At 40.2% G+C, this 57,671-nt stretch carries 46 protein-coding genes (2 of these 46 only partly in view); 22 read left to right on the forward strand and 24 right to left on the reverse strand.

What is annotated here, in order from left to right; genetic code table 11:
* Positions 1 to 1,036: the 3' portion of a PA0069 family radical SAM protein gene (locus ACXACJ_RS20510; RefSeq protein WP_475136299.1), read on the forward strand. 20 nt of this gene lie to the left of the window's left edge; the window shows 1,036 of its 1,056 coding nt (coding positions 21-1,056); its start codon lies beyond the left edge, outside the window; the stop codon is at positions 1,034 to 1,036.
* 89 nt (positions 1,037 to 1,125) lie between these two features.
* Here ACXACJ_RS20510 and ACXACJ_RS20515 read toward each other — a convergent pair whose 3' ends face one another.
* Entirely contained in the window at positions 1,126 to 2,670 is a 1,545-nt protein-coding gene (locus tag ACXACJ_RS20515) for a glycine--tRNA ligase (protein ID WP_475136300.1), read from the reverse strand.
* Between the two features lie 254 nt (positions 2,671 to 2,924).
* Between ACXACJ_RS20515 and ACXACJ_RS20520 the strand changes: the two genes are divergently transcribed.
* Both ACXACJ_RS20520 and ACXACJ_RS20525 read left to right on the forward strand, forming a co-directional pair.
* Positions 2,925 to 3,464, forward strand: coding sequence for a DUF2911 domain-containing protein (locus tag ACXACJ_RS20520; RefSeq protein ID WP_475136301.1), 540 nt, complete (start codon positions 2,925 to 2,927; stop codon positions 3,462 to 3,464).
* Between the two features lie 153 nt (positions 3,465 to 3,617).
* Positions 3,618 to 4,106, forward strand: a complete 489-nt coding sequence (locus tag ACXACJ_RS20525) for a hypothetical protein (RefSeq protein ID WP_475136302.1) — start codon at positions 3,618 to 3,620, stop codon at positions 4,104 to 4,106.
* A 69-nt stretch (positions 4,107 to 4,175) separates the two neighbouring features.
* Here the strand turns inward: ACXACJ_RS20525 and ACXACJ_RS20530 are convergent, their stop codons facing one another.
* Positions 4,176 to 6,101, reverse strand: a complete 1,926-nt coding sequence (locus tag ACXACJ_RS20530; protein ID WP_475136303.1) for a monovalent cation:proton antiporter family protein — start codon at positions 6,099 to 6,101, stop codon at positions 4,176 to 4,178.
* Positions 6,102 to 6,197: 96 nt separating this feature from the next.
* On the reverse strand, positions 6,198 to 7,418 hold the full coding sequence (locus tag ACXACJ_RS20535) for a bifunctional alpha/beta hydrolase/OsmC family protein (protein ID WP_475136304.1): 1,221 nt from the start codon (positions 7,416 to 7,418) through the stop codon (positions 6,198 to 6,200).
* Positions 7,419 to 7,777: 359 nt separating this feature from the next.
* Between ACXACJ_RS20535 and hemH the strand changes: the two genes are divergently transcribed.
* Positions 7,778 to 8,797 carry a ferrochelatase gene (gene hemH, locus ACXACJ_RS20540; protein ID WP_475136305.1) on the forward strand — a complete coding sequence of 340 codons (1,020 nt, stop codon included), beginning with the start codon at positions 7,778 to 7,780 and terminating at the stop codon, positions 8,795 to 8,797.
* On the opposite strand, the gene ACXACJ_RS20545 is transcribed toward hemH, so the two are convergent.
* From ACXACJ_RS20545 to ACXACJ_RS20560, 4 genes are all read right to left on the reverse strand, one after another.
* Positions 8,794 to 9,102 (reverse strand): hypothetical protein, encoded by a 309-nt coding sequence (locus ACXACJ_RS20545; protein ID WP_475136306.1) that lies wholly within the window; start codon positions 9,100 to 9,102, stop codon positions 8,794 to 8,796. The genes hemH and ACXACJ_RS20545 overlap by 4 nt on opposite strands.
* Positions 9,103 to 9,144: 42 nt before the next feature.
* On the reverse strand, positions 9,145 to 10,287 hold the full coding sequence (locus ACXACJ_RS20550; RefSeq protein ID WP_475136307.1) for a cysteine desulfurase family protein: 1,143 nt from the start codon (positions 10,285 to 10,287) through the stop codon (positions 9,145 to 9,147).
* A gap of 7 nt (positions 10,288 to 10,294) precedes the next feature.
* Complete coding sequence (gene glmM / locus ACXACJ_RS20555) at positions 10,295 to 11,686, reverse strand: phosphoglucosamine mutase (RefSeq protein ID WP_475136308.1); 1,392 nt, start codon at positions 11,684 to 11,686, stop codon at positions 10,295 to 10,297.
* Positions 11,687 to 11,779: 93 nt separating this feature from the next.
* Positions 11,780 to 12,010, reverse strand: a complete 231-nt coding sequence (locus ACXACJ_RS20560) for a hypothetical protein (protein ID WP_475136309.1) — start codon at positions 12,008 to 12,010, stop codon at positions 11,780 to 11,782.
* An 85-nt stretch (positions 12,011 to 12,095) separates the two neighbouring features.
* Here ACXACJ_RS20560 and mazG point away from each other — a divergent pair, with 85 nt between their 5' ends.
* The 3 genes from mazG (at position 12,096) to ACXACJ_RS20575 (ending at position 16,047) form a co-directional block, all read left to right on the forward strand.
* Entirely contained in the window at positions 12,096 to 12,905 is an 810-nt protein-coding gene (gene mazG, locus ACXACJ_RS20565) for a nucleoside triphosphate pyrophosphohydrolase (RefSeq protein WP_475136310.1), read from the forward strand.
* 19 nt (positions 12,906 to 12,924) lie between these two features.
* Positions 12,925 to 14,700 (forward strand): chloride channel protein, encoded by a 1,776-nt coding sequence (locus ACXACJ_RS20570; RefSeq protein ID WP_475136311.1) that lies wholly within the window; start codon positions 12,925 to 12,927, stop codon positions 14,698 to 14,700.
* Between the two features lie 741 nt (positions 14,701 to 15,441).
* On the forward strand, positions 15,442 to 16,047 hold the full coding sequence (locus ACXACJ_RS20575; protein ID WP_475136312.1) for a thioredoxin family protein: 606 nt from the start codon (positions 15,442 to 15,444) through the stop codon (positions 16,045 to 16,047).
* 13 nt (positions 16,048 to 16,060) lie between these two features.
* Here ACXACJ_RS20575 and ACXACJ_RS20580 read toward each other — a convergent pair whose 3' ends face one another.
* The 5 genes from ACXACJ_RS20580 to fumC all read right to left on the reverse strand — a co-directional run bounded on the left by ACXACJ_RS20580 (position 16,061) and on the right by fumC (position 22,267).
* On the reverse strand, positions 16,061 to 17,590 hold the full coding sequence (locus tag ACXACJ_RS20580; protein ID WP_475136313.1) for a GH3 auxin-responsive promoter family protein: 1,530 nt from the start codon (positions 17,588 to 17,590) through the stop codon (positions 16,061 to 16,063).
* Positions 17,591 to 18,322: an LPS export ABC transporter ATP-binding protein gene (lptB, locus tag ACXACJ_RS20585; protein WP_475136314.1), complete on the reverse strand. Its 732-nt coding sequence runs from the start codon at positions 18,320 to 18,322 to the stop codon at positions 17,591 to 17,593.
* 24 nt (positions 18,323 to 18,346) lie between these two features.
* Positions 18,347 to 20,047: a single-stranded-DNA-specific exonuclease RecJ gene (gene recJ / locus ACXACJ_RS20590; RefSeq protein WP_475136315.1), complete on the reverse strand. Its 1,701-nt coding sequence runs from the start codon at positions 20,045 to 20,047 to the stop codon at positions 18,347 to 18,349.
* 99 nt (positions 20,048 to 20,146) lie between these two features.
* Entirely contained in the window at positions 20,147 to 20,809 is a 663-nt protein-coding gene (locus ACXACJ_RS20595; protein ID WP_475136316.1) for an Ezrin/radixin/moesin family protein, read from the reverse strand.
* Positions 20,810 to 20,866: 57 nt separating this feature from the next.
* On the reverse strand, positions 20,867 to 22,267 hold the full coding sequence (gene fumC, locus ACXACJ_RS20600) for a class II fumarate hydratase (protein ID WP_475136317.1): 1,401 nt from the start codon (positions 22,265 to 22,267) through the stop codon (positions 20,867 to 20,869).
* Positions 22,268 to 22,614: 347 nt separating this feature from the next.
* Between fumC and ACXACJ_RS20605 the strand changes: the two genes are divergently transcribed.
* From ACXACJ_RS20605 to ACXACJ_RS20615, 3 genes are all read left to right on the forward strand, one after another.
* Positions 22,615 to 23,313: a LiaF transmembrane domain-containing protein gene (locus ACXACJ_RS20605; RefSeq protein ID WP_475136318.1), complete on the forward strand. Its 699-nt coding sequence runs from the start codon at positions 22,615 to 22,617 to the stop codon at positions 23,311 to 23,313.
* Positions 23,314 to 23,412: 99 nt separating this feature from the next.
* Complete coding sequence (locus tag ACXACJ_RS20610) at positions 23,413 to 24,462, forward strand: sensor histidine kinase (protein WP_475136319.1); 1,050 nt, start codon at positions 23,413 to 23,415, stop codon at positions 24,460 to 24,462.
* 2 nt (positions 24,463 to 24,464) lie between these two features.
* Positions 24,465 to 25,211: a LytR/AlgR family response regulator transcription factor gene (locus tag ACXACJ_RS20615; protein WP_475136320.1), complete on the forward strand. Its 747-nt coding sequence runs from the start codon at positions 24,465 to 24,467 to the stop codon at positions 25,209 to 25,211.
* A 48-nt stretch (positions 25,212 to 25,259) separates the two neighbouring features.
* On the opposite strand, the gene ACXACJ_RS20620 is transcribed toward ACXACJ_RS20615, so the two are convergent.
* Positions 25,260 to 26,033, reverse strand: a complete 774-nt coding sequence (locus ACXACJ_RS20620; protein WP_475136321.1) for a type III pantothenate kinase — start codon at positions 26,031 to 26,033, stop codon at positions 25,260 to 25,262.
* A gap of 44 nt (positions 26,034 to 26,077) precedes the next feature.
* Positions 26,078 to 27,778 (reverse strand): amidase, encoded by a 1,701-nt coding sequence (locus ACXACJ_RS20625; protein WP_475136322.1) that lies wholly within the window; start codon positions 27,776 to 27,778, stop codon positions 26,078 to 26,080.
* 71 nt (positions 27,779 to 27,849) lie between these two features.
* On the opposite strand from ACXACJ_RS20625, the gene ACXACJ_RS20630 reads away from it, so the two are divergent.
* The 5 genes from ACXACJ_RS20630 to ACXACJ_RS20650 all read left to right on the forward strand — a co-directional run bounded on the left by ACXACJ_RS20630 (position 27,850) and on the right by ACXACJ_RS20650 (position 31,990).
* Entirely contained in the window at positions 27,850 to 28,293 is a 444-nt protein-coding gene (locus tag ACXACJ_RS20630) for a hypothetical protein (protein ID WP_475136323.1), read from the forward strand.
* Between the two features lie 20 nt (positions 28,294 to 28,313).
* Positions 28,314 to 28,781: a DinB family protein gene (locus tag ACXACJ_RS20635; protein ID WP_475136324.1), complete on the forward strand. Its 468-nt coding sequence runs from the start codon at positions 28,314 to 28,316 to the stop codon at positions 28,779 to 28,781.
* A 72-nt stretch (positions 28,782 to 28,853) separates the two neighbouring features.
* Positions 28,854 to 29,654 (forward strand): hypothetical protein, encoded by an 801-nt coding sequence (locus tag ACXACJ_RS20640; protein WP_475136325.1) that lies wholly within the window; start codon positions 28,854 to 28,856, stop codon positions 29,652 to 29,654.
* Positions 29,651 to 30,697, forward strand: coding sequence for a WD40/YVTN/BNR-like repeat-containing protein (locus ACXACJ_RS20645; RefSeq protein WP_475136326.1), 1,047 nt, complete (start codon positions 29,651 to 29,653; stop codon positions 30,695 to 30,697). The genes ACXACJ_RS20640 and ACXACJ_RS20645 overlap by 4 nt, the downstream gene beginning before the upstream one ends.
* 30 nt (positions 30,698 to 30,727) lie before the next feature.
* Positions 30,728 to 31,990, forward strand: coding sequence for a hypothetical protein (locus ACXACJ_RS20650; RefSeq protein WP_475136327.1), 1,263 nt, complete (start codon positions 30,728 to 30,730; stop codon positions 31,988 to 31,990).
* 6 nt (positions 31,991 to 31,996) lie between these two features.
* On the opposite strand, the gene ACXACJ_RS20655 is transcribed toward ACXACJ_RS20650, so the two are convergent.
* Both ACXACJ_RS20655 and polA read right to left on the reverse strand, forming a co-directional pair.
* The gene (locus tag ACXACJ_RS20655; RefSeq protein ID WP_475136328.1) at positions 31,997 to 32,953 is read right to left on the reverse strand and encodes a pyridoxal-phosphate dependent enzyme; all 957 of its coding nucleotides are present in this window, start codon (positions 32,951 to 32,953) and stop codon (positions 31,997 to 31,999) included.
* Positions 32,954 to 32,987: 34 nt separating this feature from the next.
* A complete protein-coding gene (gene polA / locus ACXACJ_RS20660; protein ID WP_475136329.1) occupies positions 32,988 to 35,804 on the reverse strand; it encodes a DNA polymerase I in 2,817 nt (938 codons plus the stop codon).
* A 720-nt stretch (positions 35,805 to 36,524) separates the two neighbouring features.
* On the opposite strand from polA, the gene ACXACJ_RS20665 reads away from it, so the two are divergent.
* Positions 36,525 to 37,994: a DUF5723 family protein gene (locus tag ACXACJ_RS20665; protein ID WP_475136330.1), complete on the forward strand. Its 1,470-nt coding sequence runs from the start codon at positions 36,525 to 36,527 to the stop codon at positions 37,992 to 37,994.
* A gap of 6 nt (positions 37,995 to 38,000) precedes the next feature.
* Here ACXACJ_RS20665 and ACXACJ_RS20670 read toward each other — a convergent pair whose 3' ends face one another.
* The 3 genes from ACXACJ_RS20670 to ACXACJ_RS20680 form a co-directional block, all read right to left on the reverse strand.
* Entirely contained in the window at positions 38,001 to 39,149 is a 1,149-nt protein-coding gene (locus tag ACXACJ_RS20670; protein ID WP_475136331.1) for a helix-turn-helix transcriptional regulator, read from the reverse strand.
* Between the two features lie 67 nt (positions 39,150 to 39,216).
* The gene (locus ACXACJ_RS20675) at positions 39,217 to 40,440 is read right to left on the reverse strand and encodes a DUF4221 family protein (protein WP_475136332.1); all 1,224 of its coding nucleotides are present in this window, start codon (positions 40,438 to 40,440) and stop codon (positions 39,217 to 39,219) included.
* A gap of 115 nt (positions 40,441 to 40,555) precedes the next feature.
* Entirely contained in the window at positions 40,556 to 41,044 is a 489-nt protein-coding gene (locus ACXACJ_RS20680; protein ID WP_475136333.1) for a DinB family protein, read from the reverse strand.
* 199 nt (positions 41,045 to 41,243) lie between these two features.
* Between ACXACJ_RS20680 and ACXACJ_RS20685 the strand changes: the two genes are divergently transcribed.
* Entirely contained in the window at positions 41,244 to 47,789 is a 6,546-nt protein-coding gene (locus ACXACJ_RS20685; RefSeq protein WP_475136334.1) for an alpha-2-macroglobulin family protein, read from the forward strand.
* Here ACXACJ_RS20685 and recF read toward each other — a convergent pair.
* Positions 47,773 to 48,876, reverse strand: coding sequence for a DNA replication/repair protein RecF (recF, locus tag ACXACJ_RS20690; RefSeq protein ID WP_475136335.1), 1,104 nt, complete (start codon positions 48,874 to 48,876; stop codon positions 47,773 to 47,775). The two genes, ACXACJ_RS20685 and recF, sit on opposite strands and share 17 nt — an antisense overlap.
* 98 nt (positions 48,877 to 48,974) lie before the next feature.
* Here recF and pdhA point away from each other — a divergent pair, with 98 nt between their 5' ends.
* From pdhA to ACXACJ_RS20710, 4 genes are all read left to right on the forward strand, one after another.
* Positions 48,975 to 50,006 (forward strand): pyruvate dehydrogenase (acetyl-transferring) E1 component subunit alpha, encoded by a 1,032-nt coding sequence (gene pdhA, locus ACXACJ_RS20695; RefSeq protein WP_475136336.1) that lies wholly within the window; start codon positions 48,975 to 48,977, stop codon positions 50,004 to 50,006.
* 57 nt (positions 50,007 to 50,063) lie between these two features.
* Positions 50,064 to 50,753, forward strand: coding sequence for a tetratricopeptide repeat protein (locus ACXACJ_RS20700; RefSeq protein WP_475136337.1), 690 nt, complete (start codon positions 50,064 to 50,066; stop codon positions 50,751 to 50,753).
* A gap of 96 nt (positions 50,754 to 50,849) precedes the next feature.
* Positions 50,850 to 51,326 carry a 6,7-dimethyl-8-ribityllumazine synthase gene (gene ribH, locus ACXACJ_RS20705; RefSeq protein ID WP_475136338.1) on the forward strand — a complete coding sequence of 159 codons (477 nt, stop codon included), beginning with the start codon at positions 50,850 to 50,852 and terminating at the stop codon, positions 51,324 to 51,326.
* Between the two features lie 59 nt (positions 51,327 to 51,385).
* Positions 51,386 to 52,705, forward strand: coding sequence for an aspartate kinase (locus tag ACXACJ_RS20710; RefSeq protein ID WP_475136339.1), 1,320 nt, complete (start codon positions 51,386 to 51,388; stop codon positions 52,703 to 52,705).
* Positions 52,706 to 52,770: 65 nt separating this feature from the next.
* Here the strand turns inward: ACXACJ_RS20710 and ACXACJ_RS20715 are convergent, their stop codons facing one another.
* Positions 52,771 to 54,555: a glycoside hydrolase family 15 protein gene (locus ACXACJ_RS20715; protein ID WP_475136340.1), complete on the reverse strand. Its 1,785-nt coding sequence runs from the start codon at positions 54,553 to 54,555 to the stop codon at positions 52,771 to 52,773.
* Positions 54,556 to 54,982: 427 nt separating this feature from the next.
* Here ACXACJ_RS20715 and ACXACJ_RS20720 point away from each other — a divergent pair, with 427 nt between their 5' ends.
* Positions 54,983 to 55,591, forward strand: a complete 609-nt coding sequence (locus ACXACJ_RS20720) for a YkgJ family cysteine cluster protein (RefSeq protein WP_475136341.1) — start codon at positions 54,983 to 54,985, stop codon at positions 55,589 to 55,591.
* 84 nt (positions 55,592 to 55,675) lie between these two features.
* Here the strand turns inward: ACXACJ_RS20720 and ACXACJ_RS20725 are convergent, their stop codons facing one another.
* The 3 genes from ACXACJ_RS20725 to ACXACJ_RS20735 form a co-directional block, all read right to left on the reverse strand.
* A complete protein-coding gene (locus tag ACXACJ_RS20725; RefSeq protein ID WP_475136342.1) occupies positions 55,676 to 56,089 on the reverse strand; it encodes an OsmC family protein in 414 nt (137 codons plus the stop codon).
* A gap of 210 nt (positions 56,090 to 56,299) precedes the next feature.
* A complete protein-coding gene (locus ACXACJ_RS20730; protein ID WP_475136343.1) occupies positions 56,300 to 56,716 on the reverse strand; it encodes a hypothetical protein in 417 nt (138 codons plus the stop codon).
* Positions 56,667 to 57,671 carry the 3' portion of a M1 family metallopeptidase gene (locus ACXACJ_RS20735; RefSeq protein ID WP_475136344.1) on the reverse strand. Its footprint extends 966 nt past the window's final position, so the window shows 1,005 of its 1,971 coding nt (coding positions 967-1,971); its start codon lies off the right edge, out of view; it ends in the stop codon at positions 56,667 to 56,669. Before ACXACJ_RS20735 ends, ACXACJ_RS20730 begins: the two co-directional genes overlap by 50 nt.

The following is a 57,671-nucleotide window of genomic DNA, read 5'->3' on the forward strand; positions in this document are numbered from 1 at the left end:
GCAAAAACAAGTGAAGAATAGGTTCTTGATGCACGAATATGTTCAAGAACATTTGGAAGGAATAGATGAGTTTGATGCCGATTCGCCTTACACAAAGTATATTCCCATTTTTCCCAAAACCATTGTAAATAAAGTGGAAAGCCCTGATGTGGGGATGGAATACTCCCTAAATCCATATCAGGGTTGCGAACATGGATGTATTTATTGCTATGCCCGAAATAGCCATGAGTATTGGGGCTATAATGCTGGGTTGGATTTTGAACGCGTGATTCTTTATAAAGAATCGGCTCCGCAGTTGTTGGAAAAGCACTTTCAGAATCCTAATTGGCAACCGCGAACCATTGTTCTTTCGGGAAATACAGACTGTTATCAACCTTTGGAACAGAAACTTCAGATTACACGAAAACTGCTGGAGGTATTTCTGAAATACAAACATCCCGTAGGCATTATTACAAAGAATGTGACCGTAACTCGTGATTTGGATATTTTGGGGCCTTTGGCCGATCAAAATTTGGCGGGCGTTTATTTTAGTTTGACAACGCTGGATGAATCCGTACGAAGAAAACTGGAACCAAGAACGGCTTCTGCTCCCCGAAAACTAAAGGCTATAGAAACTTTGAGGAAACGGGGTGTACCTGTCAGTTTAATGATTGGTCCAATTATTCCAGGTCTCAACGACCATGAAATTCCTGAAATTATGAAAGCTGCTTCCGAAGCTGGAGCGAGCAGCGCGGGCTTTACCATGGTGCGTTTAAATGGTGCTATCGGAAAAGTGTTTGAGCACTGGGTACAGCAGGCCTTTCCTGATAGAGCCGACAAAATTTTAAACCAGATTAAAGGTGCTCACGGAGGTTCATTAAACGATAGCCGATACGGAACCCGTATGCGTGGCGAAGGGCTAATGGTGCAGTCAATTCATCGTCTTTTTGAACTTTCTAAAGCAAAGTATTTTCCTGAAGCAAATACTTTTCACCGGGCTTCACTTAGAACCGACTTATTTGTAAAGACCAACAGAGGCCAGATGGGGTTGTTTTGAAAATTGTATTGAGTATTCAGTACAAAGTATTGAGACGATGAGCTAGAAATATAGAGTTTATAGCTCATCGTTCATTGTTTTGAGGGGTGTTAAACCTTTCTCAACAAATTCTCCATTGAAGTAACTTCCTTCAACTTAGCTTTTAGCTCATCGATAGAAATTCGGATTTGTGAAAGATCATCTCTGTCTCTAATGGTCACCGTATTGTCTTCCAAAGTATCGTAATCCACGGTTACGCAGAATGGCGTTCCGATCGCATCTTGTCTTCTATAGCGTTTACCGATCGCATCTTTCTCATCGTACTGGCAATTGAAATCAAACTTCAGATCAGCCAGGATTTCTCGAGCTTTATCAGGAAGTCCATCTTTCTTCACCAACGGCAACACCGCTACTTTATATGGCGCTAAAGGTGCTGGTATTTTCAATACAGTTCTTTCGCTTCCGTCTTCCAAAGTTTCCTCAGTATAAGCGGCAGACATTACGGCCAAGAACATTCTATCTAAACCAATTGAGGTTTCGATTACATATGGCACATACGACTTGTTTTCTTCTGGGTCGAAGAACTGAAGTTTTTTACCAGAATATTCTTCATGCGCTTTTAAATCGAAGTCCGTTCTTGAGTGAATTCCCTCCAATTCTTTAAAGCCCATTGGGAAATTAAACTGTACATCTGTAGCGGCATTAGCGTAATGCGCCAAGTTTATATGATCGTGGAATCTGTAATTATCTTCGCCTAAGCCAAGGGCCTTGTGCCAAGCAATTCGTTTTGCTTTCCAGTTTTCATACCAAGTCATTTCTTCTCCTGGTTTTACAAAAAACTGCATTTCCATCTGTTCAAATTCTCTCATTCTGAAAATGAACTGACGGGCTATGATCTCATTTCTGAAAGCCTTACCAATTTGAGCAATACCAAAAGGAATTTTCATTCTTCCGGTTTTTTGCACGTTTAGGTAATTCACAAAAATACCTTGAGCGGTTTCAGGTCTTAAGTAAATTTTGCTGGCACCATCGGCTACAGAACCTAATTCGGTAGAAAACATCAGGTTGAATTGCCTAACGTCTGTCCAGTTTTTAGAACCCGAAACAGGGCAAGCAATTTCCAATTCTTCAATCAGTGCTTTAATGTCAGCCAAATCGCCCTTTTCCATGCTAGTTCCCAAACGGTTTTCGATTTCATCGATTTTAGTTTGGCTTCTTAGCACGTTCGTGTTTGTGGCTAAAAATTGTTCTTTATCGAAAGCATCGCCAAATCGCTTTTCAGCTTTGGTTACCTCTTTTTCAATTTTAGCCTCATATTTTGCTACAACTTCTTCAATAAGCACATCGGCACGATAGCGCTTTTTGGAGTCTTTGTTGTCAATCAATGGGTCGTTGAAAGCATCAACGTGGCCAGACGCTTTCCAAGTAGTTGGGTGCATAAAAATTGCGGCATCGATACCCACAATGTTTTCATTCATTTGCACCATGGCTTTCCACCAGTACTGCTTAATGTTGTTTTTTAGCTCAACTCCGTTTTGGCCGTAGTCATAGGCTGCAGCCAAACCATCATAAATTTCACTTGATGGAAAAATGAAGCCATATTCCTTCGCGTGACCTGTAATTTTCTTGAGCAGATTATCGTCATTCTGTGCCATAGGGCAAAGATATGGAAAGCGAATGAACTCAAACAAGCGAACAGGCAAAAAGGAAGAACGAAAGTGACTTGTTGCTTTTTGGGCTTATTGCCACAAGATTTTGTGTTTATTCTCGATTATTGGTTTTTCAGAAATCGAAAAACTGTTAAAAAGCTAAATCCTTATCAAGGAATGGGTTAAAACTGGGTGTGCGGCATAATCCTTGAGGCCTTTTTGGCGTCTAACACGCGTCAGATTTTATATATTTGCTCAGCATGAAGAGAAAGCTATCCGTAGTAGTAATTGTGATTGCCATTATTGTGGGAGGAATTGTGTCGTATCAGCAATACGAATTATACCAAACCAAAAAATACAGCCCCTCTGATGTTGCTACTTTTTCGAATAACGAAGTCAATATTGAAATCAGGTATAGTAGGCCGTATAAAAAGAGCCGCGATATTTTTGGCGATTTAGTGCCTTACGGAGAATGGTGGAGAACTGGAGCCAATGAAGCAACCACCATTAAACTTTCTCGCGACATTCTTTTTTCAGGAGATACCCTCAAAGCTGGCACTTATTCTCTGGTGACTTTTCCAGGAAAGAACGAATGGATTATCGTTTTCAATAACAAAATTCCTGACTGGGGAACAAGCTATTTTCCAGAAGATGACGAATTGAAAGTGAAAGGAAAAGTGGAAGAATTGCCTGAGGTTTTAGAACAATTCACCATTGATTTCTCCGAAGAAAAAGGTACTCCTGTTATGATTATTGCTTGGGATAAAACCAAGGTTACAACTCCATTTACGGTTCTATAAACCCTGTTTTTCAAGGTGTTTTCACCTAGAAATGATAGTTAACTATCAGGCTACTTCAGTGAACTAGCGAAACTGCTTACTCTTATTTTTCACACATCCGATTAAACCCTGATAGACCTCTTTGCATCCAAGCAACATAAAATGTTAATAAATATGAGGTCGATATTTAAAATTACAATGGTAGTGCTAATGGTTGGTTTTGTAAGCCAAGCCTGGGCACAGGACAGCAACAAGACTTTGTTGCAAACGGAAAAGATGGCTCAAAAGCTCGGATTGGATGAACAACAAAAGGCAGCTTTGGATAAAGAGTTGAAAGCGGCCAGAGAAGAGCGAAAAGAGAGCATGGAAAGAATGAGAGCTTTGAGAGAAGAAATGAAAAGAGATGCTTTTGTTGCTAGACAAGCTCAAATGGAAAAGTTGAAAGAGATTTTAACTGATGAACAATGGGAGCAGTTGAAAGCCGAAAAACAAGAGGCTTTTAAAAATAGACGTCAGTTTAGAGGTCAAAGAGGCCCTCAGAACCGACCTGAAATTACAGACGCTCAAAGGTTGAAAGCGAAAAAATTCATGATGAAAAAGCGCATGGATCGCAGAAAGGCTTGGCAGAAAGATGCCAAAAAGAAAGAAGATGGCGGTAAGTAAAACCTAACGTCATTGGGTGGTTGTTTGATTTAGGCACTTTGGAGTTTTTCCGAAGTGCCTTTTTTGTGTCTAACGATCAAACTTAAGCGCCACTTTCTGTAGGCTTTCATAAGAGCCAACCATGGTTAATGTGTCGCCAAGCCTTAGTCGCGTATAGCCATGGGTAATGATGCTTTGGCCATTTCTGTTTACCGAAAGAATAATGATGTCGGCAGGTAGCCTCAAATCTCGAAGAGGAATACCTCGCATATTTTGGTTCAATACTTCAACATCCATTGTGTCTTGGTCGTCACGCATACCGAGCAGAAGAGTGGCCGCTTGTGGTGAACGCACCAAGTGGTCCATCAAGCTTACCATAGCGGTAGATGGATCGACAATTAAGCAATCCAGTTTATGAAACTTCTGAAAATTGTATCGCTGATTGAGCCTAACAACAATGTCTTTAGTGCCGATATGTTGATAAAGATTTTCGGCAATCATTAGGTTTTCTTCATCCGTAAGCGCCAAAACAACGGCTTCAGCCTTTTCAATGTTCAAGGCCATCAAAGTTTCTAAAGTGAAGTTTTGGGTCTGGTGAATTTTGAGATCTGGAAATTCATCGGTGTTTAAATCAACCTTTCGGGTAATGATTTCCGCTTCCCAACCATGTTGTTTCAATTGGCGGGCTAAAGCAATGGTTTGGCTTTCGAACCCAATAATCATAGCATCACGAACACCGTCAAAGTGCAAAGTGTTGGCTTTTGTTCTGGCTTCACCTACCATATTAATGGACCATTTGAATAATGGAGGCCCAACAAATTGATTCAGTACAATAACCGCCACCACAACCGTGGCAAATTCTTGTCCCCAACCGGGGAACGCATCGGCTACAATGGTAGCCAAACCCAGCCCTACTCCTGCTTGTGTTACGTATGGCATCCATCCAATTCTCCGGAAAAGACCAGAATCGCCAGCCAAGCTGCCTCCAACGAATGAACCTAATACCATGGTGATTAGCCTTAAACTGAAAAGTAAAACAGCGATACCAATCAATTCAATGAATATATCCAGGCTTACGGTAGCACCTGTTAGTGTGAAAAAGGCGATATAGATGTAGGGACCGACTTCTTCCAAAATTTTAAGAAACTCATAGCGGAACTTGCTGTAGTTGGTTACTAAAAAGCTTCCGATAATACAGATGAGAAGAGGCTCTAAGTGAAATTCTTTTCCAAATTCTTCAACAGTATAGTGCTTCACGGAATAGTAGAGCGCATAAACGCCATAACCAATCGCCAGAATTAAAACTGTTTTAGCATGCTGATGAATTCGCTGCTTTAATACCAAAACCAAAAGCTTGCTTACTACATAGCCAAGCCCAAACGAAGCAGCCAATTCGGCCAAAAGGGTAAGTAGAAATTTAAGGCTTAGGGGATCGCCATGCACAAGTGCTTGTGAAATGGAAAAGCAAATGGCGAAAAGCAGAATCACCAGAAAATCCTTTACAACAGTGACACCCATAGCAGTTTGCACAAATGGGCCTTTTGCACGCATTTCGTTGATAACGGCAATGGCCGAAGCTGGGGAACGCGCTACAAAGATGGTGGCCATAAGAATTGCAACAGCAATTTTTACAGGCGTTTCCATGCCATCCATAAAAGGAATGACATCCGCCAAAAAGAAAATGGCGATGGAGCTAAGTACAAATGTGACGACCAATTGTCCGAATGTCATCCATTTAATGCTTTTAAATTGGCTGCGTACTTCTTTTAAGTAGAGTTCGGCAGCGGCAGCAAACGCGATGAATGACAGAGAAATGTCGTTGATAAAGTGGAGGTGGCCCCCAGCATTTTTTGGTAAGAGTTTGAAAATAAAAGGTCCGGCAAAGAGGCCTATTACCAATAATCCCGTGATAAATGGGAGTTTTATTTTTTTGAAGAACCCTGCAATTTGGTTGGCCGCTACAGCCACAATTGCGAATCCTCCTAGCGTAATAAGCGTAGCCTGAATGTTTGTCATTTGTTAAAATAAAGGGAACTAACCGAAGATTCGAAAACGGTTAAGTCTACAAAATAGCCAAAAAATATTTGCGATACCTTACTGCAACGTAATGCGCTATGCCTTAAGTTCAGTATTTACCTTTAAACCCGAGCTTAAAGTTTTGTGAACGGGGCACTTATTGGCAATTTCTAAAATTCGATTTTTTTGTTCTTCACTCAGGTTGCCAATAAGCTCAACCTCTCTGTCTATCCATTCCATTTGCTTAGAATCCTCTTTTTCTCCTTGCGCATCATCTACATGCCTTTTTTCATGAGTGAGGTGAACTTTAACCTCTTCCAGCGGCCATTTTTTATGATTGGCATACAAGCGAATGGTCATGGCAGTACAGGCGCCCAAAGAAGCTACTAACAAATCGTATGGGCTTCCTCCTAAATCGGTGCCGCCAGCATCTTTGGGTTCGTCAGCTACTAAGTAGTGCTTGCTGGCCATAATTTCAGAAAACAGACCGTTTTCCTTCTCGTTTCTCACCACGGCCTGAAAAGTTGTGGTCAATTCTTCCTCTTTTTCCTTGCCCAGATTAATGTAGCGATCGGCCCAAGCACCAATGACTTTGCCTACATATGCTGAATCGGCTTTGTCAGAGAGTAAATGATCGGCTCCATCCAGAGAAATATAGCTTTTAGGGTGATGCGCTGCGGTATAAATTTTTTCAGCATTAATAATGTCTACAGTGTCATCTTGTGGGGAATGAAAAATAAGCAGCGGTTTGCGCATTTCATGGATAACTTCAGCCAAATCGTTCTGTTCTAAATCATCGATAAACTGCTTTTTTATATTGAAGGGTCTTCCTCCTAAGGAGACGGTCGCAATTCCCTTTTCCTTTATTTCTTCCAATGAATTCTGAAATAGCCTTTTCACATGAGGAGGATCTGCAGGTGCTCCAATGGTCACTATCGCTTGAATGGAATCCAACTGTGAAGCTGCCATTAAAACGGCTGCTCCTCCCAGCGAATGGCCGATCAGAACTTTTGGAGCTTCATATTCTTCGGCTAGAAATTGAGCCGCCACCATTAAATCCTGAACATTTCCTGAGAAGTTTGTGTCGGCAAAATCACCTTCGCTTTCTCCCAAGCCAGTAAAATCGAAGCGCAAAACGGCAATGCCCATCGAAGTCAGCGATCGGCTAATGTTGGTTACGGCAATTAGGTTTTTGGAACACGTAAAACAGTGAGCGAAAATGGCATAAGCCAGCGGTTTTTTATCTACAGGGTTTTCGAGTCGTGCAGATAGCTTAAGCCCATCGGCATTTTCGAATTCTAGTTTAAGGGTTTTCATAATGGCGAGGCTGATTTAATGTAAGATATAACGCGGCCGCTTTAAAAGTTGTTAACTAAACGACTTTAAATCTTCGAATTGCCTGGTGAGCTTCAGCTTTAGCAATTTTATTACCGAATAAGGGTATTTGAAATTGAGATTGTTTAATAGCTGATCTACCTATAAATAAAGATCAATCGAAAACTGCATTTAAAGCATGAGGATACTTTAAGTGATCACTACTGTTTTTCGAGGGTGAATATGAATAAGAGCACTATCAGCCGATAGTGCTTTTTTATTGGCTATTGAAACGATCAATTAGCCCTAAGTTCTAAAAACAAATATCTTTGCAATCAGTTTCGCATGGGTAGATTCAGAAAATGCAAAAAGACAAAATAGGAGTATTGTTGGTGAATTTGGGCACCCCCGACAGCCCAAACACAGGTGATGTTAGAAAATACCTTCGGGAATTTTTAATGGATGAAAGGGTAATCGACATCCCGCACATTCCTAGATTCTTATTGGTAAACGGTATCATAGCTCCTTTCCGAGCCCCTAAATCCGCTGCTGAATATGCCAAGCTTTGGGTAGAAAGAGGTAGCCCACTGAAGTTTTACGGTTACGATGTTCGCGATATGCTTCAAACTGCGTTGGGCGAAGGTTATAAAGTGGCTTTAGGAATGCGTTACCAAAGCCCAAGCATTGAAGAAGCCTTGAATGAGTTGAAGCAGGCTAATGTGAAGCGAATTATTGTGATTTCACTTTTTCCTCAATACGCATCTGCCACCACGGGTTCTGTGGTTCAAAAGGTAAATGAAATTGTGAATCAGTGGCAGATCATACCTTCCATTCACTTTGTTAATCAGTTTATGAATCACCCACTTTTTATCGAGGCATTTGCCGCTAACGGTAAAAAACTGATGCAACAAAAGCAATATGACCATGTGATTTTCAGCTATCACGGGCTTCCTGAACGCCAGATTAAAAAGGGTTCAGTAGGAAATCAATGTCAGCTGGGTACCTGCTGTAACCATTTTCATGAAAGAAATAGATACTGCTATCGTGCGCAGTGTTTTTATACTTCTCGCCTTTTGGCGGAAAAACTTGGCCTAAAAGAAGAAGACTACACCGTTACATTTCAGTCTCGTTTAGGCAAGGATCCATGGATTCAACCTTACACGGATGAAGTTTTAAAAGAACTGCCAGCTAAAGGCAAAAAGAATGTATTGGTGTATTCACCAGCTTTCGTTGCCGATTGTTTAGAAACTACTGTTGAAGTTGGCGAGGCCTTTAAAGAAGAATTTCATAAAGTAGGCGGAGAAGAATGGGATTTGGTGCCTAGTTTAAATGATGATCCACAATGGGTGGAATGTTTAAAAGACTTGGTCCAGAATGCCTAATTGGGGCTAATCTGTTCTATTCTGAATAAGAAACCGCCTCCTACCAAATTGGCGCAATCCGAAGCTTGATTCAAAATTTCACCCTTGATGTAAACTTTCATGCCGTCTTCTCTGTAATCCAAAGGCAGAAATGTAGGCACTACAAAATCACCAGCTTCTGGTTGGATGATGTAATCGCAGTCCAGTTGAAGTGTGCTGCCTTCACGAATGGTGGCTTTGAATTCAATGATATCAATACCATCATCGGTAGAACAGCTTGAAAACAAAAAAGCTATGAGGCTTAAAAAGATGATTTTTAATTTCATATGCTTTTCAAACCTCATAGCCGCTTTATGGTTACAAATTTCTTATACCTGAACTGGAGCCATAATTTCGGCTAATTTTTCGAGGGTATAATCAACTTCTTCAACACTAGTGTATTTGCTAAACGAAAAACGAATACCCTGACGGTCTGGATCTGCATTAATGCCAGTAAGCACATGCGAGCCCGTGTTTGCTCCGCTGGAACAAGCGCTTCCGCCTGAAGCTGAAATGCCATTTATATCCAAGTTGAAAAGCAACATGTCGTTGTCTTCGTGAGGAGGAAAACTTGCGTTCAAAACGGTATACAAACTATGCCCTTCTCTAATGTCGCCATTGAATTCTATGCCCGGTACAATTTCTCTCAGCTGATCAATCATTCGGGTTTTCAGCCCTTGAACGTGTTTTTGATGAGATTCCATTTCGCTATAGGCGATCTCCAAAGCTTTGGCTAAACCAACAATGCCGTACACGTTTTCTGTGCCGCCTCTGCGATTTCTTTCTTGGCCACCGCCTTCAATAAATCGACCGATTTTTTTGCTTTTGCAAACGTGCAAGAAACCTACACCTTTTGGGCCATGGAACTTGTGGCCTGCACCAACAATAAAGTGGCAAGGAAGTGTTTGTAAGTCATGGCGAAAATGACCCATGGTTTGAACCGTATCAGAATGGAAAACGGCATCATATTCTTGGCAAATTTGGCCAATTCTGTTGATGTCGTTTAATGTTCCGATTTCATTATTGGCATGCATTACCGAAACCATTGAGCGGCTGTTGGTTTTCAACAACTCCGATAAGTGATCGTAATTGATGTGCCCTTGAGCATCCAATTCTAAATAACTCACCTTAGCCTTTCCTGTGGCTTCAAGTTTTTCAACGGTTTGAAGAACCGCCTTGTGCTCAATTTTAGTAGTGATAATGTGCTTCAAATCATAAGCTTCCACACTGCAGGTAATGGCAGTATTATCAGCTTCGGTACCACCAGAAGTAAAGAAAATTTCAGAAGGAGTAGTGTTTAACAACTCTGCAACCGTTTTTCTGGCGCGCTCCACCTTAGTTCTCACCTCACGGCCATGGGCGTGGGTAGAAGATGGATTACCATACATTTCCAACATCAAAGGCTTCATGGTTTCGAAGACTTCGGGGTCTAATGGTGTTGTTGCTGCGTTGTCTAAATAAACTCTCTTCATTGTTTTCTTATGATTTGGAAGAAACAATCTCTTTAATGTCGCCAATAATTTTGTTGGCTAGATATTCTGCGGTGGCTTGAGAATCAGATTCAGAATAAATACGAATGATTGGTTCCGTATTCGATTTTCTCAAGTGAACCCACTCTTTATCGAATTCTATTTTAACTCCATCGATAGTATTGATAGGCTGCTTTTTATAACGCTGTTGCATGCCTTCTAATACTTTGTCTACATCAATTTCAGGAGATAGATCGATCTTATTTTTTGAAATATGGTAGTTTGGATACTTCGCCCTTAATTGAGAAGTTTTCTTTCCAAACTTGGCCAAATAAGTCAGAAACAAAGCAATTCCTACTAATGCATCGCGACCATAATGAAGCTCAGGATAAATAATTCCTCCATTACCCTCACCGCCAATCACGGCATCAGTTTCTTTCATTTTCACGACTACGTTTACTTCGCCCACGGCAGCTGCTTGGTAAGTAGCGCCATGTTTTTCGGTAACGTCCCTTAATGCTCTGGTAGAAGAAAGGTTAGAAACCGTATTGCCTTTAGTTTGCGAAAGCACGTAATCCGCAACGGCCACCAGCGTGTATTCCTCGCCAAATGGATCTCCGTTTTCCGAGATCAAGGCCAAACGATCCACATCTGGGTCAACCACGATGCCTAAATCGAACTGGCCTTTTTCCATCGCACTCGAGATTTGTCCCAAATGTTCAGGTAATGGTTCAGGATTATGAGGGAAGTGCCCATTAGGTTCGCAGTAAAGTTCTTCAACTTTAGTTACGCCCAAAGCTTTCAACAAAGGAGGTAATGAGATACCGCCAGTTGAATTGACACAGTCAATTACCACTTTAAATTTGGCCGCTTTAATAGCTTCAACATCTACCAAGGGCAGTTTTAAAATGGCTTCAATATGTTTTTGAATATAAGTATCGTCTTTTCTATAGCTGCCTAGCGATTTTACTGGAGCAAAATCATAAGCGTCTTGTTTGGCTATATCTAAAACTGCTTTTCCATCATCACCGCTAATGAATTCGCCTTTAGCATTCAATAGCTTAAGGGCATTCCATTGCACAGGATTGTGGCTGGCTGTTAGAATAATTCCTCCACATGCCTTTTCGGCCGGAACGGCCATTTCAACGGTAGGCGTTGTAGAAAGGCCTAAATCGATAACGTCAATGCCAAGGCCTTGTAAAGTGGACGAAACTAAAGAAGAAATCATTTCGCCAGAAGGGCGGGCATCTCTACCGATGACAATTGTATTCCCTTCTCCGTTTTGTTTTGCCCAAGTGCCAAAAGCGGCAGCAAATTTTACAACATCGATTGGGGTTAGGGACTTATCTACTTTACCACCAATGGTCCCTCTAATTCCAGAAATAGACTTAATTAAGGTCACTTATGCGTACGATTGGTTTGTGTAATACAAAGCTAGCAAAAAGGAAATATGCCTGTCAGAAATAGGCGACTTTTGCGAAAGTAGTTTTGGGAACTACTTAAACTTCGACATTACCTTGTCTACTTCATTATCGGGGTTTCCACAGGCCTCACCTGCTTTAACTTCTTTGCCACAAAAGCCGCAGCGAACACCTTCTTTGTTCAGAAAGGGACTTTGAGAAGCACATGTGCCTTTGAATTCACCATTCTTAATAAGAATAAGGCGAACGGACATGAAGATGAAGAACACTCCCACAAAGCCTAAAGTCAATATCGTTGTTGTCATAGCAGACTTATTTGATGCAAATTTAAGATAGTTGTGTGTAGAACACTACCTTTGAGCGGGAAGTTTCTCAAAAAGCCTAAAACTCATGATTCAACCTCCTGAAGATACCCGCAGAAAAGAAAAACTTGAAGCATTTGACCGTCTTTTGACCATTATGGATGAGCTGAGACTCAACTGTCCGTGGGATAAAAAGCAAACGCTGGAAAGTATTCGCCATTTGACTATTGAAGAAACGTACGAGCTTTCTGAAGCCATTTTGGAAAATGATTTGGATGAGGTGAAAAAGGAGATTGGAGATATCATGCTCCATATGGTTTTCTACTCTAAAATAGCGGACGAGCAACAGGCTTTTGATGCCGCTGATGCCTTGAATGCCATTTGCGATAAGCTGATTCATCGTCATCCACATATTTATTCCGATGTGGAGGCGGCAGATGAGCAGGCTGTAAAGGAAAATTGGGAAAAAATTAAGCTCAAGGAAAAGGGTAATAAATCAGTATTGGGAGGTGTTCCGAAAGGTTTGCCAGCAATGGTGAAAGCTGTAAGAATTCAAGACAAAGCCAGAGGAGTCGGATTCGATTGGGATAGAAAAGAACAGGTTTGGGAGAAGGTTGAGGAAGAAATGCAGGAGTTCAAGGCCGAATTCAACATTGAAGACAATTCGAAGGTTGACAAAGAAAAGGCCACGGAAGAATTTGGCGATTTGTTATTCTCTTTGGTTAATTATTCTCGCTTTATCGATATCGATCCGGAAGAAGCTCTAGAGCGAACAAACAAAAAGTTTATTAAGCGATTTCAGTATTTAGAAACCGAATCTAAAAAGGACGGAAAAATAATGGGTGAAATGACGCTTAATGAAATGGATGAATATTGGAAAAGGGCTAAGAAAATTTAGAAATTCGCGGTAGCAAATCATGAAGCTTAACAAACTACTGACGAAGTTCTTAATTTGGCGAATTCGCCACATCAGTACCCGCAACTTTTTAATGTTGTTGAGCGGCTTGGTGGGAATAATTGGTGGAGTTGCTGCCGTTACCCTAAAAAGTACGGTTCACTATATTCAACACTTGCTCAGAGATTTCCGAGCCGACTTAAGCGAATACGTTTTCTTGATTTATCCGCTCATTGGTATTTTGGTCACTTCTTGGGTGGCTAATAAAATTTTAAAAGAAAAGTTGGGCCACGGTATCACCAATATTCTCTACATCATTTCTAAAAAGTCGAGTATCATTGAGCGTACTAAAATGTACAGCAGAATGGTTACCTCGGCCATTACGGTTGGTTTTGGAGGTTCGGTAGGACTGGAGGCTCCTATTGTGGTAACAGGTTCGGCTATTGGATCGAACATTGGCCAGTTGATGCACTTGAGCTACAAGCAACGTACGCTCATGATTGGCTGTGGTGCAGCAGCGGCAATTTCTGGCATCTTTAATTCGCCTGTTGCAGGCGTTATTTTTAGCGTAGAAGTAATTCTGACCGATGTAACAGTGGGTGCTTTCATACCTCTGCTAATCGCATCCGTTATTGGATCCTTAGTTTCTATGCTCACTTTGGGTTCCGATGTTCTCTTTTCGTTCAACTTAAAAGACCCTTTCGAGGCTTCTGATTTCCCTTTCTATTTGGTGCTTGGTGCTTTGTGTGGTTTGGTGTCCGTGTACTTCACCCGTGTGACAATGTATACTGAAGGCTTGGCCATAAAAATTAAAAATAAAACAGGCAGGGCGGTTTTTGGTGGTCTTGCGTTGGGTGTAATTATCCTCGTTTTTAGACCTATTTATGGTGAAGGTTACGATTCTATTACAACTATTCTTAACGGAAACCCTGGAGAACTTTTGAAAGAGAGCTTCTTTCTAAGTCATACGGATAACACCTTTTATCTAATTCTATTTGCGCTAGGCGTACTTTTAATCAAACCTGTAGCTACCGGGCTAACGATTGGCGCGGGTGGTAATGGTGGTATTTTTGCGCCTTCTTTGTTCATCGGTGCAATTACGGGTTATGTCTATTCGCAAACCGTGAATACGCTGGGTTTCGGTAAAATTTTGTCCATCAGTAATTTCACCTTGGTGGGTATGTGTGGAGTAATGAGTGGAGTGTTGCATGCACCTTTAACCGCGATATTCCTGATTGCAGAAATTACAAGTGGGTATACACTCTTTTTGCCACTTATGATCGTTTCTGCCATAGCCTTGAGTACATCGCGTTATTTCGAACAGTATTCATTCTACACAGGCAAGCTAATTAAAACAGGTGACTTGATTCCGCATGATAAGGATAGACAAGTGCTTAGTTTGATGAGAATTGATAAGCTGATCGAAAAGGATCTTCTTACCATTCACCCCGATAAGAAGTTAGGAGACTTGGTGAGCTTAGTGAGAAAGTCGAAACGAAATATTTTTCCTGTGGTGAATGAGCAAAATGAGCTTCAAGGAATCATTACTTTGGATGACATACGGGAAATTATGTTCAATCCCGACTCTCAAAAAAGTGTAATTGTGGCTACTCTGATGCATAAGCCACCAGCCATTGTATCGTCTGATGATAGAATGGAAGAAGTTATGTCGAAGTTCGAGAAAACCGGGGCATGGAATTTACCTGTTATTGATAATAATGAGTATTTGGGAATCGTTTCTAAATCCCGTATATTCAATGCTTATCGTACCAAATTAAAAAGGCAGCATCAGGAGTGATTTTCCTTGTCTACTTTTTGCTTTTACCTGAGTCACCCACGGCTTATATTTTTCTTAATTTCCATCTAAGTTGCTGTATTTGAGCTTGTTTGGAGAAGTTATCAACAAAATTTAATATAAATTTTTGTTTTATAAATTACTGAAAATCAATCAGTTGTGTTTGTTTTCCATTTTTATGTGGATAACTTTTTTGATTTGTGGAAAAACTAATTTGATTTTCTTCATTCTTCTTTTTGTCTAAGATTGGAAATATTTTACCTCTTCTTTGCAGTAGGTGAGTGGCATTTCTATTGCTAATTTTTTTGACATTGATTATCACTTTCGAAAGCTGAATTAGACTTCTTTTTTGTTCTTTATACAATGGAGCATCCACCATCCTTTGTTAACTCACTATTAAGCGGTATTGCCTTGTAGGTAACAGTGTGGAGAAACTAAGACAACACTGATTTAACTTCTAAAGTGTTTAGTTTTGGGCTCCTTGAAATAATTATATTTGGCCTAGTCTCTACATAAGCCTTAAGGTCAATATCATGAGAGTAAGGATGGAGAGGTAAGAATTTAGAGTTTCAGATGGAACCACTCTCTTTGCTAGATATTAAATAAGAAGTGGAATTTTGGCAAATTGGGCTTCTGGCGCGATTCCTGCTAAATTGGCCATATAAAGAGTAGAAATTTGTTGAAGTGGTTTGAAAAGTGGATTTTCAACTTCTTTTAGTGAGGCTACTCATAAATCTATTAGCTATGATTTACATTAAAAATATTGCTCTTATTGGATTGTTAATTTTGGCTTCGGCTTTTTCATTTCCTAGCCATGGAGTGAAGGTTGGGGATTCAGCCCCAGATTTTAGCCTGAAAGCTGTAGATGGAAGTGTTGTTTCCCTAAAGTCTAATAAAAGTGCTCAAGGCTATATTTTGGTTTTTACCTGTAACACTTGTCCTTATTCAACCCTCTACGAGGATAGAATTATAGATCTTCACCAGAAGTATTTAGAACAAGGCTTTTCAGTAATTGCAATCCAACCTAATAACCCTGAAAAATCATCAGGCGATTCTTTTGCTGCAATGAAGGAAAGAGCGAACAAAAAGGATTTCCCCTTTCCATATGCTATTGATACGGACGATCAGGCAACAACGGCCGCGTATGGCGCCACCAATACTCCACATGTATATGTGCTCGAAAAGGTAGGTGGTGATTTTAAAGTAGCTTATATCGGTGCAATTGATAACAACAGCCGTAATCCTAAAGCTGCTACCCGAAAGTATGTTGAAGAAGCTGTAGATGCTTTAGTGAGCGGAGGAAACGTTGATCCGAATTCTACAAAAGCGATTGGTTGTACAATAAAGTAAAGGCTAATCTTTCCTAAGATTTAACAGCGGTGAGCATTTCAAGAATATCATCAATATACTCTCGTGTATTTGATAGTCTCGGTACCTTATGTTGACCTCCTAGTTTCCCTCTTTTTTTCATCCAATCATAAAAAGTGCCCGAAGGTGCCATATGGATTATGGGTTCTGTAAGTGCCATATCTTTATAGCGTTTGGCATCATAATCAGAATTGATCTCTCTTAAAGTGCTGTCGAGGCAATTGGTAAAGGTTTGGAGAGAATCTGGCTCTTTTTCAAACTCAATTACCCATTCATGAGCAGCTTTTTCGTTGGTGCTGAAATATTTTGGTGCTGCTGTAAAGTTGTTGATTAAAGCTCCGGTTTCTTCGGCTGCTTTGGCAATGGCTCTTTCAGCATTTTCCACTACAACTTCTTCCCCGAAAGCATTAATAAAGTGCTTTGTGCGGCCTGAAATTTTTATTCGGTATGGGTCTACAGAAGTAAACTGAACTGTATCCCCAATTTTGTACCTCCAAAGGCCAGCATTTGTAGAAATCAACATGGCGTAATTGCCACCTTCTTCCACTTCTCCTAAGCCAATTACTTTAGGCGATTCTTTATGGATTTCTGCAAAAGGAATGAATTCATAGAAAATACCATAATCCAACATCAGAAGCATTTCTTCAGAACCCGTTTGGTCTTGTATGCCAAAGAAGCCTTCGGACGCATTATAGGTTTCCATATAATGCATGCCTTCTGAGGGAATCATTTTCTTGAAAATGTTTTTGTAGGGGCCAAAAGCTACCGCGCCATGAAAGAAAACTTCAAGGTTTGGCCAAACTTCTAAAATGTTGTCTACGCCTTTAATTTCCATGATCTTCTGTAAAAGAATGATCGTCCACGTAGGAACGCCCGAAATACTGGTCACATTCTCCTCCATGGTTGCCCTGGCCATCAAGTCAATCTTCGATTCCCATTCTTCCATAAGGGCAATATCGAGCGTTGGAGTGCGGACAAAGCGGGTCCAATAAGGAAGGTTGGACATGATAACAGCCGAAACATCTCCATAAAAAGATTCCTGATTGGCATCAAATTGATTGACTTGCTGACTGCCTCCAATAGTGAGTCCTTTGCCATCGAACATGATGGTGTTGGGGTTATTGTTGCAGTAAATAGAAAGCATGTCTTTGCCTCCTTTGAAATGACATTCCTCTAGTGCTTCATAAGAAACAGGAATGAACTTGCTTCTGGCATTGGTAGTTCCCGATGATTTCGCGAACCATTTGACATCCGTAGGCCAAAGTAGGTTTTGCTCGCCCATCATATTTCTTTCGATATATGGGCTCATGTCTTCATAACTAAAAGTAGGAATTAACCTTCGGAATTGCTCTTGGTTATGGATGTCAGCAAAGCCATGGGTTCTTCCGAATTCAGTATTTCTGGCTGTGGTTATGAGCTTTTTAAAAAGCTCATCTTGAACTTCTAAAGGGTATTTCATGAAAAGCTCGATTTGGTGCATCCGCTTTTTCATTACCCATGTCAATATAGAGTTCAAAAACGCCATCTATACCTTTCTTTTCAGTTCAAAGTGCTTTCCTAAATATACTTTTCTTACTTGTTCATCTGCTGCAAGTTCTTCGGCAGTTCCTGCTTTCAATAGCTTTCCTTCAAACATTAAATAGGCTCTGTCGGTAATGGAAAGCGTTTCGTTAACATTATGGTCTGTAATCAGAATGCCAATATTTTTCCTTTTCAGTTTAAAAACAATGGACTGAATTTCTTCAACGGCAATAGGGTCCACACCAGCAAAAGGTTCGTCTAGCAATACAAAACTTGGGTCTACTGAAAGTGCTCGGGCAATTTCTGTTCTTCGCCTTTCACCTCCACTTAGAACCTGGCCTTTGTTCTTTCTAACATGGGTTAAACTGAACTCTTCAAGCAAAGACTCCATCTTTTCTTTCTGCTCAGCTTTGGAAAGTTTGGTCATTTCCAGCACGGCCATGATGTTTTCTTCAACGGTTAGTTTTCTGAAAACGCTCGGTTCTTGAGCCAAGTAGCCAATACCCAATTTGGCGCGTTGGAACATGGGAAGTGGAGTAATGTTTTCGTCTTCTAAAAAAATACTGCCTTCGTTGGGCTTTATAAGCCCCACAATCATGTAGAAACTGGTGGTTTTTCCGGCTCCATTAGGGCCAAGTAAACCCACAATTTCCCCTTGTTCTACTTCAAGGGAAACATCGTTTACTACTCTTCTTTTCTTATATATCTTGACGAGGTTGTTGGCTTTTAACTTCATGATGGAAGGGCAAAAATAGAATAATCATTCAAATTTCAGGTCTTTAATGAAGAGTTGAAGGCTACGGTGGCCACGGAAATCATTTTCTTCAATAGTGTATGCCATATGAAATTTCATGCCACAATTTACCAAGTCGAAGTATTCTCCTAAGCCAAAACCAATTGCATCAAAGGCTATGTCGCTACCTTCTTGTTTTACCATGAATTTTAAGTGCTGACCTTTAAGTACTTTGGCGTTTTCGGCATGCAGGTTTTCCGATACAAAAACAGGTTGCATGTTTTGAGGGCCAAAAGGTCCCATTTGTTTTATGGTATTGAAGAATTTGAAATTGATTTCGTCAAGAAATATTACCGTATCGATGTTTATGGCTGGTATGAGTTGGTCATCAGTGATTTGTTTGGCAACCACTTCTTCGAACTTGGCGCGAAATGCGTCCACTTTATCGATGGACATGGTAACACCTGCAGCGTACATATGGCCTCCATATTGATCTAAAAGATCGGAACATTCGGTAATGGCACTGTACACATCAAAGCCCATCACAGAGCGGGCAGATCCTGTAACCTTGTCGTTCGATTCAGTAAGAATTACCGTTGGGCGGTAAAATTTTTCTACACAGCGTGAGGCAACAATTCCGATTACGCCTTTGTGCCAGTCTTCTTTATAAAGAACTGTTGATTTGGCATTCAGTAGTATTTCGTCTGACTCAATCATTTGAAGCGCTTCTTCAGTGATTGAATTGTCGAAATCTCTACGGGCGTCATTTTTATTGTCGATCATTTCGGCCAATGAAGCCGCATCATCATCTGTTTTAGCGAGTAAAAGACTTACAGAAGCTCCCGCATGATCCATTCTGCCTGCTGCATTTATGCGCGGACCAATGCCGAAAACGATTCCGGAAACGGTCAGTTCTTTGTTTCCTTTACACAGGTTGATCAAAGCTTTCAATCCCGGTCTTGGGCTTTGGTTGAGCTTTTTAAGACCGAAATAAGTAAGCACTCTATTTTCTCCCGTAAGGGGAACAATGTCAGAAGAAATACTTACAGCCAAAAGGTCCAAATAGTCATAAAGTCCTTCCAGCGGAATTTCGTATTGCTGGCAATAACCTTGGAGCAATTTGAAGCCTACACCACAACCAGAGAGTTCTTTATATGGGTACTCGCAGTCAATTCTTTTTGGGTCGAGAACGGCATAAGCTGGAGGTAAAATATCGCCAGGAGTGTGGTGATCGCAAACAATCACATCTACACCAGCAGCTTTGGCTTCTCCAATACGCTCGCAGGCTTTAATGCCGCAGTCTAGCGTAACGATAAGCCCAAAGCCATTTTGAATGGCATATTGAATTCCGGCCTGGGAAACGCCATAGCCTTCCTTATATCTATCGGGAATGTAGAATTCGAGTGTATTATATTTTTCAGCCAGAAATCCATAGAATGTGGCCACAGCTGTAGTTCCGTCTACATCGTAATCACCATAAACTAGAATTCGTTCACCTGTTTCTAAAGCCTGATTAAGTCGAGAAACAGCTTTATCCATGTCTTTCATTAAGAATGGATCGTGAAGCTGATCTAATTGGGGTCTGAAGAATGCTTTGGCTTCTTCATAATCCTTCATGCCTCTTTGCACAAAGAGGAGGGCAAGCGTTTCGCTTATGCCTAAGGATTCTTGAAGTGATCTTACTACTTCAACATCCGCTTGTTCACTAAATAGCCACCTCTTCTGCATGTTTAAAAATAGTAATAAAATTGACCCGAAAGTGGGTATAAAAAAAGCAGTGCTTTAGTTCCAAAGCACTGCTGTAACGTTTTTGGTATTGAAACTCTGTTATTTCGTTTTTTCAGCAGTTGGAAGAACGTCTTTTAAAGGAACTCTCTTTCCATCTCTGTAAGGCACAATCCAAGCGTCTTCAACGCCCATTTCGCGTAAATACCTTTTTAAAACGTTGGCATCTTCGTAGTTTCTGAAATTACCAATTACATATTTTCTCAGGTCTTCGCCTCCTTCTTCAGAAAAATCCTTTGAAGTATCAGCATACTTTTTCAAGTCTACTTTACGGAATGCACCTACCTGAACTTTGAAAACAACACCAATGCTAAAATCCTCTCCATTCACTTGGTTTGGATTGTAAGTTGGGCGGTCTTTCAATTGCTCTTTTAGGTTGGCAATTTCGTTTTGTGCTACTTGATAAGAAGACTGAATGCGAGTAACCTGCTTTTGTAAATCACTAATCTGGCTGTCTTTTGAGCTTACCTGTGATTCTAAAGATTCAATGTCGCTAATGGCAGCAGCATTGGCAGCTTTTAGTTCTAGGTGCTCTTCTGAAAGCACTTTAAAGTCCTCAGGAGACAAGGATTTCTTTTTCTTTTTCCATGCCTTCATTTCAGCCTTATGCGCCTTTTTTTCGGCTTTGGTCATTTCTTGAGCAGTAGCGAATGTGGCTACCATGATGCCCAACATAAGGGTGAAAATTATTTTCGAAGTCTTCATTTTATCCTTGATTTATTTGAGTTAAAACCCATAAAGTGACAAATTATAACTTTAATGTCAGCTTTTCAAACTTCCAATCATATCTTCAGGTCTTACCCAAGCGTCAAATTCTTCGGCAGTAAGGTAACCTAAATTTATAGCCTCTTCTTTTAATGTAGTACCGTTTTCGTGAGCGGTCTTCGCAATTTTAGCGGCTTTCTCATAACCAATTTTGGTGTTCAAAGCAGTTACCAACATTAAAGAGTTATTTAAGTGTTGCTGAATGCTTTTGTAGTTAGGCTCAATGCCTACTGCACAATGATCGGTGAAAGAAACGCAAGCATCGCCAATTAAACGCGCTGACTGCAAAACGTTGTATGCCATAACAGGTTTAAATACGTTTAGCTCATAATGGCCTTGAGCACCACCAACACTTACAGTAACATCATTACCCATAACCTGAGCACAAACCATAGTCATGGCTTCACACTGTGTTGGGTTTACTTTACCGGGCATAATTGAAGAACCAGGCTCGTTTGAAGGAATGATGATTTCACCAATACCTGAACGAGGGCCAGAGGCCAACATTCTGATGTCGTTAGCAATTTTGTTTAGAGAAACGGCCAATTGTTTTAAAGCTCCATGAGTTTCAACTAGAGCATCGTGAGCGGCAAGAGCCTCGAATTTGTTTTCAGCAGAAATGAAAGGCTGACCGGTGAACTCGGCAATTTTTTGAGCTACAAGTTCAGCATAACCTTCTGGGGTATTAATTCCAGTACCTACTGCAGTTCCGCCAAGAGCTAATTCTGAAAGGTGAGCTAATGTGTTTTTAACTGCTTTAATGCCATGGTCGAGTTGAGAAACGTAACCAGAAAATTCTTGTCCTAATGTAAGTGGTGTAGCGTCCATCAAGTGGGTTCTACCAATTTTTACCACTTTCATAAATTCTTGAGATTTAGCTTTAAGCGTGTCTCTTAGTTTTTCAACGCCAGGAATTGTGTTTTCAACAATCAGCTTGTAAGCAGCAATGTGCATTCCTGTTGGGTAAGTATCGTTCGATGATTGCGATTTGTTTACATCATCGTTTGGGTGAATGCTTTTTGCACCATCTCCCAATTCATGGCCAGCTAAAACATGGGCACGGTTGGCTACAACTTCGTTCACGTTCATGTTAGATTGCGTGCCCGAACCTGTTTGCCAAATTACCAATGGAAACTGATCGTCAAGTTTGCCTTCTAAAATTTCGTCACATACTTGAGAAATAAGATCACGTTTTTCTGCTGAAAGCACCCCAAGGTCGTGGTTTGCATGAGCAGCAGCTTTTTTCAAATAGGCAAAACCGTAAACTACCTCTAAAGGCATGCTGGCTTCTGGGCCAATTTTAAAATTGTTTCTTGAACGCTCAGTTTGAGCTCCCCAATATTTGTCTGCGGGAACCTGAACTTCCCCCATCGTGTCTTTTTCAATTCTGTATTCCATAGAACGAGATTTATGTTGCACCAAAATTAGGCAATGAAGCATGAGATAGAAAGTAAATGTTGGCCGTAATTCACCGAATATTAGAATAGTGGCAAAAAAGCTTGGCGAATACATTGTTCGTTTACCGATGCTGGGCGTTCGTTTACCGATTTGCCTCAACAAGAAGGCGGATATTCCGCGTACATTTGAATGTGTTTCAAGCCCAAAGGTCGAAAAACACAGGTCAAAATAAGGGATGGCAGACAGCCCTGCTCAAAACAACAAAAACTCAAACAACAAGCAAAAGGGGCTATTCAGAGTGTAGGTCAAAGCATTAAGAATGGCTCCTTTTTTTAACTGAAAAAATTATGTCACAAACATCAAGCAAACGGTACGTAGTGGGGGCGATTTTCCTAATCATAGGCGCTCTTTGGACGATGGATAATGTTGGTATTTTCAACATTCATATTCCATGGTATTTCCGTCAATGGTACAGCATTCTTATCCTAATTGGGGTTTTAATTGCGACAGTTCGAGAAAAGGTCGGTCTTGGGCTAACGTTAATCGCAGTGGGTTCGGTGTTTTTATTAAGAGATGTTTATTGGATAGACTTCAGAGATATTTTCGAATTCTGGCCGGTCATCTTCATCATAATCGGAGCCTCTCTTATTCTGAGGCAAAACCGAAATAACTCGGACTACGATCAAAAAAAAAATTCTGAATTAGACCTTGATGTGGTCGATGAAATGGCGCTTTTCGGAGGAGGAGAAAGGGTTGTTACTTCAAAGGCGTTTAGGGGCGGTAAGCTTACCACCATTTTTGGAGGCATTGAGCTGAACCTTTTAAACGCAGATCTTGCCAGCGGCACGAATGTTTTGGATGTATTCGTATTGTTTGGCGGAACGGACATTAGAGTTCCTTCAGACATGAACGTGAAAGTAAAAGTAACAGCCATTTTCGGAGGTTTTTCCGATGAGCGCAAATTCATTGGGGAAAGCGAACAGCAAGAAGGCAAAGAGCTAATTGTAAAAGGGTTAGTGCTCTTTGGTGGTGGCGAAGTAAAATAGTCTAGAGTAAAAGTTTTGGGTAATGGGAATTTTTCTCATTACCCAATCTGCTTTGTGGTCAACTCGATTCTATTTTTTAATTTCGGCTTAGCCAATTTTATGAACCACCCTTTTTTAAGAAACAACGGACTGATTTTTTACACGGCAGCTTGGCTGTTTGTGGCGATACTCTTCGGCTTTGGGCTTTACTATTTTTATGACTATACCAGCAAAGAGGCATTTATAGACAGTTTCATTTTTAACGGCATTTTCTATGGATTGGGCTTGGTATTTTGGTTTGTGGTTCGTTATAATTCATTCGATTCTTCTCAAATCGTCAATCTTATTGCCAGCCATTTGGCTGCAGCTTGCCTTTCAGTAGCGGGAGGCGTTTTTATTACTTTCACTATTCTTAAAAACCTTCTTTCTTATTCTGAAGAATCGCTATTCTTCTTACAAAGCTCCATGGTTTGGCGCTCTGCTCTGGCTTTGCTTTATTATGTGGTTATCATTTTGGTTTACCACCTTATTAAATACTACGATGACATTCGCGAGCGAACCCAACAACAAGCTCAGCTCGAAACCATGTTGAAGGAATCTGAGTTGGAAATGCTCAAATCTCAGATCAACCCTCACTTTATTTTCAACAGCTTAAATTCTGTGGCCTCGCTCACGATTACAGCTCCTAATCAAGCTCGTGAAATGGTGGTGAAACTCTCAGACTTTCTTCGCTATAGTTTGGGTAAAGAAAACCATCAGCTCAATTCTGTGGAAGAAGAAATGGCCAACCTTACGCTTTATCTCGACATTGAAAAAGTTCGATTTGGTGATAGACTGAGGGTAGAAACCGAAATTGAAGAAGATGCACTTCATTGCACTTTGCCCAATCTTATTCTTCAACCTTTGATTGAAAACGCCATAAAACATGGCATTTATGAAAGTTTGGAAGAAGTGACCATCCGTATTAAAGCTTATGTGGAAAACGGAATTTTAAGAGTGGCCATGACCAATGAATTCGATCTGCATGCGGTGAGTAAAAAGGGCCGTGGCATTGGGCTGAAGAATGTGAGGGAGCGCCTGAAAGTGATTTACGGTGTGCCAAAATTGGTTTTCACCGAAACGAATGATAATTTATTCACCGTACGATTGGATATACCACAACCGAATTAAGCATGATCAAAGCACTGATTGTAGACGATGAAAAGCTGGCCCGCGACATCATTAAAGCATACTTGGCCAGCTTTGCCCAAATTGAAGTAGTGGCAGAATGTGGTGATGGTTTTCAAGGTTTAAAGGCAATTCAGGAACACAAGCCCGATTTGCTTTTTTTAGACATTCAGATGCCCAAAATAACTGGTTTTGAAATGTTAGAACTGGTGGAAAACCCGCCTGTGGTGATTTTCAGCACCGCTTTTGATCAGTATGCGATTAAGGCCTTCGAACTCAATGCTACCGATTACTTGCTAAAACCGTACGCTGAAGAAAGGTTTAAAGGGGCAGTTCAAAAAGCTTTGGAGAAAATTGCCAGCAAAGCCGAACCCAAAACAGAAATCAAGAATTTAAAAGAAACCCGCGAAGATATTGCTGAAGGAATAGACAGGCTTGTGGTGAAAACGGGCAATAAAATCCATATTCTTGGCTTAGATCAGATTGCGCATTTTGAAGCTGAAGATGATTATGTGGGTATTCATTCCGACCAGGGCAAATTTTTAAAACTGATTAGAATGAAATATTTGGAAGACAACCTGCCTTCTGCTGACTTCATTAGAATTCACCGTTCACACATTGTGGCCATTAAACAAATCGAAAAGCTGGAATTGTACGAAAAGGATTCGTATCAACTGAGCTTGAAAAATGGCGCTAAACTTCCGGTGAGTAGAAGCGGTCATGCTAAACTCAAAGAGGTTTTGAAGTACTAAGCCATTTCTGATTTCCTTTCTTCAAAAGAAGGAAAATTGAATTTCAGATTATGAATTTTGGGTAATGGTTTCGTGAATGAACCTTAGTCCTTCCAAAGTTAATTTTCGGTTTACTTCGTCAAAGCGATCGTGCAGCGGTGTAAGTACTGAAGAAAGCCCTCCGGTAGCCACAACCTTGAACGGTCTTCCTATTTCTGTCTGAATTCTGTCAAGCATACCTTCCACCATGCTCACATATCCCCAAAGCACACCCGCTTGAATGGCATGAACGGTTTCCTTACCAATTACAGATTTTGGCAATTCCAAAGGCACTTCTGGTAACTGAGCAGTGTTGCCCACCAAAGCTTTTATCGCGGTTCTCAAACCAGGAGCAATGTTCACTCCGTGAATTTTTCCGGAAGATTCTACCACGGTAAAAGTAAGTGCGGTGCCAAAGTCTACCACAATGCAATCGGCTTTATACAAGCTGTAAGCCGCCATGGCATTGGCCATTAAATCGGTGCCAATTTGATGGGGATTTCCCGTTACTATCGGAAGTTGATCGTAATATTTAGGACCTATGAAAACGTGTTCGCAGTCGATAAGATTGGACCAGAATTCAGCCAAAATAGTGTTGAGCTGAGGAACTACAGATGAAATGATAATGCCTTTAACATCGCTTAGTTTGAGATCATTTTCAAGAAAATTCAGCCTAAGAAAGACTTCATATTCAATTTGATTTTTGATAGGGAGTGTGTTAAAACGCCATTCATGCGCCCATTTTTCTCCATCATGAATTCCGAAAACGATGTTTGTATTTCCAGCGTCAATAGCTAAAAGCATTATCTTTCAATGGTTAGTTTATGTAGCCCAAATTACTCAGTTCATTATTTAATAAACAATGGGGGATTTTGCTCATCGAACTCTGTTGCCTCCTGATAAGTTCTGGCAACCGCCAAAATAGTTGCTTCATCATAAAGGTTTCCAATGAACGAAATACTGGTTGGGCTTCCGTTATCGGTATATCCATTTTTTACCACCACGCATGGATTTCCCGTAAGGTTGGTTGTTAGCAACTGACTACCACCAAAGCTCGGGCTAACAATTACGTCATAGTCCTTCATTAAGTCATTTACCTTTTGCATCATCACAAAACGGGCTCTGTTGGCGTTGATATAATCTACTGCTGAAATGAATCTGGCTTGGCGGAACAAATTAGGCCATGCACCGGCATTTTGTCTTACCAAAAGTGAATCTCTATCCGAGCGGGTTAAGCCATCGAAAGCGGCTGCAGCTTCTGCCGAAAGAATCGCTTGCATAGCTCCATATGGAAGATCATCAACCCATTCTACTGGCTCTAATTTGGCGCCTAGGCTTTTCAATTGATCCAAAACGGCCTGGTCGTTTTTCTTTTGGCTTTCGCTTCTTGTGTTGTCGAAGTAAGATTTCAAATAGCCAACACGGAGTTTTGATAAATCAGCCTTGCCTTTGTAGTTAAATGGTGCGTCTTGAACCGATAAATCTTTGTTGTCGCTTCCTCTGATTACATCAAAAACCAAAGCACAATCAGTAGCATTGCGAGCAATTGGGCCAATTTTATCCATGCTCCAGCTCAAAGCCATTGCCCCAGCTTTGCTTACTCTGCCAAATGTTGGGCGAAGGCCTGTTACCCCATTTCTTGTAGATGGAGAAACAATGGAGCCTAAGGTTTCCGTACCTAAAGCAAAAGGAACCAAACCTGCGGAAGCAGATGATGCTGAACCTGCTGAAGATCCGCTCGATCCTTGTTCTAAGTTCCATGGGTTTTTGGTTGTGCCGCCATACCAAACATCGCCCATTGCTAATGCGCCAAGCGTAAGTTTAGCAACCAATACTGCGCCTGCGTCATCCAACTTTTTGATCACTGTTGCCAATTCATCACCGCGGTTTTGATTTTTGTAAGGAGCAGCACCCCAAGTGGTTTTATAATCGGGTACAGAAAGCAAATCTTTAGCGCCATATGGAATGCCATGAAGCGGCCCTAAATAAGTGCCCTTGGCTAAAAGCTCATCGGCTTTTTGCGCTTGAGCAAGTGCTCTTTCCTTGGTAATCGTAATAACTGATTCGAGCGTATCGCCATACTTTTCTAATCTTTCGATAAAGAATTTGGTGAGATCTACAGATGAGATTTTTTTCTCTTTAATAAGTACTGAAAGCTGAGCTACCGAATAAAAAGCGAGGTCGTTTTTGTTTTTTGGAAGAGAAACCTGCTTAGGTAAATCCCACTCGATTTTCTCTTGTTTGGTTCCGTATGGCTTTTCGCCTACTACTGGATTGAACCACAGGGCAGGAGGCGTTTCATTGCCCAATTCGAACTGATGAAGTTCTCGAACTCCTTCCATATTTCTATTGAGGCCAGGCAAAAGTTGATCTATTTCAGTATCAGTAAAATTCAGATCAAGAATCTTTTGTGCCGCTTTAACATCCTGCTTCTCAATAGCCATTTCCTGAGCTACTTTATAACCCAATGCAAAGCCAGAGGAGACAAAAAATACGGTTAAAAGCACAAGGGTAGTTTTACCTTGTTTAAGGCGAATTAGTTTTTTCATGATGGTAGTTTAAATGTTTTGCCTTGTTTTGTAGAAAAGAACGAATTAACAATCTGCAGGCCTGTCAAGTTATGAAAACGAAGGAAACGCCACAAACGCTATTTCCCAACTGGATGAGGGGATTCTTATTGATCGCCTCCATTTACAATATTTTCTGGGGCATTTTTATCGCTTGGTTTCCAGAGAGCTTTTTTCACTGGGTAACTGAAAGCCAAAATGCTCAACCAGAAATCATAATTTGGCAAGGTAGGGCCGTTCTAGCCATGGGCATTATTTACTTCATTTGCGCAATGCACCCTGGTAAATATTGGTATTTGCTCTTTGTAGGTTTGGGCACAAAACTCTTAGGGGCGGCATGGTTTTACTTCTTTATTTTAGAAGGACAAGCTGGCAAACAAGGCCTTTTTCATTTGCTAATGAATGATTTGATTTGGGTTCCGTTTTTGGTTTGGCTTGGCATTAATGCTTTGGCTTACGGAAAGGCAAAAGGGCAGGCGTTTTCTAAATCTAAATAGAAATTTAAAAGCTTTAGACTATGAAAGAACGCTTCACCAGAATGTATGAATACAATCTTTGGGCTAACAAATTATTCTCCGAGAAAATCAAATCAGAGCCTTTTGATAGTGAAGATATCGAACGAATTTTTTCGCATATCGCCAATGCTCAGTTGGTTTGGCTTTCGCGAATCACTCAAGTTGAAGGTGAAATTCCTGGCGTTTGGGACGTACACCCTATGCCCGAAGCTGTCGAACTCTTAAAAAAGGGAAGCGAATTGTGGTTGGAGTTCATTTATTCTCAAGAAGAATATGAAGATGTGATTCATTATACAAATTCAAAAGGCGTTGAATATGACGCTCGACTCTCGGATATTTTGACACATGTGGCCAATCATGGTACGCATCATAGAGGGAATTTGGCTACGCTGCTTCGTCAAAACCATATTGAGCCGCCAATGAGCGATTTTATTTTTTATGTAAGAAGCGAGCCTAATCAAAGGGCCTAGTCCAACTTATTGGTTCAGCAAGGTCAATCCTGTTTATAAACCCATTATCTTAGGCTATAAATCCAACCGATTATGAAACTGAAATTCTATCATTTCGCCATACTTTTTGCCTTGGCGTTACTCCAATCCTGCGGAAATACACAAAAGGAAACTGTTCAAGAAGATTATGGCAATCCTGCTTCAGAAGGTTTCAATCTAGAAGGCTCTGATCCAAAAGCTATTGAAATTGCTGACGAAGTTATGGAAGCAATGGGTGGCAGAAAGGCCTGGGACAACACCCGACATATTGCATGGAATTTTTTCGGGGTAAGAGATTTGGTTTGGGACAAATGGACGGGTGATGTGCGTATCGACCATGATAAAACTGTGTATTTGATCAATATCAATGACAATTCTGGTAAGGTGTATATCGATGGAAGAGAAATTACGGATTCCGATTCGCTATCCAATCTAATCAACAGAGGTAAGGGCGCGTGGATTAATGATTCGTATTGGCTTTTGATGCCTTTCAAATTGAAGGATTCTGGCGTTACCCTAAAATATATGGGCGAAGAACCAACCAATGAAGGTGTTGAATCTGATAAGCTCGAACTTACTTTCGAAAATGTGGGTAACACACCAAATAACCGTTACTGGGTTTGGGTTAGCCAAACAGATCATTTGGTAAAGCAATGGGCTTACTATAGAAATTCAGCGGATACGGCTCAGGGCTTTAATGTACCTTTCAAAGATTACCAAAGGAAGGGTGAAATCTTGATTTCGGGCGATAGAGGAGATCGAAAATTAACGAATATCCAAGTGTATAAAGAATTACCAGAATCTGTTTATCATTCCCCAGAAAAGCCTGATTGGGCATCTATATCTTCAAAATGAAGAAGTTTTTAGTAGTAGCAGTTTGCCTTGGCTTGATGGGCTGTGGCAGCAAATCGGAAAAGAAGGCCGAAACAGAAAAAACCACCCCCGTTTGGAATGCGCAGGAATCAGGCGTAAAGTCTAGCCTTCGTGGTTTAAGTGCAGTTTCTGAAAATGTGGCTTGGGCGAGTGGTACCCAAGGAACTGTAATTAAAACGGTAGATGGGGGTAAAACATGGGAGAATGTGAGCATTGCTGAAGCCGATACAATCGATTTTAGAGACATTGAAGCCTTTGATAAAAATACAGCGGTGGTTCTAAGTGCCGGACTTCCAGCAGTGATCTATAAAACCACAGATGGGGGCAAATCTTGGGAACAAAAGTACTTCACCATGAAAGAAGGTACTTTTTACGATGCCATGGATTTTTGGGACGAACAGAATGGAATTGCGTTTGGAGACGCCATGAATGGCCGTTTGCCAATTCTGAAAACTACAGATGGTGGTGAAACTTGGTCAGAACTTCCTTTTGAACAAAGGCCTGAGGCTCACGAAGGTCAAGGAGGTTTTGCGGCTAGTGGAACCTGTTTGGTAACCAATGGCGATTCTGCAGTTTATATCGGTTTGGGAGGAGCAGACGCTAGCCTTTTCTTCTCTTTTGATAGAGGAGAAACTTGGGGTAAAACTTTTACGCCATTGCAAGCCGGTGAACCTACTCAGGGCATTTTTTCCATTGCTTTTAAAAATAAGGATGAAGGATTTATGGTGGGCGGAGACTATCGTGGAGATTCTTTGACCCGCATTAACAGTGCTTATACGGTAAACGAAGGTCAGGTTTGGTTTCCACGCAGAGCGGGAGAGGCTCCTAAAGGTTACAGGTCAGGGGTTACTTATTTTAACGATCTGATTTTAGCAGTAGGAAGAGAAAGCTGCGATTATTTCCGCGATGGAATGACCTCATTTCAACCCATGGAAGGAAAGTATTATTCTGTAAGCACCACCAAAGATGGAAAAGCAGTTTATGCTTCAGGCCCAAGAGGATCGGTAGCCAAACTTGAATACTAAAATTATAGATGTTTTTTTAATTATATGTTTATGCGTTTTAATTTTTCTTTAATGTTTATCGTGTGCGGGGTAATCATTATTCATTTTCATGCAAGGGCTCAAAAATTTGAGTTAAAGGAGGGATATGTTGTTTTAAATAATGGAGATACCATTCGAGGACAGATAAAGTATGGGAATTGGAGATCTACTCCAAGTTATCTGGAACTTCAGTCGAACAATGGAGTTGTCCAGTATACACCAAATGATATTACGTTCTTTTATGTCAACGACAGGGCCTACATAAGTGCCGAAATTGAAGTAGAGATACTTCCTCCTACAAATAGGCCTCTAACGGAAAGGCCTCAATCAGAATTTATAAGAGAGAGATTATTCGTGGAGCGGCTTATCAATGCTTCTAAAGGATTGTTTTTACACACAGATAGGCATAGGGTAGATAGATTTTATATCAAAGATGATTCTGGCCTAACCCTGTTATTATTCAATGAATATAATCTTGAAGGGAAAGGAATAGTTAGATTTAGTCCTTATTTGGGGCAACTTTCTTTTTACTTAAATGATTGTGATTCTATAGAGAGTTTTTTGAAGAATACGGCTTATACTAAAAATGATTTAATTTCGGTATTTAGGAAATATTTCGAATGTATAGGATCGAATGATTTTGAGGTTAAACCCATTAAACCTTATAAAATAGCAAAACCCGATATATCGCTAAACTTTGGGTTGCTATCATCGAAAATGAGTTATACTCCAGAGGAAATATCTTATGGAGATCCAATTAGCTTTGATAATTCTAATTCTTTCATATTTGGCCTGATATCCAACATTTATTTATCTGAAAAGAAAAAAAACTCGATAGTCCTTGGGGTATTTTACGATAGATTTAAATCGAGCGGTGAATATACATTTGATGTTAATTCAACAGTTAGTAGGACCATTTGGGGCAATTTTTCATATTCTGGAGCTAATTTCCAATCTGGCCTTCGTCATTATTTTGACTTAAAGTATATCGAAGTCTATCTTGGGGTAGGTGGTGCTTTAAAATATATTTCTAAAATTAATGAAAATAGGAGGGGAATGGAGCAGGGCAACTTGGATTATAAGATTACTTTTGATGAAAACCTGTTGATTGAGTTTGTATCTGAATGGAATTTCAACCCTATATTTGAATTTGGTGTTAGACGTCAGAGTTTGGCTTTTACCCTTAGATATGAGAGAGGAAAGAACATTTCAAATTCACTTACATCAGAAACAAGTTCTAAGCATTTCTCTTTTTTAATAGGGTATTATTTTTGAAAGAGTTTAAGAAGACATAAAAGGAAGTTTAGCTAAATCTACATTTCCACCACTGATAATAATGCCCACTTTTTTACCCGAAAAAGTGGGTTTATTTTTTAATAAAGCTGCAAAAGGCACTGCTCCGGAAGGTTCTACAATAATTTTCATTCGCTCCCAAATCAATCGCATAGCCTCTACAATCTCCTTATCGTTTACCACAAATACTTCCTTGACAAGCTTTTGAACGATGTCAAAATTTCTATCACCAATGGTTACCAAAAGTCCATCGGCAATGGTATTAGTGGTTTGATTGGGCACAATTTCTCCTTTTTGAAACGAAAGAAAAGTGTCTTGAGCACCTTCGGGTTCTCCAGCATATACCGAAACTCTGGGCTGAAGATAATGCGCTGTAAGAGCAGTTCCTGCCAAAAGCCCACCACCACCAACGGGAGTAAAAATGGCATCTAAATCAGCTTGATCTTCCAATAGCTCCAGAGCCGAAGTAGCTTGCCCTTCTATTACCTTGTAGTCATTGTAAGGAGAAACAAAAGTAGCTCCGGTTTCTTCTACAATTCGAGCCGCATTTTCTTCTCTCGCCTTTTGTGTAGGTTCGCAAAAAGTGATTTGAGCGCCATAACCTGCTACAGCGTTTTTCTTTACTTCTGGTGCATTGTTTGGCATCACAATATAAGCCGGCACCCCAGAATCTCTTGCGGCTAGAGCCATGGCCTGCGCATGATTGCCTGAGCTATGGGTTACCACTCCCTTTTTGCGTTGTTCTTTAGGTAAGGAGAGCACTGCATTTAGCCCGCCACGCGCTTTGAAAGCCCCTATTTTCTGAAAATTTTCACATTTGAAATAAACTTCGCAACCAGCAATTTCATTGATGCTAGAGGAAGTCAATATCGGAGTTCGATGAATATAGGGCTTAATTCTAGCGTGAGCTTCTTGAATTTGAGCAAGCGAAATAGGCAGTGACATATTGCTGGTAATCGGGTTAATACTTTGAATGTTTTTAGTGTGCTTTCAACCAGTTTTCTCCAACACCTACTTCAACATCCATAGGTACAGAAAGCTCAATGGCAGATTTCATTAGTTCTGGAATTTTGGCTTTCATGGTTTCCAGTTCAGGTTTATACACATCAAAAACCAATTCATCATGAACCTGCATAATCATTTTCGATTTCAAGTTCTCTTTTTTCATCCAATCGTGAATGTCGATCATGGCTACTTTGACCATGTCGGCAGCACTACCCTGAATAGGTGCATTAATCGCGTTACGTTCGGCATGACCACGACCGACCATATTTTTAGAGTGAATGTCTCGAAGATATCTTCTTCTCCCTAAAATGGTTTCCACATATGTAAGCTCACGGGCTTTGTTTACTTGAGCATCCATGAAGCGTTTCACACCTGGGAATTCATTAAAATAAGAGGTAATGATTTGTTGGGCTTCCGTACGCGAAATGCCAATGTTTTGAGCCAAACCAAATGCCGAAATGCCATAAATAAGTCCGAAATTAACTTCCTTGGCTTTTCTACGCATATCGCGATCTACTTCTTCCAATGGAACGCCAAAAACCTTGGAGGCCGTTGTGGAGTGAATATCGCGACCGCTTTTAAAGGCTTCAATCATGCTTTCATCTTCGGCAAAGGCAGCTACAATTCTCAATTCTATCTGAGAATAATCCGCTGCCAGAAGAATGTAATCTTCTGATCTTGGCACAAATGCTTTCCTGATTTCACGTCCTTTCTCCGTTCGGATAGGAATATTCTGAAGGTTTGGATTATTAGAGCTTAGTCGGCCTGTAGCGGCCACAGCTTGTCTGTAATCTGTATGTACAAGGCCATCTACAGGGCTAATCATTTTTGGAAGCGCATCTACGTAAGTTGATTTCAGCTTTTGATATTCCCTGAACTCTAAGATTCTTCGTGCAATGGTGTGTTCGTTGGCCAGCTTCGATAGAATGTCTTCACCGGTAGCGTATTGGCCAGTTTTGGTTTTCTTGGGCTTGTCTACCAACTGCATTTTATCGAAAAGAACTTCCCCCAATTGTTTGGGAGACGCAATGTTGAACTCTACGCCAGCCAGCTCATAGATTTCTTCTTGCGCCTTTAAACTCTCAACTTCTAATTCTTTAGACATTGACGCCAGCGCATCGGTATCAATTTTCACCCCATTGTACTCAATGTCGGCCAATACATTTACCAATGGAATTTCTACATCTTTGAACAGCTTGGTCACTTTATTTTCTTCCATTAAAGGCGAAAATTTCTCTTTAAGCTGAAGTGTAATGTCAGCGTCCTCACCCGCATATTCAACAACTTTATGCACGTCCACATCTTTCATATTGCCTTGGCGAGTACCCTTTTTGCCAATGAGTTCAGTGATGGAAACTGGAGTGTAGTTGAGGTAGTTTTCGGCCAAAACATCCATGTTATGACGGGTATCAGGATCGATAAGGTAATGGGCAATCATCGTATCGAAAATTGGCCCCTTTACATCAACGTTATAGTTTTTGAGTACCTGAATATCATATTTGGCGTTTTGAGCAATTTTCAGAATCTCCTCATTTTCGAAAACAGGTCTAAATTCATCTACAATGGCTTGAGCTTCTTCTCTATTTTGGGGCGTAGGCACATAATAAGCTTCTCCCTTAATATAAGAGAAAGAAAGCCCCACCATATTGGCTTCAATAGGTTCAATGTTATCTGTTTCGGTATCAAAGCAGAATTCCTTCTGCAGTAACAGGTATTTGATGAGCCTTTGCCTTAATTCAGGTGTATCGATAAGATGGTAATCATGCTGTGTGGTGGCAATGGTTAACTTCTCTAAAGGAGCTGAAATGGACTCTGTTTCTTTTTGAAGAGTTGGGCTGTCATCGCTAAACAAACCCATCTGGGCTGTGGCCTGAGGAGCTGCTTTCGCCTTGGTAGTAGTAACTGAAGCTGTTTCTCCCAAAACACGCTTCAGTGTGGTGCGGAATTCAAGCTGCTCAAAAATTTCGGTAATTTTTTCTTTATCAGGGCCTTTATATCGAAGCGCTTCTTCATCGAATTCTATCGGCACCGTTGTGCAAATAGTAGCCAGTTTTTTAGATTGAATTCCTTGATCGGCAAACTCAATCACCTTTTCTTTTTGTTTGCCTTTAAGTTCGTGGGCGTGTTCTATAAGGCCTTCTACACTTCCATAAGTTTTTAGAAGTTTAGAAGCTGTTTTAGGGCCAATACCTGGAATTCCAGGAATATTATCCACCGCATCGCCTTGTAAACCGAGCATATCGATGACCTGATCTATGCGTTCGATATCCCACTTTTCAAGCACTTCTTTTACACCCATAATATCAACGCCATTGCCCATAAAAGCAGGTTTGTAGAGGTAAACATGCTCTTCTACGAGTTGTCCATAATCCTTGTCTGGGGTCATCATAAACACCTCAAAACCTTCTTGTGAAGCTTTTTTGGCAAATGTTCCAATGATGTCGTCCGCTTCGTAGCCGTCTAGTTCCAATGCAGGGATATTAAAAGCCCTAACAATTTCTTTTACCAGAGGAATTGCAATTCGGATGTCTTCAGGCTGTTCATCGCGATTGGCTTTGTATTCAGGGAAATCTATGTGTCGAAAGGTGGGCGCATGTGTGTCGAATGCCACCGCAATATGAGAAGGTTGACGTTTCTCTATAATTTCAAAAAGGCTATTGGTGAAGCCAAAGGCGGCTCCTGTATTTAGTCCTTTGGAGCTTATGCGTGGATTCTTGCTGAATGCGAAATGTGCACGATAGATCAGGGCCATCGCGTCTAATAGAAAAAGTGACTTCTCTGGTTTACTCATTCAATAAAGGTAAGTAATCCGAAAATGTACGGAAAAGGAATTTTGAAGAATGTGAAGTGTCCTTTTAACAACCTAACAACTCTTTGATTTAATAGAACGCTGAATGCAGTCTCTAAACTTTAAAATGTTTCATTTTGAAACACTATTTTTATGTTTGAACTGAAATCTCTTAGTCACAGAATCTTTAAAATTCAGTAAGTGATTGAAGGCTCTTTATCTGATTTATTTTGAGTTGAATTTGATAAAGAAATGAAGGTTTGAGGGAGAGAATTCGATAAAATTGATCGGCTCTAATGCTCAATAGTTTTGAAGAAAAACCACGAATAATGATTTCCTCGTATATAGGTTTGAATCTTACATTTCTCTAAACTTGATGACTTAATTTTGATGAAAAAATTTACCATATAATAAATACATTAAAATGATTTATAAAATCATTTATTGGTTGTTATGAATACATAAAAATGCTGTTTGTGTAAATTATTGATTTTGTGACAAAGTGATTATAACTGTATGTGAAATGTATTTTTGACTTTAGATCGTATACTGAAATAAGAGATGTTTTTTTCAGCGAATTTCAATAGTTTAAGATACGAGATTTTGGTCGCTTTTGAGTAAGTTTTCTTCTGTTTATCTGTGGATGGAGGTATTCGGGGTTTTGCTAAAATATTTCCTGAGAAATGACGTATTTTCACCAAATCATTAGATCAGTTTGATTGAATGCTACGCGCAACGCTCACCTTTTTTATTCTATTAAGTGCTTCGCTGCTTATGGGGCAGAGTTTTAATGGAGCTATTCAATCTGACTTCTCAGGAATTATTGGTGCTAGGCTAAACCCGGCTTCTATAGCGGCTTCACCTTACAAATATGACTTCAGCCTTCTCAATTTAAATTACTATGTAAACAATAACATTTCTTATCTGGCGCATGGCGATCAAGGTAGAGGCTTTGCGAGATATCTGGATTACAATCAGAAGTATTTAAATGCCAATGCTTCGCTTGGGGGAATTTCTGGTTTTGTCAGTTTAGAGGGGAATAAGTCCTTGGGCTTTTCTTATCAATTAAGAGCTCATGGAAGCGCCATTGATTTTACTCCTGAATTTATTGTTCAATTTGGACGTGTTTCTCAAGCCTTTGCCAACACACAAGCGCTCAATCAGCATGGCACTTTTAGCACTGCACTTTGGAGTGAGTATGGGGTGACTTACGCTTGGGTGGTAGAAAAATATAATTACACACGTTGGAAAATGGGTGGTACGCTCAAGTTGATCAATTCACGAGGCAGCATGGTAATGCGCGTCCGGGATTTGGATTATACCACCGATGCTTCTGGAGTGACGATGGTTACGGATGCCGATATGGTTTTGGGCTATTCAGATAACCTTGATCCTTTTCGGCAATTTGATGGCACAGAAGATTTAAATAGACTGCCCGATAAAACAGGTGCAAAATTGGCGCTCGATTTTGGTGTGGTGTATGAGAAAATAGCTTTTAGAGAGGATCCGGAAAATGAGAATGGCACAAAGCGAAAACCAGATGTGGATTACTTATATAAGATCAGCGCGAGTATCACGGATTTCGGCACAATGTCCTTTAATTATGGAAGTGCCTCGGCCAATTTCATGGGTATAAAGCCCACTGCTGCAAATGCTGACTTTGACCAACTGTTCAAGCCTCTAAGTTCGGTAAGGGCCTTTCGCGATAGCTTGGCTACCTTGACCAATGCTACCGACTTGAATGGAACCTATAAAGTCACCTTGCCTGCTTCTTTCAATTTGGGTTTCGATTATAACTTCGGAAATGATTTTTTCGTGGGGGCTTACGCAAGAGTAGATATGACGGGTTTGATGCCAACGGTTTATAAACTGAGATATATGAATAGCCTCACGCTGACTCCCCGATGGGAGAAGCAGAACAAAAGCGCATATCTACCTCTTTTCTTCAATGAACGAGGCGATTTTCAAGTGGGCTTGGCTGGCCGATTAGGGCCAATAACTGTCGGTACACAGAGCATTGGAGCCCTTTTCAATAGTGAACCGAATACAGGAGGTTTCTTTTTCAGCTTGAATATTAGAACGCTGAAGGCCAATTCCGACAAACCGTATTGTTTTGGCACATCCAGAGGAACCGCAATGACTAACACACAAAGAACTCCTTTATACAGACGTAAGAAATGGATCTTCTTCTAGCCCCTTTTATAACTGAGAATTTCTGAATTCAGAAGGTGTTTGTCCTGTGTACTTTTTAAATGCGGTGTTAAAAGTGGATTTGGAATTATAGCCGCAGTTTTCCGCAATTTCTTCAATCTTTAAATGGGATTGGCTTACAAGGAGTTCTTTGCTGTGCTCTACTCTTAAGCCGTTGATGTATTCCACGTAAGATTTGCCCAACTCTTCATTTAAAACCTGAGATACATGATGGTTGGAAGCTTTGCAGGCTTGTGCTAAATCAGAGAGTGATAAGTCATTCTTCAAGAAGAGTTTGTCTTCCTTCATTAAACTTTCAAGCTTGGTTAGAATGTGGCTTTTGCGCTCAGCATCAAGTGACGATTTGCTGTATTTTTCTGTGCTTCTTTTCGATCCTGAAATTTGATCTGATAAAATTTTGAACCCTACATAATAGATGATGATGGTCTCGAATGCGGCTCCTAAGTGGTCTTGCACATCGCGTAGTCCGGTAAAAGATTTGATGAGCCAATAGCCAAATGAAGCAATCCCCAGAATCAAATAATTACGGAACCACGCCATTTCGCGTGTAGCGCCCTTGAATAATTTTATTTCTCCCAAACGAATGGCGCGTGATAAATATTTACAAGCAACAAGAATATAGGCCAAAGTGTAAAGCACTCCCAATGGATTAGTAAGTGATTTTAGGCCAATGGGGTCAGGATCAACAATTTCTTCAGCATGAATAAATGGCATATCGGGATAAAACGCGTCAATAAATGCATTGAACTTGTAGGCAGGACTTTGCACATAGAAGAACCAGCTGTATAGAAAGTAAAGGGCTGCGGGAATGAAATGCAGATAATACTTTTTCGGGATGGGCTGGCTAATAAAGGAGAGCACCAAGAATAAGAAAACGGGGCCGTTTAAGAAGTTGATGAATTCTGAATAATCTACAAGCCAGAGTGCGTGGGTAATCCAGCCGGTGTAGCACATAAATACTTCGAACATTACGAGCGAGCGCATAAGCAATGAAATGCCCAGAAATTTATGTTTATCGTCCAGCCGATTTGGCTTTCTTAACAGAAAGTAAGAGAAGAAAAAGCCCTGCACCAAGCCGAGAAAAATCACAAACGCAAAGAGGTCGAGGCGCTGTGGAGCCAGTTCAGAATAGTTCATGCTACAAGTTATGGCAAAAATTGAAGGATTAAATCTCCTTCAGAATTTTACTGCTTTGGACTAATAACTACTGAACTCCAAATACCCTGAATTGAATCTCGTTTTCATTTTCTTGACCCTTCAACTGAATGTGTAAACCAGTGTTACTGGCAAATATTCCTTGGCTTTTAGGTACCGACATTTTTAGCTCATCGATTGGCAACTCGAAAGAAGCCATCTCTTCTTTTTCTAAATCCATAACAAGCAAAGTGGCTTTGGAAATGGTGGTGTATTCTATGTTAGTATTAGGGTTTACCGCTGGCTTTGTGCCGTGACTCAGAATGCGGTAAATGTATTTTCCGTTGGGTGAAATAAATAGATTGGTAAAAAATGGGGGCTGGTCGTGATTTACTACCGGCATAACACTTCCACTGCTTCCATTAGTGGATATTATCATTTCTCTCAAAGCCATGTAGTTTTTATAATCCGTAAGTGTTTCACTTGGCAAACCGAAGTAGATTCGCTTAACCAAAGCTCCTTCTTTAAACAGGTAAAGGCTATCTGAAATTGGGCTAGTTGCGAATAGATATGCTTTATTAGCTACGAATTGTTTGTCAAAGTCAGAAAATGTCTTCCCTTTTTCGGTTCTAATTTTCTCTATCTCATTATAGTTGGCTACAAATGATTCTGGCCTAATAAAGCCTTCGGAAATTGAATTGTCCTCAAAATTGATCAAAGTTCGAGCATAAGGTTTATTGGGTTCATGCACTTGTGAACTGTAGGCTACACCAAGCTGATGATTTTGGAAGCGTGTAGCCGCATCAATCGAAACATTGTTAATAGGAGCTTGTCTTTGTTCTGTGAAATTTTCAGAAGCAGGAACAATTCTGTTTAGGATTTCTGCTTCGCCACTTACCAAATACATGCCGTAAAAGGGTATTTGAACAAAAACCGAATCAAAGTTTTGAATCAAATATTTGGAGAATATAAACTGAGGAACACCATTCGGGCCTTCCTTTTCTAGGGTGATTTTTCGAGCGATTTGAGCGGAATCATAATCGTATATGTAGATAGAATGATTGGGATTGTTATAGAAGTGAAAATATTCCTTTTCATTTTCAAGATAGATTGAAGCCTCTCGAATGCCTTGAAAATCAGTTTCATTATCTAAAGGGAAAACCTTTAACCCCTTGTCTACTAAAGCGAGCGGTTTTTGCTCAATAGGTTGTTCTTGGTTGGACTTACTCGATGAGCTATCGCATGAAAATATGCTAACAATAAGTAAGAAGGAAAAAGCATGATGTAATCTCATCAGTCTAGAGGTTTAAAATAACCTTAATTACTGTACTATTTCGAGAATAAACAAGCTTTGAAAAGGCTTAGAAAGGGTAGGTTGTTTCAATATACATCTACCCTTTCTCAATTTCTTAACGGTATTGTGGCGGGGTGATTCCTTTCATTCTTAAATAAGTGATCATTTGCCCACGATGGTGCGCATTATGGTCTAAATACGAAATGATCTGTTCTGTCATCATATCGCTGGCTTCGGTAGCCAGAATCATTTTATGCATGCTGTCAAATTTTTGTTCTGTCCATTTTATCAGTTCATCCTTATTTTTTGAGTTCTCATCGCCAGGACTCCAAGCCGCCTGACCTTTATTGGCTAGGGCTCTTTCGAAGTAATCTACGCTGTAAGCAATGTGATAGGCTTGGGCTCCAAATGAACGTTGATCTTCATTCGGTTTGAAACCGTAATCATCGGCAGGCATGACCTTAAGAACCGCCAAAGTATAAGCCTTGGTATTGTCGAGTTGCTGCTTTAGCCATGCATAACCTTCTTTTTCAGGAGTAGCCATGGAAATAAGAGAAAGGCAGAAGCCACATAAGACCGTGAGGTAAGTTAGTTTTGTTTTCATAGTAGAAGTTTTTCTGCTTTATACGTAAGTGCTTACTGAAAATGTTTCTTTATTGAAATATTTATTAAACTAATTTTTTAGTTTAATATGGAATTGATAACAAAACTTCATCATGTATAGTGGTTAATCATTTGAGACTTGTTATCTCAATAATCCTGTTTATATGAAAAAGCTCCGATTTATTTTAATTATTTTTTTCTTGCTCCCGTTTTGTGAGTTGAATGCCCAAGATTTTAACTATGAAAATGCTTGGGAATTAGTTTATAGAGAAGAGCTTAAAGGGCTACCAAAATCTGCTTCTGCTTTGGCCGACTCTATTTATTCAGCCTCTACAAAGGAAAAGAATGAAATTCAGAGATTGAAGGCTGTGCTGTATCAGTCAAAGTTTGTTTTGCTTTTAGAAGAAGATGGTCAGCAGAAAGTAGTAGATAAACTGAAAGCAGAAATTAAAGCTCAAACAGCGCCCTATCGTAGCATAGCGGAAAAGTATTTAGCATCCATATTTTTCGATTATTACAGAAACTACCGTTGGCGTATTCAAAATCGCTCTGATCGAGAAGATAAGACTACTGACTTTAAGCTTTGGAATGCATCTCAATTCGAATCGGAGATTTTATTTCATTTAGATAACTCCCTCAATTTAAATCAGGATTTGGCAGAAATGCCCGTTTATCAATTCAAAACACTGTTGAATTCAGCGGAAGCAGATTCCGTCTATCGCCCATTGCTTATCGATCAATTGGCTCATGAGGCAATAGAGATTAACAAGAATCTGATCGCGTGGAGTAGGAATGATTTCACCGAAATCACCAAGCTTGCCAACACCCTAATGCTTACTTCTTCTGATGATTTTCTTTCGCTAAAGCTTGAAAATGATTCGCTGCTTTTTTCAAAAACAATGAACATTTATCAGCGCCTGATTAAGCTTCATCAAGAGAAAAATCAGGTTGAAGCTTGGGTTCAGCTAGAACTGGAACGTCTCGCTTTTGTCATGAATCAAAGCTCGGCTGCAGATAAGGGTAATCTTTACTTAAAGCAGCTTGAAGGCTTGTTTGAAGAGGTGAAGAATTATCCTGCATCAACTTTGGTGGGGTTTGCCATTGCCCAAAACTATTACGATCAAGGAAATACTTACAACGCAGATAGACACACCGAAAATCAATTCTTAAAAGTGAAAGCAAAAACGCTTTCTGAACAATACATAAAGTCCTTTCCAGAGAGCTTTGGGGCGAAGCAGTGTAGGGCGCTGATAAAGCAAATTGAAGCTCCATATGTAGGCATTACCACAGAGCAGTATCTTTTGCCTTTTGAGCCAACCAAAATATTGGTTCGATATAAAAATTATGAAAATCTACATTTCAAATCTTATGAAGTGCCTTTTGAGGATCAGGTCTATTTCAAAAACCTAATTCTAGATTCCGCCCATCTAGCAAATATAGCAAAGCTGAAAGTAGCCAAAACTTGGCAGGCAAAGCTCAAAACCGAGCATGACTATCAAACACATTCAACAGAAGTGCTTTTTCCTGCTCATGAACCTGGTCAGTATTTAGTTATGGTTACGGCCAATGATACTTCAGAGGAAATTTTAAGCAATAATTTGATTCAAGTATCTGGCTTGGCGCTGCTCCAAAAAGCATCAAATTCTGGTTTACAATTCAATGTCATCAGCAGAAAAAATTCTGCACCTATTCCAAATGCCAAGGTTCATATTTACAATGCCCCTTCAAATTATAGAGATGCAAAAATTGATACTACTGCTATCTCTAATCGTGAAGGGAAAGTGGTAATTCCTTATAAAAAAGGAGGCTACCAAAATTTGAAGGTTGACATCACTAGAAATAGAGATACCGTTAGTTTCAGCTCCTATTATTTGCCATACTATAGCAACTCTTCTATTGAGGACGAACCCGATAGCAGTTATGTTTTAACCACTCAAATTTTTACTGACAGAGCTATTTACCGACCAGGCCAAGAGGTGTTTTTTAAAGCCATTCTGCTTCAGAGGTTTGATCATAGTGTGAAGGTAGCGGCCAAACAACCGTTGAATTTGATTCTTTACGATCCGAATGGTGAGCCTCTGGATTCACTTGAATTGTTTACCAATGAATTTGGATCAGTTACAGGAAGTGTTAAACTTCCAACTAATCGTCTAACGGGGCAATATTATTTTGAAACTGACGACTATCATTTTTACACTCAGCTTTATGATGATGCTGATGATGTGGATTACAGTACTCATTACTTTTCTGTAGAAGAATATAAGAGGCCTAAGTTTGAAGTCATTTTCGAAGAAAATACAGATGCTTATTCGCCTAACGATAGTATTGTATTTAAAGGCAAAGCCCAATCTTTCTCGACTAGCAGCATTGCCTCGGCAACGGTAAAGTATTCAGTCAAAAGGCGCAATTCCAGCAGTAAATTCAACTACCGCTACTCTTACCCAAATAATCAAATAACTCTTTTAGTTGGTGAAACAATTACAGATTCCAATGGTGAATTTCAGATCGCTTTTACGGCCGAAGTTGATTCAACAGTAAAGAAATCGGCAGACTTGATATTTGTTTATGAAGTAGAAGCAACCGTTACAGACCTTAGTGGAGAAACCAGAGAGGCTAGTACTTCCATCAAAGTGGGTTATCGTAATTTTGAAGTGAATTTCTCTGTGCCTTCGCAGTTCAATCGTGAAGCGGAAAACCCAGCCTTTTTTGTAAATGCAAATACTTTGAATGGAAAGCCGCTTGAAAAAGCAGGAATCCTTACGATTCACAAATTGATAGGACCTAATGAGGTGAAGCGTATTTCACCGTGGGAAACTCCAGATTACCCCGGTTTTTCAAAAAGTGAACACGACAAACTCTTTCCTCATTTCCCATATCAAAACGAGATGGAGATAGAAAAATGGCCAGAAGGAAAGCTCTATTTCAAAGAAGAAATTAAGACAAACGATAAAGCTCCAGTGTCTTTATCAGGTGTTGTAAAATGGCCAATCGGAAAGTATAAAGCCGAGTTCACTGCGAAAGATGAAAATGGAGAAGAGGTTAAAACTGAAGCTATTTTTCAATTGAATAGCCAAGGTCAAACGCATTTGGCTGATCATCAACTTTTTTTCGCAGATATCGATCAGTTGAAATATCAAATTGGCGATACTGTGAACTTTCGCATGGGCACGGCCGCAGAGGATTTGTATGTGAATGTGATGGTGAAAAGAAATGAACAAATTCTACTTGAAAAAACGGAGAGGCTAAATAATGAAATTAAAACGCTTCAAATTCCGGTTTCTAGTGAGGATGAAGGAGGTTTTACCATCTTCTATTATTATGTGGCTTTTGGCGATTATTATGCTGGCCAAGTAGGCGTTCAAGTTCAAAAGCCTTCCACAAGCTTAGAGGTAGAAGTAGGTTCTTTTAGAAATAGAATAGAGCCAGGAAGCGAAGAAGAATGGTCGTTCAGCATAAAAGGGGCAGATGGAGAAAAAGCTTCGGCAGAAGTGCTGGCCTCTATGTACGATGCTTCTTTAGATCAATTTCAAATTAATAATTGGCGAGTTGATAATTACAAAAAGGATAACTATGAGAACAGTCGAATCAACGATTTTTCAAGCTTTGGGATTTCACATTTTGGCCAAAATTATTACTCTTATTCTGCCCCTACTCCTAGTCTTGAATTCGGCAATTTTTCCTTTTTTGGCTTGAATATTAATAATCCAGAAAGGGCTCAAAAGAACTATTTGCAAACCTTAAGGTGGAGACATAATCCCGAACCAGTAGTTTCTTCAAGAAAAATCGATTTAAAAAGCGGGTTGATATCGGGAGAAGTAATTGATGAAACCGGAGTCCCTTTGACAGGAGTTGCCATTTACACCTCAAATAAAAAAGCTTCAGCAATTACAGACGAACAGGGCTTTTTTGAAATTGAAGCCAAACCTGAGGAGATTTTGGTTATCAGTTTTATTGGTTATAGGAGCTTTCAAATGAAGCTCGGAGAAAATAATTACTACCAAATTCAATTGGTACCCGATGTTCAAAAACTTGATGAGGTTGTTGTAGTTGGTTACGGGCAACAAATGAAGAAATCCCTTTCGACTTCAGTAGCCCTTGTTGAAATTTCGGATGATGAAGAAATTATGGAGGAGATTTCATTCGAAATTGGAACTCTTCAAGGTAGAGTAGCAGGCGTTACGATTACAGATCAGCCAGGTGCTAGTAATACCATAAGGATCCGAGGTGCCTTATCTCTCGGGGAAACTAACAATAGCTTGTGGGTAATAGATGGTGTTGTGGTAGACGCTTCTACGCTTAGTCCAGATCAAATTGCAAATATTGAGGTATTAACGGGTGCCCAAGCTACTTCCATTTATGGGGCTCGCGCTGCAAATGGAGTCATTTTGGTCACAACCAAGCAGGGTCAAAAGCAACAAGAGGAACTTTTGACTCAGGTAAAAGCGCGAACAAATTTTAACGAAACCGCTTTCTTTTTTCCGCAGCTTAGCACAAATAACAAGGGAGAAGTTTCATTCAAATTCACCAGCCCAGAATCGTTAACCAAGTGGAAATTTCAGCTGTTAGCTCATGATAAAAATTGGAAGACTGGCCTCTTAAGAAGAAAAGCCGTTACCCAAAAACAGTTGATGGTTTTGCCCAATGTGCCTCGTTTTTTAAGGGAAGGCGATGAATTGGTATTTGCGGCCAAAGTAGCCAGTTTAGCTTTAGATACTTTAAACGGAATAGCCAAACTAGAACTTTTTAACGCCCTTACCAACGAACCTGTGAATGGTGTTTTATTGGATGAGCAGGACACAAAATCGGTCAATCCTCAGCCAAAAGGCAGTGTTAATTTAGAATGGAGGCTGAAAATTCCGGAAGGAATGGGCGCATTAAAGTATAGAATTGTAGCCGTTGCGAATGGCTTTTCCGATGGAGAGGAAAATGCACTGCCTATTCTCTCCAAAAAGATTTTAATTAAAGAAAGTACACCTTTCTGGGTAAAAGGCGGTAAAGCCCAAACCGTTGTGATTGAAGGCCTGAAGTCGACTGGGGAAAAAGGAATTGTTCATGAAAGCTTTACTTTAAACCTTACGGCAAACCCTGTTTGGGAGGCGATTCAAAGTTTACCTTACTTAATTGAATTCCCTTATGAATGTGCCGAACAGACTTTTGCTCGCTATTATGCCAATCGCCTCGGTCAGTTTGTGTTAGAACAAAACCCAGAAATTAAATCAACTTTAGAGAAATGGAGAACGTCCGAAATATCTGTCAGCAAACTGGAGCAAAATCCCGAGTTGAAGTCCATTCTTCTTCAGGAAACACCTTGGCTTCGCGAAGCTAAATCTGAAAAGGAACAGCAAAAGCGATTGGGTTTATTGCTTAATGCGGATACCCTAACGACCAGCCTGGAAAATGCCGTTCAAAAACTAGCTGATATGCAGATGTCAAACGGTGGTTTCCCTTGGTTTTCAGGAAGTAGAAACGCGAGTGTGTACATCACCCAGCATATTGTGGCTGGTTTGGCTCATTTAGCACAACTAACGGGAGATGATAAAACTGCGGACATGATTGCTAAGGCAAAGGTTTTTCTTGATCAGCAATTAGTAGAAAGCTATCACCAACAGAAGAACGAGAATAATATTTATTTTGGTTACCCTCAGGTGCAGTCCTTGTATTTGTCGAGCTTGGTGGAATCTCAAAATGACATAAAGGATTTGGATGAAGCGCTTAATTATTATCACAAGCAAGCATCTGAAAAATGGCTGACCATGGATTTACAATCTCAAGCCATGATTGCCCTTTACGCCCAAAGGATTGGTGAGGAGAAACTCGCGAAAAAAATAATTAAGTCTTTAAAGCAGAATAGTATTGAGTTGAAGGATAAAGGAGTTTTTTGGAAGGAAAACAAAGTAGGTTGGTTCAACTGGCAAGCTCCTGTCGAAACACAATCTCTACTCATCGAAGCTTTCTCAAAAATTGACAAAGATTCAGATTTTCTAGAAGGCATGAAGCAATGGCTTTTGGCCGAAAAGAGAATGAAAAACTGGCAAACCACAAAAGCGACAACTTCGGCCATTCATGCATTGCTCGCTTATGGCGAAAACTTAGCAAAGGCAAAATCCGAATGGCAAATAGCAATGGGTGATTTTACTTTGAAAAGTTCTGATAAAACGAGTACTGAAAGCCCTGCCGGTTATTTCAAAAAGACATGGTCTAAGGACAGTATCGATCAAAAACTTGCTGAAGTGAAAATAACCAATCAAGGCAAATCAGTGATTTGGGGAGGTGTTTATTGGCAGTATTTTCAAGATGTTGACAAGGTCAGCGCCAAGACAGGCGCCATTTCGTTGGCCAAAAAGATTTACAAAGTAGAATTGACCACAAAAGGCGAAACATTAAAATCAGTTGATGAAAATTTCAATCTCAAAAATGGAGATTTAATCCGCATTGTGTTAGAAGTGAAAACCGATAGAAATATGGAGTTTCTTCATTTAAAAGACATGCGCGCTTCTGGTTTTGAGCCAGTAAGCGTATTATCTGAATACAAGTGGCAGGAAGGTTTTGGGTATTACGAAAGCACAAAAGATGCCGCTACTCATTTCTTCATCGATTATTTGCCTAAAGGAAGCTATGTTTTCGAATATGACCTTCGCGTAAATAACAAAGGCACTTTTTCCAATGGGATTGCAACTTTAGAAAATATGTATGCACCAGAATTTTCAAGTCATTCGGATGCTATCGAAGTTAAAGTTGGGAATTGATTTGGCCTTCTTCTACTTGGAAAAATTTGACTTCGTGACCAATCGACTCGAAAATGCCATGGCTGCGTTCGGGGCGAGCATCGGTCACGAAGATTTGCCCAAAGGCATCGGAAGCTACCATGGCCATCAGCTGCGTAATGCGAAAGTCATCCAGCTTGTCGAAAATATCGTCAAGCAGTAAAAGTGGTTTAATGCTCGTTTCTTGATATATATAATCGAAGTTGGCCAGTTTAAGGGCAATCAAATAGCTTTTCTGCTGGCCTTGAGAACCGAATTTTTTGATCAAATCATTCTGCATCAAAAACGGATATTCATCTTTATGAATGCCCACATTGGTTCGCTTTAAGATTAAATCTTTCCTTCGGTTCTGTTTCAAAAGCGCATAAATGTCATTCTCAAAATCAGACTCATATTGCAGGTCAATTTCTTCACTTGCTTCGGAAAGGCGTTGGTAATGGCTAACTACAATAGGTTTAAAGGTTTCTACAAAAGCTTTTCTTACTTTATAAATCTGGCTGCCAAATCGAACCAACTGCTCATCATATTGAGATAGAAGCGCTTCATCAAAAAAATCACGATCGGCAAATTGTTTCAGCAGGCTATTTCTTTGTTTCAATACATGATTGTAGCTCACCAAATTATTCAGGTAAACCTGGCTGGTTTGCGAAATAATAGCATCGAAAAACTTGCGCCTGTCCTCACTGCCATTGCGAATTACATCCGTATCGTTGGGTGCGATAAGTACCACGGGAAACCTACCTAAATGTTCGCTGGCTTTTTTATAAGGCTTATCGTCTAGCTTAATCAGTTTTTTCTTTCCCACCTGCATTCCACAGACCACGGTATGGGCTCTGCCTTCCTGAATCATCTTGCCTTTTATGGAAAAAGCGTCTTCGCCATGGCTCACACACTGAACATCTTGCGGATTAAAGGCGCTTTTGGTGATGCACAAATAATAAATTGCGTCTAGAAGATTAGTTTTTCCACTGCCGTTTTTGCCCACAAAACAGTTTATTTCGCCCGAAAAGGCCGCCTTTAAACTTTCGTAGTTCTTGAAATTGTGGAGACTGATAGATTCCAGATGCATTAATTTCGAAGTTGATCGTTTTTGTCTTATTTTCGCAATCCGATTTCAAAACTATAGAAAGCTAAGGAAACTCCGATTTCCTTCAAATATATTGACGAATGGCCGCAACTAAAGCAACATCGAAAGCAAAAGCAAAGAAGGCTACTAAGTTCTCTAAAGAGACTTACATGTTCTGGTTCGAGAACATGCTGCTTCAAAGAAGGTTCGAAGAAAAAGCTGGACAGCTTTACGGACAACAAAAAATCAGAGGTTTCTGTCACCTTTATATTGGCCAAGAGGCCTGTTCAAGTGGTTCTGTAACTGCTTTGAAAGAAGGTGATAAGTGGATTACTGCTTACCGCGATCACGGTCAGCCATTGGCGTTGGGTACCGATCCTAAAGCAATCATGGCTGAATTGATGGCTAAAGAAACAGGTATTTCTAAGGGTAAAGGTGGTTCTATGCACATGTTCGATAAAGAGCGTGGTTTCATGGGCGGCCATGGTATCGTAGGTGGTCAGGTGCCATTGGGTGCTGGTATTGCCTTTGCAGAGAAATACAACAAAACTGGCAACCTTTGTATTTGTATGATGGGTGACGGTGCTGTGCGTCAAGGTGCTTTCCACGAAGCTTTGAACATGGCTATGACCTGGAAATTGCCAGTGATTTTCGTAATCGAGAACAACGGTTACGCTATGGGTACTTCAGTAAAAAGAACTTCTAACGTAACTGAGCTTTATACTTTGGGCGAATCTTACGACATGCCTTCTGCTCCTGTAGATGCTATGAGTCCAGAAAACGTTCACGTTGCTGTTGAAGAAGCTGCCGACCGTGCAAGAAGAGGCGATGGCCCAACTTTGTTGGAGTTCAGAACTTACCGTTACAAAGGCCACTCAATGTCTGACCCAGCGAAGTATAGATCTAAAGAAGAATTAGCTGAATACAAAGATCGTGATCCAATCGAGCAAGTAAGAGCTGTGATTTTGGAGAACAATTGGGCTACAGAAGAAGAATTAAAAGATATCGATAAGAAAATCAAGGACGAGGTTCAAGAGTCAGTGAAGTTTGCTGAAGAATCTAATTATCCTGATCCTTCTGAGGCATTTAAAGACGTGTACGTTCAAGAGGACTATCCGTTCATCATGGAATAGGATTTAATCCCTTGTTTTTCAACAATTTCTTTATATTTGCGACCTAATTTTCAAGAGATGGCGAATCAGACTTCAGGAGAAGTAAACAGTACGAGTAAAAAAGAGGGCTCTTCTATTGATAGAATGAAGAAAGAGCTTACCCCAGTGGGCTTTATTGGTGCAATTGCAGGTTTGGTAATAATCGTGGTAGTTGCCGTTTATTTCATTCTTAACAATAGCAAGAATAGCAAGAACACAGACGCGCAAAGCGAAATGTTCCAAGCACAGTATTATTTTGAGCAAGATAGCTTAGACTTAGCCCTAAACGGAGATGGTAGAAACTTAGGTTTCCTAAGCATCATCGATATTTATGGTGGCACAGAAGCAGCTAACTTAGCTAACTTTTACGCGGGTGCTATTTATTTAAAGCAACAAGAGCCTCAACTTGCATTGGATTACTTAGAAAGCTTTAGTACTTCTGAAAACTTTGTTCAGGCCAGAGGTAATGCTTTAGTAGGTGATGCTTACATGGAATTAGGCAATTACAGCGATGCTGCAAGCGCTTACGAAAAAGCAGCAAGTTCTGCTGACGATGACTTTTTTGCACCAGGTTATTTGTTGAAAGCTGCTTTGGCTTACGAAAAAGACAATGACTTCAAAGCTGCAATTAAACCATTGGACAAGATTATCGAGAACCACTTCGGTTCTGCTGAATATACCAATGCACGAAAGAAAAAGGCGCGCCTTGAAGGCCTTGCCGGTAGTTAATGCATTGATGAAAAATTAACAGAAAAGGTAAGGTCGAAAGGTCTTACCTTTTTTATTTTCAACCTACTTTCTTTTACATCAAAAACAGAATTATCAATGGCTTCAAGTCAGAAAAACCTTAGTGACTACAGTAATAAAAACGTTACCGATATCAGCTCTAAAACCTTTGCTGTTATTGTTTCAGAATGGAACGAAGAGGTAACGGAATCTCTATACCAAGGAGCTTACGAAACGCTTTTGGAGAATGGCGCAAGCAAAGAGAACATTGTAAGAAAAAATGTGCCTGGTAGCTTTGAACTTACTTTGGCAGCCCAATGGATGGCTGAAAAAGCCGAAGTTGATGCTGTAATTTGTCTGGGTTGCGTTATTCAGGGCGAAACTCGCCATTTCGATTTTATCTGCGATGCCGTTGCGCACGGCATTACGAATGTCAGTTTGAAATTCAATAAACCTGTAATTTTTGGAGTGTTGACACCAAACACTCAGAAGCAAGCCTTAGACAGGGCAGGTGGGAAACACGGCAATAAAGGTGATGAAGCCGCCATTACGGCCATAAAAATGCTTGGCTTCTAAATGGCACTTTTGGCCAAAATCAATCAAGAAAATATCTATAACCACTTCGGAATAAATTCATGCAAGTATTAAAATTCGGGGGAACTTCGGTTGGTAAACCGGAGCGCATGCACCAAGTAGCGCAGTTGATCACGAGAGATGATCACGCTAAAATTGTTGTTTTATCGGCTCTTTCAGGTACCACAAATGCTTTGGTATCCATTGGCGAATCTTTGGCCAAAAACGATAAGGAAGACGCTAAAACAAAGATTGAATCGCTTCGTGCGCATTACTACACTTTTTATAAAGAGTTACTTTCCACCGAAACTCAGCAGCTAAAGGCCAAGGAAGTTATTGATGAGCATTTTGAATTTCTGTTGATCACTTTAAGAATCTCCTTTAACGAGGCGTTGAACAGAGATATTCTTGCACAAGGTGAGCTGATGTCTACCAAGCTTTTCACTCTTTATTTAGAAGAAATTGGAGTAAATGCCAAGCTGCTTCCCGCTTTGGAGTTTATGAGAACCAATGAGGAAGAAGAGCCAGATTTGGATTTAATCTCTCAAAAACTGAAAGCCATTTTAGCCAAGGAAGAAGGGACTTCAATCTTTATCACCCAAGGTTATATATGCAAAAACCATAAAGGCGAAATCGATAACCTTCAACGTGGAGGAAGTGATTATACTGCCAGTTTAGTTGGTGCGGCAATTGAAGCTTCTGAGGTTCAAATTTGGACTGACATTGACGGAATGCACAACAACGACCCAAGGGTGGTAGACAAAACTTTCCCTATTGCCGAGCTTTCTTTCGATGAAGCAGCTGAGTTAGCCTATTTTGGAGCTAAAATTCTGCATCCAGCTTCTATCTGGCCTGCTCAAAAAATGGGCATTACAGTAAAATTATTGAATACCATGCAGCCTGAAGCTAAAGGGACTGTGATCAGCACAGCTTCAGATTCCGCAGACGTTAAGGCCATTGCCGCCAAGGATGGCATTACAGCCATTAAAATCAAGTCTTCCAGAATGCTTTTGGCCTATGGTTTCTTGAGAAAAGTATTTGAGATTTTCGAAAAATACAGAACGCCAATCGATATGATTACGACTTCTGAGGTGGCAGTGTCTGTAACTATTGATGATGATACTTACCTTTCTAAAATTCTTACTGAATTAGAGAAATTTGGAACAGTAGAAATTGACCAGAACCAAACCATCATTTGTGTTGTGGGCGATTTTGTGGCGGAAAGAAAAGGTGTTGTTAACAATATTTTTGAATCGCTTACTAGCATTCCTATTCGTATGATTTCTTACGGAGGAAGCCGTCACAATATTTCTTTATTGACGGACAGCAATTTTAAAGTAGAAGCACTGCAAAAATTGAACAAGCACTTGTTCGATTTATAAAAGGGTTTCTTAATGAAATAGAAAAGCACTAAGGTTCAAACCTTGGTGCTTTTCTATTTTCTCATTTACAGAAAACTCGGAGTGTCCATTTTTCGGTAAATGCGATAGGCGGCATTCACCAAACCTACATGGCTATAGGCTTGAGGAAAGTTGCCCCACATGGCGCCATCCATTGGCGCAATATCTTCGCTCATCAAGCCAACATGGTTGCTGTATGAACAGAGCTTTTCAAAAACCTCAATGGCTTCATCTGTTCGGCCTACGGCCGCCAAGGCTTCAGAATACCAGAATCCGCAAATGAGGAAGGTGGTTTCGGGCTCGCCAAAATCATCGGCATGCTTATATCGATAAAATAAGCCTTCTTTGGTTTTAAGCTCATCTTCCATCACCTTCAAATGCTGTTTTGCTCTTTCAGAACTTGGGTCTAAATAGTTCATCAGAATAAGCTGAAGATTACTAGCATCCATATGTTTTACGCCTTTGGCTTGTGTATAAACGCCTCTTTCCTCTTCGTAGCATTCTTCAATTTTCACTGAAGCTTTCTTCTGTAAGGCAATGGCTTTATCATAAATTTCTTGATAACCTCTGCTTTTGGCCACTTTTGCAATGGCCGAAGCGCCCGCCCATTGGAATAGGTTGGTGTAGGCATGTTGCTGCTCTCTGCCTCTGAATTCCCAGATACCAGCATCCAATTCATCAATGGTTTTTTCTATGTAAGTTGTTAGGTGGCTGAGCAATAAATGCGAGTCAGCCCTTTCGTCTAGAATAAATCTTCGGTCGTCATATACAGGCAGAATGGTCAGCATAATCTGACCATACACATCATTTTGAATGTGTGTATAAGCATCGTTACCAATGCGAACGGGTACATTTTTTAGGTAGCCAGCCAAAGGAAGTTCCTTTTCGATAAGCTGAGGTTCTCCTGTAATGGAATAAAGCGGCTGAATGCGGTCTTTCTTTTTCAGAATAATATTGGTGATGTACTGAAAGTACTTCTCCATTTCTTCAAAGTGACCAATATTTGAAAAGGCCGAAAGCGTATAATAAGCATCGCGCATCCAGCAATAGCGGTAATCCCAGTTTCGAGTAGAGTTTGGAAACTCCGAGAGTGAGGTAGTTGGGGCAGCAATTATACCTCCTGTATCCTCATATTGCATGATTTTTAGTGCTAATGAAGATCGGATAACTTCTTTTTGAAAGCGGCCTCTAATACTGGTCGACTTCACCCAAAGCCTCCAGTAGTTTACCGTTTTGGTAAGAAAACTTTCTACGGTTTCTTGTAGTGCAGCCTCAAAAGGAGCTCCATATGACAGAATCAAATACATGGTTTGAGAAAGCACAAAGGGCTGTTCGTCAATAATATAGCTTAGAGGAATGTTTGTGGTTAATCGAAGAGGTTCTTCCAAGCCGTGAAAGCGAATATGGCTGCTTCCGCGTTCTTTGGTGAGGGTTTTTTCACCGTATTCGCCTTTCGGGTTACAGCGAACCTGAATGGTTGGCGAACCTGAAAGAGGTTCTACCTTGCGCATTAACTGGGTTGGGCGGTAGTAGCGGTCATGCTGGAAAAAACGAGGCGCAAAATCCGTAACGCGGTATTTTCCGTCTTCTGTTTCCACTTCCGTAACCAACACATTGGTATTTTCTTGATAGTATTGGCGGTATTTACTTTCTCCATTAATAGGGCAAATACTGAAATCTCCACCTTTTTCTTCATCCATTAAACTCCCAAAAATAAAAGAGCTATCGAACCTCGGCAGACACATCCATTTAATGTTGGTGTTCATTCCGATTAAGGCGTTGAATGAGCCATTTCCAATCATTCCGAGGTCGTAAGTGTGTCTTTTCTGCATTTTTACTTTGCGTAGTTTTGTGATAGGGTTGAACCAAGAAGTTAGGCATATCCCGTTAAGCCATAAATAATCAAACCGATTGAAAGCGCAATCGTTTGAGAATTTCGGGTCAAAGTTTATGGAATTTTGATATTTAGAATGAATCCTGAAAACTGAGGATTGAACGGCAGGTGGGTTTTCAAGGTAATTTCAGTCGGAAATTAGCGGGTTAATCCATCTGTTTTATGAGCTTTTTGATGGAAGAGCGAAGAAGTCTGGAACTTATAAGCTTAGGTCCTTCATATACCCAGACAAACACGTTATCTTAAGTTTTTAAAGTAATTCGGTTCGCTGAATAGACAAGAAATCGTTATATGTTATTTGTCGATTTCTGAAGATTCTCGATATACAACCGATCATAATTAAATCTACATTTGCGGCCGAAATCATGTCGGTTATCCGAAAAGTGAAGGCGGTAGAAAAAGTTTTTGCGGCCCTCGACAACCATATGAGTAGTTTCCGCCAAACCAGCGGAATTGGCTGTGTTTCTGGCTGCGGAAAGTGCTGTTTCAAAGCTGAAATTGAAGCCACACCTCTTGAATTTTTGCCTTTAGCTTTCAATTTATTAGTGAACAAACAGCTCGATAAGGCTTACGATGATTTGCTGGAAAGAAGTAATCCTGCGTGTGCCGTATTTAGTCCTGTAATTGGGAGCTCTGAGAAAGGCTTTTGCGGAGAATATATGTATAGAGGCTTGATTTGCAGATTATTTGGTTTTTCTGCGATGCGCGATAAAAATGGAAGTCCAAAGTTTGTTACCTGTAAAACTATTAAGGAATCTCAAGCGGAAAAAGTTGAGCGTTTAACGCTTGAAATGCAGCAGGAGAATACAGTGCCTATGATGAGTGATTACTACTTCAGGTTAAGAAGTATTGATCCTGAATTGGGCACCAAGCTTATGCCTATTAATATGGCCATGAGAAAGGCGATGGAAGTAGTGATGAGCTATTATGCGTATAGAAAACCTCCTTCAGGTTATAAGAAATTAAGTGCTTGATAAGCTATAAAGAAGTTTAACCCTCCAAAAGTAGCCTGAGGTTTTGCAGCTATCTTTGGAGGGTTTATTTTTTTCAAGTGCCTCTTAGTTTTCTAAGGTAGATTCAACCTCAATTTTAGTGTCTAGTAATTTAGAAATCGGGCAATTTTCTTCAGCATCTTTAACCAGTTCATCAAATTTAGCCTTCTCAATGCCGGGTACTTTAGCTTTCAAAGTAAGGTGCAAAAGTGTAACGGTGCCATCTTCCAAACTGATTTTACACTTGGTTTCTAGTTCATCAGGGGTGAAACCCGCTTCTCCCAAATTGAAAGAAAGCTTCATGGTAAAACAACCTGCGTGGGCCGCGGCAATTAGCTCTTCAGGGTTGGTTCCTGTACCTTCTGCAAATCGCGAATTGAACGAGTATTGTGTCTGATTTAACGTTGAACTTTGTGTGGTTAAATGGCCTTTGCCTTCTTTTCCACTGCCTTGCCAAACGGCTGTTGCGTGTCTTTTCATATCAATTGGTTTTTTAAGTTCATTGCTATTATTAAGCTTAGTCCAATATTAGGCTTTGCCTAACCAACCCTTTGATAATTATAATGTTCAGTTATGTTGAACCTATTTTTCAATAGAAGGAACAGGGTAAAGCTTTAAGGGATGAAAACAAAAAAGCCTCAGTGATCATCCGATCACTGAGGCTTTTTTCAATTTGTTTAGAAGAGAAAATTAATTTCCTCCGTTTGCTTTTTGCATTGGATTAGAACCAAATGATTGGCCTCTAGCTCCTCCACCAAAACCTTTGAACAATTCAAATCTTGATGGCTTATTTACTCTTGGGAAGTAGTTGTTGCTTTCGTCCGTATCAGCAGTTTCACGCTTAGGGTCGATTCTAATTTGAACTACCTCTTTATTCTTCATGAATGCTTTGGTAACGTGGTCTTCATTCTTTCTCCAGATGTAAGCAGGAATTTTCTCAATTTCTGTGCTGCCATCGGCATAAGTCCACTCAATAATGATTGGCATTACCAAACCACCTTTGTTTGAGAAGTCGATTTCGTAGAAGTTTTTGTTGTCGCCCAACAATGCTTTTTCCTCATCGCTCAACGAAGCAGTGAAACGCTGATAAGCTTTTTCTTGCATCATCGGTTACAGCAAATTCATCATAAGAGTAGTAGAAATCTTGTAAGCCTTTATCTCTTGCGGCATAATAGCTCATTCCCTCTTCTTTGTTTTTCTCCTTACGAACGTCAAAATCAGCTTCGGTAGCTTCAGTTTTCATTCTTGGGTTTTCAACGTCAGGGTTTTTAGTATCTAGTTTGAACCATTTCACATTGTCAATCGCAATGTCGGTATGCTCAATGGTGAAATACCAGCCTCTGATAAACCAATCGATATCTACTGCAGAAGCATCTTCTAGAGTTCTGAAAAGATCGTCTGGAGTTGGGTGTTTGAAGGCCCAACGTTGCGCATATTCTTTAAACGCAAAATCGAAAAGCTCACGACCCATGATGGTTTCTCTCAAAATGTTAAGTCCGGTAGCTGCTTTTGCATAAGCGTTATTACCGAAACCTACAATGTTTTCAGAGTTAGTCATGATTGGCTCTAACTGATCGATTGGCAATGCCATATAAGGCGCGATTTTATGAGCTGGGCCTCTTCTTGAAGGGTAATTCTCATCAAATTCTTGCTCAGTTAAGTACTGCACGAAAGTGTTCAAACCTTCATCCATCCATGTCCACTGACGTTCATCAGAGTTTACAATCATTGGGAAGAAGTTGTGACCCACTTCATGAATAATTACACCAATCGCTCCCCATTTGGTAGATTCTGAATAGGTTCCGTCAGGTAAAGTACGGCCGTAGTTGAAACAGATCATTGGGTACTCCATTCCGTTAGAAGCTTCTACAGAGATAGCTACTGGGTAAGGATAAGGAATTGTGTATTTAGAATACGTTTTTAGTGTATGCGCTACAGCTTTAGTAGAGTAGCGAGAATAGATGCCATAAGCTTCTTTAGCGTAGTAAGACATTGCCATTGGTCTGTCTGAACGACCTTCGATATCTACCGCCATAGCATCCCAAACAAATTTTCTAGAAGA

The organism is Roseivirga sp. AWQ4_251 (genome assembly GCF_056158225.1).

What these genes read in the sequence shown, in the direction of transcription:
- ACXACJ_RS20515 (WP_475136300.1), bottom strand. Translation starts at nt 2,670, where the DNA reads ATGGCACAGAATGACGATAATCTGCTCAAGAAAATTACAGGTCACGCG.
- ACXACJ_RS20520 (WP_475136301.1), top strand. Translation starts at nt 2,925, where the DNA reads ATGAAGAGAAAGCTATCCGTAGTAGTAATTGTGATTGCCATTATTGTG.
- ACXACJ_RS20525 (WP_475136302.1), top strand. Translation starts at nt 3,618, where the DNA reads ATGAGGTCGATATTTAAAATTACAATGGTAGTGCTAATGGTTGGTTTT.
- ACXACJ_RS20530 (WP_475136303.1), bottom strand. Translation starts at nt 6,101, where the DNA reads ATGACAAACATTCAGGCTACGCTTATTACGCTAGGAGGATTCGCAATT.
- ACXACJ_RS20535 (WP_475136304.1), bottom strand. Translation starts at nt 7,418, where the DNA reads ATGAAAACCCTTAAACTAGAATTCGAAAATGCCGATGGGCTTAAGCTA.
- hemH (WP_475136305.1), top strand. Translation starts at nt 7,778, where the DNA reads ATGCAAAAAGACAAAATAGGAGTATTGTTGGTGAATTTGGGCACCCCC.
- ACXACJ_RS20545 (WP_475136306.1), bottom strand. Translation starts at nt 9,102, where the DNA reads ATGAAATTAAAAATCATCTTTTTAAGCCTCATAGCTTTTTTGTTTTCA.
- ACXACJ_RS20550 (WP_475136307.1), bottom strand. Translation starts at nt 10,287, where the DNA reads ATGAAGAGAGTTTATTTAGACAACGCAGCAACAACACCATTAGACCCC.
- ACXACJ_RS20560 (WP_475136309.1), bottom strand. Translation starts at nt 12,010, where the DNA reads ATGACAACAACGATATTGACTTTAGGCTTTGTGGGAGTGTTCTTCATC.
- mazG (WP_475136310.1), top strand. Translation starts at nt 12,096, where the DNA reads ATGATTCAACCTCCTGAAGATACCCGCAGAAAAGAAAAACTTGAAGCA.
- ACXACJ_RS20570 (WP_475136311.1), top strand. Translation starts at nt 12,925, where the DNA reads ATGAAGCTTAACAAACTACTGACGAAGTTCTTAATTTGGCGAATTCGC.
- ACXACJ_RS20575 (WP_475136312.1), top strand. Translation starts at nt 15,442, where the DNA reads ATGATTTACATTAAAAATATTGCTCTTATTGGATTGTTAATTTTGGCT.
- ACXACJ_RS20580 (WP_475136313.1), bottom strand. Translation starts at nt 17,590, where the DNA reads ATGGCGTTTTTGAACTCTATATTGACATGGGTAATGAAAAAGCGGATG.
- lptB (WP_475136314.1), bottom strand. Translation starts at nt 18,322, where the DNA reads ATGAAGTTAAAAGCCAACAACCTCGTCAAGATATATAAGAAAAGAAGA.
- recJ (WP_475136315.1), bottom strand. Translation starts at nt 20,047, where the DNA reads ATGCAGAAGAGGTGGCTATTTAGTGAACAAGCGGATGTTGAAGTAGTA.
- ACXACJ_RS20595 (WP_475136316.1), bottom strand. Translation starts at nt 20,809, where the DNA reads ATGAAGACTTCGAAAATAATTTTCACCCTTATGTTGGGCATCATGGTA.
- fumC (WP_475136317.1), bottom strand. Translation starts at nt 22,267, where the DNA reads ATGGAATACAGAATTGAAAAAGACACGATGGGGGAAGTTCAGGTTCCC.
- ACXACJ_RS20605 (WP_475136318.1), top strand. Translation starts at nt 22,615, where the DNA reads ATGTCACAAACATCAAGCAAACGGTACGTAGTGGGGGCGATTTTCCTA.
- ACXACJ_RS20610 (WP_475136319.1), top strand. Translation starts at nt 23,413, where the DNA reads ATGAACCACCCTTTTTTAAGAAACAACGGACTGATTTTTTACACGGCA.
- ACXACJ_RS20615 (WP_475136320.1), top strand. Translation starts at nt 24,465, where the DNA reads ATGATCAAAGCACTGATTGTAGACGATGAAAAGCTGGCCCGCGACATC.
- ACXACJ_RS20620 (WP_475136321.1), bottom strand. Translation starts at nt 26,033, where the DNA reads ATGCTTTTAGCTATTGACGCTGGAAATACAAACATCGTTTTCGGAATT.
- ACXACJ_RS20625 (WP_475136322.1), bottom strand. Translation starts at nt 27,778, where the DNA reads ATGAAAAAACTAATTCGCCTTAAACAAGGTAAAACTACCCTTGTGCTT.
- ACXACJ_RS20630 (WP_475136323.1), top strand. Translation starts at nt 27,850, where the DNA reads ATGAAAACGAAGGAAACGCCACAAACGCTATTTCCCAACTGGATGAGG.
- ACXACJ_RS20635 (WP_475136324.1), top strand. Translation starts at nt 28,314, where the DNA reads ATGAAAGAACGCTTCACCAGAATGTATGAATACAATCTTTGGGCTAAC.
- ACXACJ_RS20640 (WP_475136325.1), top strand. Translation starts at nt 28,854, where the DNA reads ATGAAACTGAAATTCTATCATTTCGCCATACTTTTTGCCTTGGCGTTA.
- ACXACJ_RS20645 (WP_475136326.1), top strand. Translation starts at nt 29,651, where the DNA reads ATGAAGAAGTTTTTAGTAGTAGCAGTTTGCCTTGGCTTGATGGGCTGT.
- ACXACJ_RS20650 (WP_475136327.1), top strand. Translation starts at nt 30,728, where the DNA reads ATGCGTTTTAATTTTTCTTTAATGTTTATCGTGTGCGGGGTAATCATT.
- ACXACJ_RS20655 (WP_475136328.1), bottom strand. Translation starts at nt 32,953, where the DNA reads ATGTCACTGCCTATTTCGCTTGCTCAAATTCAAGAAGCTCACGCTAGA.
- polA (WP_475136329.1), bottom strand. Translation starts at nt 35,804, where the DNA reads ATGAGTAAACCAGAGAAGTCACTTTTTCTATTAGACGCGATGGCCCTG.
- ACXACJ_RS20665 (WP_475136330.1), top strand. Translation starts at nt 36,525, where the DNA reads ATGCTACGCGCAACGCTCACCTTTTTTATTCTATTAAGTGCTTCGCTG.
- ACXACJ_RS20670 (WP_475136331.1), bottom strand. Translation starts at nt 39,149, where the DNA reads ATGAACTATTCTGAACTGGCTCCACAGCGCCTCGACCTCTTTGCGTTT.
- ACXACJ_RS20675 (WP_475136332.1), bottom strand. Translation starts at nt 40,440, where the DNA reads ATGAGATTACATCATGCTTTTTCCTTCTTACTTATTGTTAGCATATTT.
- ACXACJ_RS20680 (WP_475136333.1), bottom strand. Translation starts at nt 41,044, where the DNA reads ATGAAAACAAAACTAACTTACCTCACGGTCTTATGTGGCTTCTGCCTT.
- recF (WP_475136335.1), bottom strand. Translation starts at nt 48,876, where the DNA reads ATGCATCTGGAATCTATCAGTCTCCACAATTTCAAGAACTACGAAAGT.
- pdhA (WP_475136336.1), top strand. Translation starts at nt 48,975, where the DNA reads ATGGCCGCAACTAAAGCAACATCGAAAGCAAAAGCAAAGAAGGCTACT.
- ACXACJ_RS20700 (WP_475136337.1), top strand. Translation starts at nt 50,064, where the DNA reads ATGGCGAATCAGACTTCAGGAGAAGTAAACAGTACGAGTAAAAAAGAG.
- ribH (WP_475136338.1), top strand. Translation starts at nt 50,850, where the DNA reads ATGGCTTCAAGTCAGAAAAACCTTAGTGACTACAGTAATAAAAACGTT.
- ACXACJ_RS20710 (WP_475136339.1), top strand. Translation starts at nt 51,386, where the DNA reads ATGCAAGTATTAAAATTCGGGGGAACTTCGGTTGGTAAACCGGAGCGC.
- ACXACJ_RS20715 (WP_475136340.1), bottom strand. Translation starts at nt 54,555, where the DNA reads ATGCAGAAAAGACACACTTACGACCTCGGAATGATTGGAAATGGCTCA.
- ACXACJ_RS20720 (WP_475136341.1), top strand. Translation starts at nt 54,983, where the DNA reads ATGTCGGTTATCCGAAAAGTGAAGGCGGTAGAAAAAGTTTTTGCGGCC.
- ACXACJ_RS20725 (WP_475136342.1), bottom strand. Translation starts at nt 56,089, where the DNA reads ATGAAAAGACACGCAACAGCCGTTTGGCAAGGCAGTGGAAAAGAAGGC.
- ACXACJ_RS20730 (WP_475136343.1), bottom strand. Translation starts at nt 56,716, where the DNA reads ATGATGCAAGAAAAAGCTTATCAGCGTTTCACTGCTTCGTTGAGCGAT.